The organism is Embleya sp. NPDC025285 (assembly GCF_055558835.1).
In genome coordinates this window covers 35,078-91,080 of record NZ_JBVHLU010000017.1, presented here as the reverse complement: position 1 = coordinate 91,080, position 56,003 = coordinate 35,078, and the positions used below count along the sequence as shown (strand labels likewise).

At 73.0% G+C, this 56,003-nt stretch carries 53 protein-coding genes, 1 pseudogene and 1 riboswitch (1 of these 55 cut by a window edge); of the genes and pseudogenes, 30 read left to right on the top strand and 24 right to left on the bottom strand.

Translation table 11 applies throughout. The features are described 5' to 3' along the window. The 3 genes from ACZ4FV_RS14105 to ACZ4FV_RS14095 all read left to right on the top strand — a co-directional run. Positions 1–815: the 3' portion of an MFS transporter gene (locus tag ACZ4FV_RS14105; RefSeq protein ID WP_395868212.1), read on the top strand. It extends 445 nt beyond the left edge of the window; 815 of the gene's 1,260 nt are visible here — the last part of the coding sequence; its start codon lies beyond the left edge, outside the window; the stop codon is at positions 813–815. Between the two features lie 74 nt (positions 816–889). Next, complete coding sequence (locus tag ACZ4FV_RS14100; protein ID WP_395868214.1) at positions 890–1,444, top strand: TetR/AcrR family transcriptional regulator; 555 nt, start codon at positions 890–892, stop codon at positions 1,442–1,444. Between the two features lie 34 nt (positions 1,445–1,478). After that, positions 1,479–1,898 (top strand): YchJ family protein, encoded by a 420-nt coding sequence (locus ACZ4FV_RS14095; protein ID WP_395868215.1) that lies wholly within the window; start codon positions 1,479–1,481, stop codon positions 1,896–1,898. A 7-nt stretch (positions 1,899–1,905) separates the two neighbouring features. On the opposite strand, the gene ACZ4FV_RS14090 is transcribed toward ACZ4FV_RS14095, so the two are convergent. After that, the gene (locus tag ACZ4FV_RS14090; RefSeq protein ID WP_402230116.1) at positions 1,906–2,577 is read right to left on the bottom strand and encodes a B3/B4 domain-containing protein; all 672 of its coding nucleotides are present in this window, start codon (positions 2,575–2,577) and stop codon (positions 1,906–1,908) included. 61 nt (positions 2,578–2,638) lie between these two features. Between ACZ4FV_RS14090 and ACZ4FV_RS14085 the strand changes: the two genes are divergently transcribed. After that, the gene (locus tag ACZ4FV_RS14085; RefSeq protein ID WP_402230113.1) at positions 2,639–3,247 is read left to right on the top strand and encodes a helix-turn-helix domain-containing protein; all 609 of its coding nucleotides are present in this window, start codon (positions 2,639–2,641) and stop codon (positions 3,245–3,247) included. Between the two features lie 154 nt (positions 3,248–3,401). Here ACZ4FV_RS14085 and ACZ4FV_RS14080 read toward each other — a convergent pair whose 3' ends face one another. Both ACZ4FV_RS14080 and ACZ4FV_RS14075 read right to left on the bottom strand, forming a co-directional pair. Then, positions 3,402–4,229: an MOSC domain-containing protein gene (locus ACZ4FV_RS14080; protein WP_395868218.1), complete on the bottom strand. Its 828-nt coding sequence runs from the start codon at positions 4,227–4,229 to the stop codon at positions 3,402–3,404. A 120-nt stretch (positions 4,230–4,349) separates the two neighbouring features. Further along, on the bottom strand, positions 4,350–5,192 hold the full coding sequence (locus ACZ4FV_RS14075) for an SDR family NAD(P)-dependent oxidoreductase (RefSeq protein WP_402230110.1): 843 nt from the start codon (positions 5,190–5,192) through the stop codon (positions 4,350–4,352). Between the two features lie 142 nt (positions 5,193–5,334). On the opposite strand from ACZ4FV_RS14075, the gene ACZ4FV_RS14070 reads away from it, so the two are divergent. Both ACZ4FV_RS14070 and ACZ4FV_RS14065 read left to right on the top strand, forming a co-directional pair. Further along, a complete protein-coding gene (locus tag ACZ4FV_RS14070) occupies positions 5,335–6,957 on the top strand; it encodes an acyl-CoA dehydrogenase family protein (RefSeq protein ID WP_395868222.1) in 1,623 nt (540 codons plus the stop codon). A 63-nt stretch (positions 6,958–7,020) separates the two neighbouring features. Continuing rightward, positions 7,021–7,683, top strand: coding sequence for an HAD family hydrolase (locus tag ACZ4FV_RS14065; protein WP_395868224.1), 663 nt, complete (start codon positions 7,021–7,023; stop codon positions 7,681–7,683). Positions 7,684–7,737: 54 nt separating this feature from the next. Here ACZ4FV_RS14065 and ACZ4FV_RS14060 read toward each other — a convergent pair whose 3' ends face one another. Next, on the bottom strand, positions 7,738–8,613 hold the full coding sequence (locus ACZ4FV_RS14060; RefSeq protein ID WP_395868226.1) for an alpha/beta fold hydrolase: 876 nt from the start codon (positions 8,611–8,613) through the stop codon (positions 7,738–7,740). 258 nt (positions 8,614–8,871) lie between these two features. Here ACZ4FV_RS14060 and ACZ4FV_RS14055 point away from each other — a divergent pair. Together ACZ4FV_RS14055 and ACZ4FV_RS14050 are read left to right on the top strand one after the other, a co-directional pair. Then, positions 8,872–9,627 (top strand): annotated as a pseudogene (locus ACZ4FV_RS14055) (AfsR/SARP family transcriptional regulator); the annotation flags it as partial. A gap of 696 nt (positions 9,628–10,323) precedes the next feature. Then, entirely contained in the window at positions 10,324–12,903 is a 2,580-nt protein-coding gene (locus ACZ4FV_RS14050) for an ATP-binding protein (RefSeq protein WP_402230294.1), read from the top strand. Here ACZ4FV_RS14050 and ACZ4FV_RS14045 read toward each other — a convergent pair. After that, on the bottom strand, positions 12,900–13,574 hold the full coding sequence (locus ACZ4FV_RS14045) for a TetR/AcrR family transcriptional regulator (protein WP_465322695.1): 675 nt from the start codon (positions 13,572–13,574) through the stop codon (positions 12,900–12,902). The two genes, ACZ4FV_RS14050 and ACZ4FV_RS14045, sit on opposite strands and share 4 nt — an antisense overlap. Before the next feature lie 210 nt (positions 13,575–13,784). On the opposite strand from ACZ4FV_RS14045, the gene ACZ4FV_RS14040 reads away from it, so the two are divergent. Continuing rightward, on the top strand, positions 13,785–15,398 hold the full coding sequence (locus ACZ4FV_RS14040) for an MFS transporter (RefSeq protein ID WP_465322694.1): 1,614 nt from the start codon (positions 13,785–13,787) through the stop codon (positions 15,396–15,398). An 81-nt stretch (positions 15,399–15,479) separates the two neighbouring features. Here ACZ4FV_RS14040 and ACZ4FV_RS14035 read toward each other — a convergent pair whose 3' ends face one another. After that, on the bottom strand, positions 15,480–16,343 hold the full coding sequence (locus ACZ4FV_RS14035) for a phosphotransferase family protein (RefSeq protein ID WP_395868231.1): 864 nt from the start codon (positions 16,341–16,343) through the stop codon (positions 15,480–15,482). A gap of 206 nt (positions 16,344–16,549) precedes the next feature. Here ACZ4FV_RS14035 and ACZ4FV_RS14030 point away from each other — a divergent pair, with 206 nt between their 5' ends. Both ACZ4FV_RS14030 and ACZ4FV_RS14025 read left to right on the top strand, forming a co-directional pair. Beyond that, positions 16,550–18,124, top strand: coding sequence for an MFS transporter (locus ACZ4FV_RS14030; protein ID WP_402230102.1), 1,575 nt, complete (start codon positions 16,550–16,552; stop codon positions 18,122–18,124). Positions 18,125–18,161: 37 nt separating this feature from the next. Next, entirely contained in the window at positions 18,162–18,908 is a 747-nt protein-coding gene (locus tag ACZ4FV_RS14025; RefSeq protein WP_395868234.1) for a TetR/AcrR family transcriptional regulator, read from the top strand. A gap of 123 nt (positions 18,909–19,031) precedes the next feature. On the opposite strand, the gene ACZ4FV_RS14020 is transcribed toward ACZ4FV_RS14025, so the two are convergent. After that, complete coding sequence (locus tag ACZ4FV_RS14020; protein WP_395868235.1) at positions 19,032–19,298, bottom strand: helix-turn-helix domain-containing protein; 267 nt, start codon at positions 19,296–19,298, stop codon at positions 19,032–19,034. A 47-nt stretch (positions 19,299–19,345) separates the two neighbouring features. Between ACZ4FV_RS14020 and map the strand changes: the two genes are divergently transcribed. After that, a complete protein-coding gene (gene map / locus ACZ4FV_RS14015) occupies positions 19,346–20,113 on the top strand; it encodes a type I methionyl aminopeptidase (protein WP_395868237.1) in 768 nt (255 codons plus the stop codon). Positions 20,114–20,158: 45 nt separating this feature from the next. On the opposite strand, the gene ACZ4FV_RS14010 is transcribed toward map, so the two are convergent. Beyond that, positions 20,159–21,088 carry a Gfo/Idh/MocA family protein gene (locus tag ACZ4FV_RS14010; RefSeq protein ID WP_465322693.1) on the bottom strand — a complete coding sequence of 310 codons (930 nt, stop codon included), beginning with the start codon at positions 21,086–21,088 and terminating at the stop codon, positions 20,159–20,161. A gap of 259 nt (positions 21,089–21,347) precedes the next feature. Here ACZ4FV_RS14010 and ACZ4FV_RS14005 point away from each other — a divergent pair, with 259 nt between their 5' ends. Then, on the top strand, positions 21,348–22,148 hold the full coding sequence (locus ACZ4FV_RS14005; protein ID WP_465322692.1) for a L,D-transpeptidase family protein: 801 nt from the start codon (positions 21,348–21,350) through the stop codon (positions 22,146–22,148). A gap of 22 nt (positions 22,149–22,170) precedes the next feature. After that, the gene (locus ACZ4FV_RS14000) at positions 22,171–22,695 is read left to right on the top strand and encodes an HD domain-containing protein (protein ID WP_395868243.1); all 525 of its coding nucleotides are present in this window, start codon (positions 22,171–22,173) and stop codon (positions 22,693–22,695) included. A 92-nt stretch (positions 22,696–22,787) separates the two neighbouring features. On the opposite strand, the gene ACZ4FV_RS13995 is transcribed toward ACZ4FV_RS14000, so the two are convergent. Then, positions 22,788–23,531: an SDR family NAD(P)-dependent oxidoreductase gene (locus ACZ4FV_RS13995; protein ID WP_395868245.1), complete on the bottom strand. Its 744-nt coding sequence runs from the start codon at positions 23,529–23,531 to the stop codon at positions 22,788–22,790. 158 nt (positions 23,532–23,689) lie between these two features. Here ACZ4FV_RS13995 and ACZ4FV_RS13990 point away from each other — a divergent pair, with 158 nt between their 5' ends. Next, entirely contained in the window at positions 23,690–24,211 is a 522-nt protein-coding gene (locus ACZ4FV_RS13990) for a GNAT family N-acetyltransferase (RefSeq protein ID WP_395868439.1), read from the top strand. Beyond that, the gene (locus tag ACZ4FV_RS13985; protein ID WP_402230098.1) at positions 24,208–25,233 is read left to right on the top strand and encodes an acyltransferase domain-containing protein; all 1,026 of its coding nucleotides are present in this window, start codon (positions 24,208–24,210) and stop codon (positions 25,231–25,233) included. The genes ACZ4FV_RS13990 and ACZ4FV_RS13985 overlap by 4 nt, the downstream gene beginning before the upstream one ends. Positions 25,234–25,268: 35 nt before the next feature. Here the strand turns inward: ACZ4FV_RS13985 and ACZ4FV_RS13980 are convergent, their stop codons facing one another. Beyond that, positions 25,269–25,793 (bottom strand): O-acetyl-ADP-ribose deacetylase, encoded by a 525-nt coding sequence (locus tag ACZ4FV_RS13980; RefSeq protein ID WP_395868249.1) that lies wholly within the window; start codon positions 25,791–25,793, stop codon positions 25,269–25,271. A 108-nt stretch (positions 25,794–25,901) separates the two neighbouring features. On the opposite strand from ACZ4FV_RS13980, the gene ACZ4FV_RS13975 reads away from it, so the two are divergent. After that, complete coding sequence (locus ACZ4FV_RS13975; protein WP_395868251.1) at positions 25,902–26,702, top strand: APH(3') family aminoglycoside O-phosphotransferase; 801 nt, start codon at positions 25,902–25,904, stop codon at positions 26,700–26,702. An 88-nt stretch (positions 26,703–26,790) separates the two neighbouring features. Here ACZ4FV_RS13975 and ACZ4FV_RS13970 read toward each other — a convergent pair whose 3' ends face one another. Continuing rightward, complete coding sequence (locus tag ACZ4FV_RS13970) at positions 26,791–27,399, bottom strand: TetR/AcrR family transcriptional regulator (protein ID WP_395868253.1); 609 nt, start codon at positions 27,397–27,399, stop codon at positions 26,791–26,793. Between the two features lie 260 nt (positions 27,400–27,659). Between ACZ4FV_RS13970 and abc-f the strand changes: the two genes are divergently transcribed. The 6 genes from abc-f to ACZ4FV_RS13940 all read left to right on the top strand — a co-directional run bounded on the left by abc-f (position 27,660) and on the right by ACZ4FV_RS13940 (position 33,369). After that, positions 27,660–29,297: a ribosomal protection-like ABC-F family protein gene (abc-f, locus tag ACZ4FV_RS13965; protein WP_465322691.1), complete on the top strand. Its 1,638-nt coding sequence runs from the start codon at positions 27,660–27,662 to the stop codon at positions 29,295–29,297. Continuing rightward, the gene (locus ACZ4FV_RS13960; protein WP_395868257.1) at positions 29,294–30,181 is read left to right on the top strand and encodes a Vgb family protein; all 888 of its coding nucleotides are present in this window, start codon (positions 29,294–29,296) and stop codon (positions 30,179–30,181) included. The genes abc-f and ACZ4FV_RS13960 overlap by 4 nt, the downstream gene beginning before the upstream one ends. A gap of 262 nt (positions 30,182–30,443) precedes the next feature. Further along, positions 30,444–30,629 carry a hypothetical protein gene (locus ACZ4FV_RS13955; protein ID WP_395868259.1) on the top strand — a complete coding sequence of 62 codons (186 nt, stop codon included), beginning with the start codon at positions 30,444–30,446 and terminating at the stop codon, positions 30,627–30,629. A 54-nt stretch (positions 30,630–30,683) separates the two neighbouring features. Continuing rightward, positions 30,684–31,421, top strand: a complete 738-nt coding sequence (locus ACZ4FV_RS13950; protein WP_465322690.1) for a hypothetical protein — start codon at positions 30,684–30,686, stop codon at positions 31,419–31,421. After that, positions 31,418–32,362, top strand: coding sequence for a DUF6895 family protein (locus ACZ4FV_RS13945; RefSeq protein ID WP_395868262.1), 945 nt, complete (start codon positions 31,418–31,420; stop codon positions 32,360–32,362). Before ACZ4FV_RS13950 ends, ACZ4FV_RS13945 begins: the two co-directional genes overlap by 4 nt. Beyond that, positions 32,359–33,369 carry a serine hydrolase domain-containing protein gene (locus ACZ4FV_RS13940; protein WP_395868264.1) on the top strand — a complete coding sequence of 337 codons (1,011 nt, stop codon included), beginning with the start codon at positions 32,359–32,361 and terminating at the stop codon, positions 33,367–33,369. Before ACZ4FV_RS13945 ends, ACZ4FV_RS13940 begins: the two co-directional genes overlap by 4 nt. 430 nt (positions 33,370–33,799) lie before the next feature. Here the strand turns inward: ACZ4FV_RS13940 and ACZ4FV_RS13935 are convergent, their stop codons facing one another. Next, positions 33,800–35,482 (bottom strand): dihydroxyacetone kinase family protein, encoded by a 1,683-nt coding sequence (locus tag ACZ4FV_RS13935; RefSeq protein ID WP_395868266.1) that lies wholly within the window; start codon positions 35,480–35,482, stop codon positions 33,800–33,802. A gap of 564 nt (positions 35,483–36,046) precedes the next feature. On the opposite strand from ACZ4FV_RS13935, the gene ACZ4FV_RS13930 reads away from it, so the two are divergent. Beyond that, entirely contained in the window at positions 36,047–36,439 is a 393-nt protein-coding gene (locus ACZ4FV_RS13930; protein WP_395868268.1) for a peptidoglycan-binding domain-containing protein, read from the top strand. A 47-nt stretch (positions 36,440–36,486) separates the two neighbouring features. Here ACZ4FV_RS13930 and ACZ4FV_RS13925 read toward each other — a convergent pair whose 3' ends face one another. Then, positions 36,487–36,828: a S26 family signal peptidase gene (locus ACZ4FV_RS13925; protein WP_395868270.1), complete on the bottom strand. Its 342-nt coding sequence runs from the start codon at positions 36,826–36,828 to the stop codon at positions 36,487–36,489. 120 nt (positions 36,829–36,948) lie between these two features. On the opposite strand from ACZ4FV_RS13925, the gene ACZ4FV_RS13920 reads away from it, so the two are divergent. After that, positions 36,949–37,404, top strand: coding sequence for a hypothetical protein (locus ACZ4FV_RS13920; protein WP_402230088.1), 456 nt, complete (start codon positions 36,949–36,951; stop codon positions 37,402–37,404). Between the two features lie 89 nt (positions 37,405–37,493). Here the strand turns inward: ACZ4FV_RS13920 and ACZ4FV_RS13915 are convergent, their stop codons facing one another. Then, positions 37,494–37,763: a hypothetical protein gene (locus ACZ4FV_RS13915; RefSeq protein WP_395868274.1), complete on the bottom strand. Its 270-nt coding sequence runs from the start codon at positions 37,761–37,763 to the stop codon at positions 37,494–37,496. Between the two features lie 304 nt (positions 37,764–38,067). Between ACZ4FV_RS13915 and ACZ4FV_RS13910 the strand changes: the two genes are divergently transcribed. Beyond that, complete coding sequence (locus tag ACZ4FV_RS13910) at positions 38,068–38,712, top strand: LysE family translocator (RefSeq protein WP_395868276.1); 645 nt, start codon at positions 38,068–38,070, stop codon at positions 38,710–38,712. A 24-nt stretch (positions 38,713–38,736) separates the two neighbouring features. Further along, positions 38,737–40,161 (top strand): amidase, encoded by a 1,425-nt coding sequence (locus ACZ4FV_RS13905; RefSeq protein WP_402230083.1) that lies wholly within the window; start codon positions 38,737–38,739, stop codon positions 40,159–40,161. A 134-nt stretch (positions 40,162–40,295) separates the two neighbouring features. On the opposite strand, the gene ACZ4FV_RS13900 is transcribed toward ACZ4FV_RS13905, so the two are convergent. Then, positions 40,296–41,003, bottom strand: a complete 708-nt coding sequence (locus ACZ4FV_RS13900; protein WP_402230080.1) for an MOSC domain-containing protein — start codon at positions 41,001–41,003, stop codon at positions 40,296–40,298. A 177-nt stretch (positions 41,004–41,180) separates the two neighbouring features. On the opposite strand from ACZ4FV_RS13900, the gene ACZ4FV_RS13895 reads away from it, so the two are divergent. Beyond that, positions 41,181–41,351, top strand: a complete 171-nt coding sequence (locus tag ACZ4FV_RS13895; RefSeq protein WP_395868282.1) for a hypothetical protein — start codon at positions 41,181–41,183, stop codon at positions 41,349–41,351. Positions 41,352–41,585: 234 nt separating this feature from the next. On the opposite strand, the gene ACZ4FV_RS13890 is transcribed toward ACZ4FV_RS13895, so the two are convergent. Next, a complete protein-coding gene (locus ACZ4FV_RS13890) occupies positions 41,586–41,963 on the bottom strand; it encodes a VOC family protein (RefSeq protein ID WP_395868284.1) in 378 nt (125 codons plus the stop codon). 136 nt (positions 41,964–42,099) lie between these two features. Beyond that, positions 42,100–43,113, bottom strand: a complete 1,014-nt coding sequence (locus ACZ4FV_RS13885; RefSeq protein WP_402230077.1) for a zinc-dependent alcohol dehydrogenase family protein — start codon at positions 43,111–43,113, stop codon at positions 42,100–42,102. A 137-nt stretch (positions 43,114–43,250) separates the two neighbouring features. On the opposite strand from ACZ4FV_RS13885, the gene ACZ4FV_RS13880 reads away from it, so the two are divergent. Further along, the gene (locus ACZ4FV_RS13880; protein ID WP_395868288.1) at positions 43,251–44,054 is read left to right on the top strand and encodes a helix-turn-helix domain-containing protein; all 804 of its coding nucleotides are present in this window, start codon (positions 43,251–43,253) and stop codon (positions 44,052–44,054) included. Between the two features lie 118 nt (positions 44,055–44,172). On the opposite strand, the gene ACZ4FV_RS13875 is transcribed toward ACZ4FV_RS13880, so the two are convergent. The 6 genes from ACZ4FV_RS13875 to ACZ4FV_RS13850 form a co-directional block, all read right to left on the bottom strand. After that, complete coding sequence (locus ACZ4FV_RS13875) at positions 44,173–45,150, bottom strand: ribonucleotide-diphosphate reductase subunit beta (protein ID WP_395868441.1); 978 nt, start codon at positions 45,148–45,150, stop codon at positions 44,173–44,175. A gap of 17 nt (positions 45,151–45,167) precedes the next feature. After that, positions 45,168–47,486 carry a ribonucleoside-diphosphate reductase subunit alpha gene (locus tag ACZ4FV_RS13870; RefSeq protein ID WP_395868443.1) on the bottom strand — a complete coding sequence of 773 codons (2,319 nt, stop codon included), beginning with the start codon at positions 47,484–47,486 and terminating at the stop codon, positions 45,168–45,170. 76 nt (positions 47,487–47,562) lie between these two features. Further along, positions 47,563–47,814, bottom strand: a riboswitch (cobalamin riboswitch). An 873-nt stretch (positions 47,815–48,687) separates the two neighbouring features. Further along, positions 48,688–49,281, bottom strand: a complete 594-nt coding sequence (gene mug, locus ACZ4FV_RS13865) for a G/U mismatch-specific DNA glycosylase (RefSeq protein ID WP_395868445.1) — start codon at positions 49,279–49,281, stop codon at positions 48,688–48,690. Positions 49,282–49,361: 80 nt separating this feature from the next. Then, the gene (locus ACZ4FV_RS13860) at positions 49,362–50,186 is read right to left on the bottom strand and encodes a GNAT family N-acetyltransferase (RefSeq protein ID WP_402230075.1); all 825 of its coding nucleotides are present in this window, start codon (positions 50,184–50,186) and stop codon (positions 49,362–49,364) included. A gap of 5 nt (positions 50,187–50,191) precedes the next feature. Then, positions 50,192–50,653: a MarR family winged helix-turn-helix transcriptional regulator gene (locus ACZ4FV_RS13855; protein ID WP_402230073.1), complete on the bottom strand. Its 462-nt coding sequence runs from the start codon at positions 50,651–50,653 to the stop codon at positions 50,192–50,194. A gap of 133 nt (positions 50,654–50,786) precedes the next feature. After that, positions 50,787–52,502 carry an alkaline phosphatase D family protein gene (locus tag ACZ4FV_RS13850; RefSeq protein ID WP_395868294.1) on the bottom strand — a complete coding sequence of 572 codons (1,716 nt, stop codon included), beginning with the start codon at positions 52,500–52,502 and terminating at the stop codon, positions 50,787–50,789. Positions 52,503–52,643: 141 nt separating this feature from the next. On the opposite strand from ACZ4FV_RS13850, the gene ACZ4FV_RS13845 reads away from it, so the two are divergent. Continuing rightward, positions 52,644–53,498 carry an amidohydrolase family protein gene (locus ACZ4FV_RS13845; protein ID WP_465322689.1) on the top strand — a complete coding sequence of 285 codons (855 nt, stop codon included), beginning with the start codon at positions 52,644–52,646 and terminating at the stop codon, positions 53,496–53,498. A gap of 21 nt (positions 53,499–53,519) precedes the next feature. Here the strand turns inward: ACZ4FV_RS13845 and ACZ4FV_RS13840 are convergent, their stop codons facing one another. Then, positions 53,520–55,061, bottom strand: a complete 1,542-nt coding sequence (locus ACZ4FV_RS13840) for an ATP-dependent DNA ligase (RefSeq protein WP_465322713.1) — start codon at positions 55,059–55,061, stop codon at positions 53,520–53,522. Positions 55,062–56,003 lie beyond the last annotated feature (942 nt).

Sequence of the window (56,003 nt, the reverse complement as noted above, 5' to 3'; positions counted from 1 at the left end):
ACGAACTGTGCTTCATCCTCGGACCGATCATCGCCGTCCAGCTCTCCGTCTCCGCCTTCCCCGAGGCGGGCCCGCTGGCCGCGATCGCCTTCTTCACCATCGGCGTCCTGCTGTTCACCGTGCAGCGCGGCACCGAGCCCCCGCCGCACCCGCGCACCGCCGGCAGGACCACGTCGGTGATGCGCATCCGCGGCCTCCAGGTGCTCGTGGTCACCCTGATCGCGATCGGCGCCATCTTCGGCACCGTGGACGTGGTCACCATCGCCTTCGCCGAGGAGCACGGCCAACGCGGCTCGGCGAGCTTCGTGTTGGCCACCTACGCGGCCGGCTCCTGCCTGGCCGGGATCGCCTTCGGCGCGTTCAAGTTCGCCTCCCCGCTGCCCCGGATGTTGCTGATCAGCGTCGGCATCACCGCCGTGACCATCCTGCCGCTGCTGCTGGTCGGTAACCTGCCCGCACTCGCGGTGGCCGTGTTCTTCGCGGGCATGTCGATCTCGCCCACCATGATCCTGACCGTCAGCCTGGTCGAACGCCTGGTCCCGCCGGCGCGGTTGACCGAGGGGATGACCTGGACCACCACCGGCATCGGCATCGGCGTCGCGGCCGGCTCCTCGCTGTCCGGCCTGATCGTGGACCACTTCGGGACCCGGGCCGGCTTCGGCGTCGCCGTCGGCGCGGCCCTGCTCGCTGCCTCGATGGCCCTCGGTGGATACCGTGTGCTGCGCCGGACCGCGCCGCGCGCGGGCGGGACCACCGTCGCGGTCGGCGGCCCGCCGACCGGCGCCACCCCCGTACGAGAAGGTGAATCCCACTGATCGAGGAAGCCGTCGACGGCCGCCGGGCCAAGGGCGAACGCCGCCGCCGGGCGCTGATCGAGGCCACCCTGCGGGTGGTCGAACGAGACGGCGCGGCCGGCGTCAGCCACCGCACCGTCTCGCGCGAGGCGGGCCTGCCCACCAGCGCCTCCACGTACTACTTCGACGGCGTCGACGACCTGCTCACCGCCGCGCTCACCTCGTGCATGACCGCGGACGCGATCCACGTGCGCTCGATCGCCGCCGCCCCCGGCGACACCCGGCGCGCGTTGGCCGAACACCTGAACCACATCTGCACGTCGCCGGGCCTGCTGGTCGCCGAGTACGAGCTGTTCCTGCTCGCCGCGCGGCGACCGGAGTTGCGCGAGTCCACCGACCACTGGATGGCCGCGGTCACCGACTTCGCGCTGCGCTTCACCACCGACGCGGTCCGGGTCCGGGTGTTCGTCGGCGCACTGGACGGGCTGCTCATCCAGGCCCTGCTCACCGACGCGCCGCCCAGCACCGACGAGTGGGAGGCGATGATCCGCGACCTGTTGCCCGGGCCGTGCCTGGCACCGCCCACACCCTCGGGGTCCTCGGCACCCTCCGCGCCGTCGACCCCCTCGGCGCCGGAACACACCGAGTAGGCGTGGCACGTTCCGGTTGGGCCAGAATCGGGGCATGTCCCGACGCACCCCGCGGCCCCGACCTGACGCCGTCACCGCCGCCTCGCCCTGCCCCTGCGGCCTGCCCGACACCTACGGCGCGTGTTGCGGCGCGCGGCACGCCGGCTCCCCCGCGCCCACCGCCGAGGCGCTGATGCGCTCGCGCTACAGCGCGTTCGCCGTGCGCGACGCGGCCTATCTGCTGCGCACGTGGCACCCCGACACCCGGCCGGAGCGCCTCGACCTGGACGAGCGCACCCGCTGGCTGGGCCTGGAGGTGCTCGCGAGCACCGACGGCGGGCCGTTCCACCAGGAGGGCACCGTGGAGTTCATCGCGACCTACCTCGAGCGCGGCCGGCAGGACACGCTGCGCGAACACAGCCGGTTCGTCCGGTACGACGGCGCCTGGGTCTACGTCGGCCCCTTGCCTCGCTGACGAACGGTCAGACGCCGACCAGCCGGCTTTCGATCCGCACCGACGCGGACAGGTCGCGCAGTCGCTTGGCCAGGTCCTCGCCCGCCTCGTGCAACGCGTCCAGGGTCATCGGCTCCAGCCGCTCGAACAGGAACAGCGCGTCGGTGGTGTGCTCGGTGATCCGGGTGCGCACACACTGGCGCCAGTTCCATCGACGGCACGTGACGCCCTCGTCGTCGCACCACACCACCTCGCCCGGCGCGGGGTGGTCGATCGCGGGGACCCCGGCCTCCAGGACCTCGAACGGCTCGGTGCCCTCGGCCCGGATCAGCCGGGCCGCGCCGCGATAACGCGACAGGTCCTCGCCGCCGACCGGCAACACGTGCCGCACCGAGACCGCGTTGTACAGGTCGACCAGGCGGTTGACCTCGGGCAGCCCGCCGCGCCGCATCAGCGCCTCCACCGAGCAGCGGGTGCGCTGCGGCTTGGCGCCGAAGGCACGGTACGCCTGTCGCCACGCGGCCACGTTCGGATGTTCCTCGGGCGGGGTGGTGGGCAGCGACAGGGTCGCCTCGGCCAGCGCGGCGCGGGAGCCGTCGTCGCTGGGGCCGCCCGGCAGTCCGGTGGCGACCAGGGCGAGCACGACCGCGTCGGGGCGCAGCGCGTGCACGGCCGGGTCGATGGTGATGGACGTGAGCACGTTCGGGTTCTCCTCCGCGACAGGGCGACCGGTCGAGCCGCGGTCCACTACAGTAGACCGCATGGAGCAGAATAATGACCTGTTGGCCGATCCCGGTCAACCCGCGGTCAGCCGCGCGATCGCGGCCAACGTCCGGGCCGCCCGCACCGCGCGCGGCTGGTCGCTGGAGGCGCTCGCGGCGCGCAGCGGCCTGAGCAAGGGTGCCCTGGTGGGTGTCGAGCAGGGCCGGGGCAACCCGGGCGTGCTCACCCTGGCCCGGATCGCCGACGCGCTCGGCCTGCCGCTGACCGGCCTGGTCGACGGGGCGCCGGCGCCGGTCGTCGAGGTGGTCCCGGCAGGCGGCGGAACCCGGCTGTGGCAGGGCGAACACGGCGGCCACGGCGACCTGTTGATCGGCAGCGACCCGCCCGTCCCGGCCGAGCTGTGGCGCTGGACGCTGGCTCCCGGCGACGCGCACGTCAGCGCGGCGCACGGCGCGGGCGTCCGCGAACTGGTCACCGTCCTGGACGGCACGCTCACCCTGGAGGTGGCCGGCGAGCGGGTGGACGTCCCGGCCGGCGGGTGCGCCCGCTTCGCGGCCGACCGGCCGCACTCCTACCGCAACGACGGCGCGAGCACCGCCCGGTTCGTCGGCGTCGTGCTCCTGCCGAGCCGGCCCGACATCGGCTGACTCGGGCCCGCTCTCGGCCCGTCCGCCCCCGCCCACCCGCTCCCTGCCCGCTCGCTCTCTGCGGACCCGAGCCGCCCGGCCTCGGCCGACCCCACCTCGGCCGGCCCGGCGGCGGCGTCAACCCCGGCGCTTCCACCGCTCGTCCCGCCGCGAGTTACACCTCGGCCGTGCCCCACTCGCCGACCACCAGTTCGTCGCCCACCGACAACTTGCCCGGGCGCAGCACGGCGAACTTGGCGCCGAAGGCCACCCCGCCCTGAGCCGCGCGGCGGTAGCCGGCGAAGGCGCGCAGCGGTTCGGGGCCCGCCTTGGTCCCGGCGACCTGGTCCACCATCGTGACCGCGCAGCGGATCGCGAGCTTGGCGTAGCCCAGTTCCGCCTCGCCGACGCCGAACCGCCGGAGCCGGTCCTCGGTGTGCGGTTCGGGCCACCCCTGGACCACGACGTTCGGCCGGAAGCGGTTCATCGGCAGCGGCGCCTCGCCCTGCTCGGCCAGTCGCGCGTTGAGCAGGTCGAGCGAGCCGCGGGAGAGCACGTGCAACGGGGAGCTGTCCGCGTATCCGGCGGTGCCCGGGATCGCGCCGTCGGTCACCCGATCGTGCTCCGGCGGCACCCGGACCAGCCGGCTGCCCACGCCGAGCGCGTCCGAGATCCACTCGGCGACCGCGTCCCCCTGGTCGATGCCCCGGAACGGGTTGCCGAACAGGTCCACGTCGCGCCGGGCACCGGCGGTGTCCACGTCGATCGTCACCGGGGCGACGCCGGTCCGGCGCAGGGTGAGGCGTTCACCGGCGGTGTCGATCTCCGGGCGGATCGACGCCAGGAGCGGATCGCGGCGCTGGGTGCGGTAGACGCCGTTCGTGTCGACCACCATGAAGGCGCGGTCGTGGGCGAGTCCGGCGCGGGTCAACAGCGCCCGATCGCACGACGTCCCGGCGCAACCCTTGATCGGGTAGTAGGTGAGTTCGACGACTGTGGCCATCACCCGACCCTATCCACGGCGTGCTCGCCCGGACCCGCCGGCCCACCCCCGCGCGCTCCTCTCGTCGCGCGGCGCGGATCGCTCGCACACAACGGTGGGCGGCGGAATCGACCGCGCCGCTCAGGCGTCCGCCGGGTGCAGTTCCTTCCACACCCGCTGGGCGAACACCGTTGTGCCCGCGTGTGCGTCGGCCTCCTCGGCGGTGGCCAGCCAGCCGACGATCTCGCCGGGGATGTCGGGCGTGGCGGCGGTGAAGTTGGCCTGGAGGTGGCCGCCGGATCCGCGCGCCTTCTGGGATTCGGTGAGCACGAAACCGGGGTCGACGTTGAAGGCGCGCAGCCCGCGCTCGCGATACTCGGCGTGCAGCACGCCGGCGACCCGCCCGAACGCGGCCTTGGACGCGGCGTAGCCGACCCCCCAGCCGCCCGCGCCGGCCGGACCCGGCGGATCGAGTCGGACCGAGCCCGACGTCATGTTCACCACGTGACTGCGCGGGTGCTCCAGCAGGTGCGGCAACAACCTTTGGATCAGCACCAGTTGGTGCAGGTAGTTGCCGACGAGCAGGTTCTGTGCGGCCTCGATCGGCAGATCCGGAATGCGGTCCATCGCGCCGGGGCCTTGGTATATGGCGTTGTTGAAGAGCAGGTCGACGCGTCCCCACGTGTCCAGCGCGGTGTCGCACGCGTCGAGGATGGATTGCCGGTCCATCAGGTCCATCCGGATCGGCAGCGCCCGCCGGCCCAGCGCCTCGATCTCGCCGGCGGTGGTCTCCAGACTGCCGGGGATCGCGAACGGCGTGGGATCGGCGGTGGACGACGTGGGCCCGCCGCGCCCCTCCCCTTCGCGCACGGTACGGGCGGTGAGCACCACGTCGTAGCCGGCGCGGGCGAGGGCGAGGGCGCCGCAACGGCCGATTCCGCGACTGGCACCGGTGACGAAGGCGACGGGAGTGTGCTGAGGCATGCGCCGACCATGCCGGATTACCTTGACAGAATCCAGCAAATCTTCGAATCCGTCGAATCCCGCGGTGGACCGCGCGCGACACGTGCCGAGCAGTGCGCGTCCGGTCTTGTTACCGACGCGTAGCGCTGCTTGACTGCTGGACATGTCGACGCACGAGGTCACCAACCAGGTCCCGGCTCCGACCGCGCGGGACACCGCCGCCGATCCCGCGCTGTACGAGGCGCTGCATCGTGAGGGCGCCGGCTGGGCCGAGGCCGAGGTCCGTGGACTCGGGCTGCGCGCGTGGGAGGAACCGGCCCAGGAGTGGGGCCGGCTGGCCAACGAGCACGAGCCGATCCTGCGCAGCCACGACCGCCACGGGCACCGGATCGACGAGGTCGAGTTCCACCCGGCGTGGCACGAGCTGATGACCGTCGCGGTGGAGCACGGCCTGCACGCGAGCCCGTGGCGCGAGGACCGCCCGGGCGCGCACGTCGCGCGCGCGGCGAAGCTGTACGCGTGGAGCCAGGTCGAGGCGGGCCACATGTGCCCGATCTCGATGACCTACGCCTCGGTGCCGGCGCTCCGCGTGCAGCCGGAACTGGCCGAACTCTACGAGCCGTTGCTGGCCTCGCGCCGCTACGACTTCGGACTGCGCGAGCCGGCCGGCAAGCTCGGGCTGATCGCGGGCATGTCGATGACCGAGAAGCAGGGCGGCTCGGACGTACGCACCAACACCACGCGCGCGGTGCCCTCGGCGGACGGCTCCTACCGGCTGACCGGGCACAAGTGGTTCACCTCCGCGCCGATGTCCGACCTGTTCCTGACCCTGGCCCAGGCCCCGGGCGGACTCTCCTGCTTCCTGGTCCCGCGCGTGTTGCCGGACGGCAGCCGCAACACGTTCCACCTGATGCGCCTCAAGGACAAGCTCGGCAACCGCTCCAACGCGTCGGCGGAGATCGAGTACGAGGGCGCGTACGCCCGCCTGATCGGCGCCGAGGGCCAGGGCGTGCGAACCATCGTCACGATGGTCAACGCCACCCGGCTCGACTGCGTGATCGGGGCCGCGTGCGGGATGCGGGTCGGCGCGGTCAGGGCCGCGCATCACGCGGCGCACCGACGGGCGTTCGGCGCGGCGCTGATCGATCAGCCGCTGATGCGCAACGTACTGGCCGACCTGGTGATCGAGTCCGAGGCCGCGACCACGGTGGCGCTGCGGCTGGCCGGCGCCGGCGATCGGGCGCTGCGCGGGGACGCGGGCGAGGCGGCGTTTCGCCGGATCGCGGTCGCCGTGTCGAAGTACTGGGTGTGCAAGCGCGGCCCGGCGCACGCGGCCGAGGCGCTGGAATGTCTGGGCGGCAACGGCTACGTGGAGGAGTCGGGGCTGCCCCGGCTGTACCGCGAGGCGCCGCTGGTGTCGATCTGGGAGGGCTCGGGCAACGTCGCCGCGCTCGACGCGTTGCGTGCGATGGCCCGCGAACCGGCGTGCGTGGACGCCTTCTTCGCCGAGATCGACTCGGCCGCCGGCGCGGATCACCGACTGGACGAGGCGGTGGCGGCGCTGCGCAAGGAACTGGCCGACCCGAACGAGGCGCAGTTCCGGGCCCGGCGGATCGTCGAATCGATGGCGGTGGTGCTCCAGGGCGCGCTACTGGTGCGCGCGGCGAGCCCGGCTGCCGACGCGTTCTGCGCCACCCGCCTGGCCCGCGAGGGCGGCCACGCGTTCGGCACCCTCCCGGCGGGCACCGACACGGGCGCGTTGTTGTCTCGGGTGCGGGAGGTGTAGGTGCCGCCCCGGGGCTCCGGCCCCCCGCTCCGCACGGAGGAGGCGCCGTTCTAGGCTCCGGTCATGATCAACTCCGTTCGACTCGTGATCTTCGACTGTGACGGCGTCCTGGTGGACAGCGAGCCGATCGCGATCCGCGTACACGTGGCGCTCGGCGCCGAGCACGGCTGGCCGCTCACCCCGGCCGAGGTGGTCGAGCGCTTCGTCGGCCGCTCCTCGGCGGCGATCGCCGAGCAGATCGCCGAGCGCGTCGGAGCGGACACCGCCGCCGAGTGGACACGCGGCTTCGAGAGCCGGCACCGGGTCGAGGTCGACGCCGCGCTGAGCCCGGTCGAGGGCATCGAGTACGCCGTGGACACCCTCGCCGAACTCGGTCTCGCCACGTGCGTGGCGTCCAGCGGCGGCCACGACAAGATGGCGCACACCCTGGGCCGCACCGGGCTGTACGAGCGGTTCGCCGGCCGCATCTTCAGCGCCACCGAGGTCGCCCACGGCAAGCCCGCACCCGACGTTTTCCTGCACGCCGCCCGCCGCATGGGAGTGGCCCCCGAGCACTGCGTCGTGGTCGAGGACAGCGTCAACGGCCTGCTCGCCGCCCGCGCGGCCGGGATGCGCGCCTTCGCCTACACGACGGACCTGATCGCGCCGCACCTCCTGGAGGGTCCGGGCACCACCGTGTTCAAGTCCATGCGCGACCTGCCCGCCCTGATCACCGACCTGGGCTGATCCGTACGTCGATTCGGAGCCGCGTCCCCGTTCGGGGGTTGGGGCCGGGGTCGCTCAGCGAAAGAGCTCGCGCAGGGTGCCGGCCACCTGTGCGGGCGCCTCCTCGGCCATGAAGTGTCCGCACGACATCGTGGTGTGCCGCAGGTCCGGCGCCCACGCCCGCCAGCGCGCCGCCGCGTCGAAGCCCAACGCGGCACCCCAGTCCTGCTGGAGTACGGCCACCGGCATCCGCAGCCGATTCCCCGCCCGCCGATCCGCCTCGTCGTGTTCGACGTCGATCAGCGCCGACGCGCGGTAGTCGGCCACGATCGAGGGGATCGCCTCCCGCGAGGCCCGCAGGTAGGCGGCCCGGACGTCGGCCGGAATCGCCGCCGGATCGTTGCTCCACAGGTCCAGGAAGTGGCCGAAGAAGGCGTCCGGGCTGCCGGCGATCAACTGCTCCGGGAGCCCGACCGGCTGCGCCATCAGATAAAGGTGGAAGCCGACGGCGGCCGAGGTGCCGTGCAGGACGTCCCACATGTCCAGGGTCGGCAGTACGTCCAACGACGCCAATCGGCGGACCGCGCCCGGGTGGTCGAGCCCGGTCCGGAACGCGACCAGCGCACCTCGATCGTGGCCGGCCAGCGCGAACCGCTCGTGGCCCAGGGCGCGGGCGAGCGTCACCACGTCCGCGGCCATCGTGCGCTTGGCGTAGGTCAGCCCGTCCCGGTCCACCGGCTTGTCGCTGTCGCCGTAGCCGCGCAGGTCCGGACAGATGACCGTGTGGTCGGCGGCCAGGTCTGCCGCGACATGCCGCCACATCAGATGGGTCTGCGGAAAGCCGTGCAACAGCACGACCGGGCGGCCCGACCCGCCCACGGCGACGTTGAGCGCGACGCCGTCGTCGACGGCCACCCGGCGGTAGTCGAAATCGGGAATCCTGAGGGTCATCGGTCTTCCTTCGGTGGGCGTGCCGACCGAGTCGGCACGGCGGATCTTGGACGGCTTCAGCCTGCGGCCCGCGGATCAGCGATCGATGAGCACCCGATGAGCGACATCGGCGCGACCGCCGCCGGCGGCATCGGACCCGACCCCGATCCGGCGTCCACGACGCGCCTGGCACCCGCGCCGAGCAGGGTGTTCGCCGGCTCCGGGATAGGTTGGCCGGGATCGGGCGGGACCGGAGAAGGGTGTGGCGTGACGTCGTCGGTGCGCTTCGTCGTACTCGGCCCGGTGACCGCCGAGGACGCGCACGCACCGGTGAACCTCAAGGGCCCCCGACATCGCGCGGTACTGGCCCGGCTGCTGATCGCCCGCGGCCGGGTCGTGCCGGTCGACCGGCTCGTCGACGACCTGTGGACGGACCCGCCGGCGAGCGCCGTGGCCACCATCCGCACCTTCGTCTCCGCGCTGCGCCGGGCCGTCGAGCCCGACCGGGCCCCGCGCGCACCCGCCGGCCTGCTGGTCACCGCCGGCCCCGGCTACGCGCTGCGGCCCGCCCCCGACGCGGTGGACGCGTGGCGATTCGAGGCGGCCGTACAGGAATGCGGACACCTGCTCGACGCCGACCGGCCGCACCCCGCGCTCACCGGGATCACTGCGGCGCTGGCACTGTGGCGCGGACCCGCCTACGCGGAGTTCGCCGAACAGCCCTGGGCGCTGGGCGAGGTGGCCCGACTCGACGAGCTGCGCCTGCTCGCGGTGGAACGGCGGGCCCGCGCCGCGCTCGCCCTGAACCGGGCCGCCGAGACGGTGCCGGACCTGGAGGCGCATGTCCGGGAACACCCGTGGCGCGAGGATGCCTGGGCCCTGCTCGCGCTGGCGCTGTACCGCACCGGCCGCCGGACCGACGCCCTCGCACTGCTTCGCCGAACCCGCCGGGCACTCGCCACCGAACTGGGCCTGACCGTGAGCCCCGACCTGCGCCGACTGGAAACCGACATCCTCCGCCAGGCACCACACCTGAACCGCACGACCCGCCTCCCGTACAGCCGAGCCGCACGGCCGACACACCCGACACCACCGACACACCCACCCGCCGAACACACCTCGGCCGACCAACCACAGCCGCACCCGATCGAGACCCCGGCACCACCCGCGCACCCACCCCACGACCCCACCATCGGCAACCCGCCGCACTCCCACGCCACCGAGAGCCCCGCACCACCCGCGCACTCGCCCGACCAACGCACCTCGGCCGACCAACCACACCCGCACCCGATCGAGACCCCGGCACCGCCCGCGCACTCGCCCGACGAACCCACCATCGGCAACCCGCCGCGCCCGCACCCCGCCGAGAGTCCGGCACCACACCCGACACCGCCCGCGCACTCACCCGACGAGCACAATCCCGGCAATGACCGGCCGCGTTCGTACACCACCGGGACCCCGGCACCGCCCGCGCACTCGCCCGACGAACCCACCCCCGGCGACCCGCCGGCGCAGCCGCACGGCCCGCCACCGCGCGTCACGCCGCCCTCGTCGCCCCCGTGTCCCACCGGCGACCGGAAGCCGCGCACCACACCGCCCGCAGGCGCGGCGACGGTCCGGGACGCACGTCCTGCCCCCGACCCGAACGGCCGTCCCGCCCGCGCCGGCGTACCCGCACCCGTACCCGCGCCTCCGGCCATCACGGGCGCGCCGTCGCCCGACGCGCTCTTCGTGGGTCGGGGCGCCGAGCTGCACCGGCTCGCCGCGACCGCCGAATCCGTCGCGGCGCGCCGCCGGCTCCGGCCGGCGCTGATCTCCGGTGAGGCCGGCGCGGGCAAGACCGCGCTGGCCCAGGCGCTGACCCGGCACCTGGCCGAGCGCGGCTGGACCACGGCGTGGGGGCGGAGCGCGGAGTACGCCGACGCGCCCGCCGCCTGGCCGTGGATCGAGATCGGCACCGAACTCGCCGAGGCCGGCCACCCGTTCGGCCCGTCGCACACCGAGGCCGGTCACCCGCCCCACCCGTCGCGCGCCGAAACCGGCCGCCCGTTCGACCCGCGCGCCGCCGACCCCGATTCGGATCGGCCGCCCACCGATCCGGCCGCCGCCCGGTTCCACCGCTACCTGGCGCTGGTGGCGCACCTGTCCGAGGTGGCCGCGCACGGGCCGCTCCTGCTGGTTCTCGACGACCTGCACTGGGCCGGCGAGCAGACCCTCGCCGCGCTCACCGCGCTGACCGCACACCCCCTCGACCGCCCGGTGCTGGTGCTGGGCACCTACCGGGACACCGAGGTCTCCACCGCACTCGCGCACGCCCTCGGCCGGATCGCGCGCGCCGAGCCGATCCGGGTCGAACTGGCCGGGCTGCCCGAACCGCACGTTCGCGAGCTGGTCCGGGCCGCCGCCGGTCGGGATGTGGACGACCCGACCGCGCGCGCGATCCACCGGCGCACCGCGGGCAATCCGTTCTTCGTCCGCGAACTTGCCCGGCTGCTCGCCGACTCCGATGCGCACGCCGACGCGCTCGCAGACGTCCCGGTGGGCGTGCGGGACGTGATCCGGCATCGGCTGGCCGGTCTGCCCGAGGCGTCCCGCGCGGTGCTCCGGCACGCCGCCGTGCTCGGCCTGGACGTCGACCTGGACCTGTTGATCGCACTGACCGGCGACGAGGAGGCCACGCTGGACGCGGTCGAGTTCGCGCTGCCGGCCGGTTTCCTGCTCGACGCGGGCCCGGACCGGGTGCGTTTCGCGCACGCCCTGGTTCGCGACACGCTGTACGCCGACCTGCCGCGCGCCCGCCGCGCCCGCCGGCACGCCGCCGCCGCACACGCCCTGGAACGCCTGCGCCCCGAGGATGTCGACGCGCTCGCCCACCATTTCGTTCGGGCCGAGGGCCGGGTGCCGGCCGAACGCACCGCGTACTACGCCCGGGCCGCCGCCGAACGGGCCGAACGGCGGTTCGCTCCGCACGAGGCGGCCCGGTGGTGGCGCGCGGCGGTCGACGCGTGGGATCACGCCTCGGCCGAGGCCGGTTCCACCGCCGACCGCCTCCGGGCCCGACTGGACGCGGTGATGGGCCTGGTCCGGGCGCTGGCTTTCGCGGGCGAGTTGGGCGCGGCCCGCCGGCATCGGGACCAAGCCGTCGCCGCCGCCGAGGAATTGGGGGACGCGCCGCGGACCGCACGGGTGATCGGCGCCTTCGACGTGCCGGCGATCTGGCCCCGCACCGACGATCCGGAATCGGCCCGCCGTATCGTCGTGGCCACCGAACGCACCCTGGCCGCACTGCCTCCCGACGCGGACGAGGCACGCGGCCGGCTGCTGAGCACGCTCGCCCTGGAGCTGCGCGGCGCCACCGGCGACCGGGGTCGGGACGCGGCCCGCGAGGCGGAGGCGATCGCGCGCCGCGTCGACGACCCGGCCCTGCTCGCCTTCGCGCTGGACGGCCGCTTCCTGCACACCTTCGAACGGGCCGGCCTCGCGGCCCAACGCGCGGCGATCGGTGCCGAGTTGCTCGACCTCGCACACCGTCGGCAACTGCCGGCGTTCGAGGTGCTCGCCCATCTGATCCTGCTCCAGGCACACACCGCCCGGGCCGACTTCGCCGCCGCCGACCGGCACGCCGCGTCGGTCGACCACATCGCCGAGCGCTACGAGCTCCCCTTGGTGTCCGTGTTCACCGACGGCTACGCCGCGCTGCGGCTGACCGTCGCGAACCGCCCGGGGGCGGCGGCCGCGTACCGGAAGCTCGCGGCCCGGCTGCCGGGGACCGGAATGCTCGGAATGGCGGATGGCTTCCTGCCGTTCGCGCTCGCCTGCCTGCGAGTCCAGGCCGATCGCCCGGTCGAGCCGACACCGGAGGTCGCGCCCGGCCCGGACACGCCGTGGATCCGCCCCCTCGAACTGCTCGCGGCCGGGCACCGGGACGCGGCGGCCGAGGCGTTCCGGCGGCTCCCCGAGTCACCGCGCGACCTGCTCCTGGAGGCCCGTCTGTGCCTGGCCGCCCGGGCCGCCGTCGCGCTCGACGATCGGCCCGCGATGGCCCTGATCCACGCCGCGCTGCTGCCCGCGGCGGCCGAACTGGCGGGCGCGGGCAGTGGGTTGCTCACCCTGGGACCCGTCGCCCGACACCTGGGCGACCTGTGCGCCGCGACCGGCCGCCCCGCCGAGGCCCGCGAACACTACCGACGGGCGCTGGACCTGGCCCACCACGTCGCGGCACCACACTGGATCACCGCGATCCGGGCCGCCCTGACCGAATCCGGCGACGACCGGATCGGTCCCGCAACCCGGGCAGACCCCGAGCCCTAGACGTCGTCCGACGCCACGACCCGCGCGACCACGTCGATCGCCCGCTCGGACGGCACGCCCAGCGCCACCAGCGAGGCCACCGCCTGGTCCGCCGCCGTCACCCGCATGTCCTCGTTGACCCCCTGGAGCAGCGCGACACACATGCCCTCCAGCGCGAGCGCCAGCACCGGCGCGGGCAGGTGGTCGGCGAACACGCCCGCCCGCTGTCCGGCGGTGATCAGCGCGATCGAGCGTTCCCGTACCGGAGCCAGCATCGCCGGAATCCCGCCGTCGCCCAGATTGCGTTGGGCGAAGCTGATCAGCAGCCGGTATCGATCGCCGCCGCGCCACGCGGCAAGGGCGAACCGGGCCAGCGCCTGATCCGGCGAGTCCTCGCTCCGCGTCGCGTCCTCGACCGCGCCCAGGATGTCCCGGCGGGCCTCCTCGGCCAGCCCCGCGACCAGTGCCTCGCGGCTGGGGAAGTGCCCGTACACCGTGCGCCGCACCACGCCCGCAGCCCGCGCGATGTCGTCCATCGACGCGTCCGCGTCACGGATCAGTTCGGTCCTGGCCACCGCGAGGATGCGCTCCCGGTTGGACTGCGCGTTGCGCCGACGCGGCGGTGCGGCGGACCCGGCCTCCTCGTGGCCGGCTCCGGCCGGAGCCGGCTCGGCTCCCGGTTTCGTCTGCATCGCGCGTTCCTCTCTGGGGTGACCTGGAGCCTGCCAGAAATCCGCACTCAACGGCAGCGACGCGACACACCGAAGCGGTGTGGCGGCGAATCGTCGGATTCACCCCGACTCGTTCCTTCATATTTGCACAGCACTGTGCAATCAACTAAGTTGCACATCGTTGTGCAAATACCGCGGCTGCGCCGGCCGCCTGCTCCGAAAGGCGTTCCGATGTCCGTATTCGCCACCACGCCGGTCGACCGGATGGAACGGCCGTACTCACGCCGCTGGTGGGCCCTGGGCGTGCTGTGCCTGAGCCTGCTGATCATCGTCATGGCCAACACGTCGCTGATCGTGGCCGCTCCCGACATGACCCGCGACCTGGGCCTGTCCGGGCGCGACCTGCAATGGGTGATCGACGCCTACACCGTGCCGTACGCGGCGTTGATGCTGATCCTGGGCGCGATCGGCGACAAGTACAGCCGGCGCGGCGCGCTGATCACCGGCCTGGTGATCTTCGCCGCGGGCTCGGTCGGCGGTTCCCTGGTGCACTCGACCTCGGGCGTGATCATCGCCCGCGCGGTGATGGGCCTGGGCGCCGCGGTGATCATGCCCGCGACGTTGTCCCTGCTGGTCGCCTCCTTCCCGCGCGGCGAGCGGGCCAAGGCGATCACCGCGTGGACCGCGACCTCGGGTCTGGCCATCGCACTCGGCCCGCTGCTCGCGGGTTGGCTGCTGGAGAGCCACGCGTGGGGCTCCACATTCCTGATCAACGTGCCGGTCGCGCTGATCGCCGTGGTCGCCGCCCTGTTCGTGGTCCCGCCGTCGAAGGCGCACGACTACGGCCGACTCGACCTGGTCGGCGGCGCGCTCTCGATCGCGACGCTGGGCTCGCTGGTGTACGCGATCATCGAGGGCCCGCACTTCGGCTGGGGCACCGGCCCGGTGACCGCGCTGGTCGTCTTCGTGATCGGTCTGGGCGCGTTCATCGCCTGGGAACTGCGGCACCCGCGCCCGATCTTCGACCTGCGCAAGTTCGGCGAGCGGGTGTTCTCCGGCTCGATGCTCGCCGTCCTGCTGTTCTTCCTGGGCACCTTCGGCGCGATCTACTTCCTCACCCAGCACCTCCAGTTCGTGCTCGGGTACACCCCGCTGGAGACCGGTGTGCGACTGCTCCCGCTGGCCGGCGCGGTGTGCCTGGGCGCGATCGCCACCGGGCAACTCACCCCTCGGCTGGGCATGCGCGTGACGGTGACCACCGGCATGGCGCTGGGCACGGTCGGCGTACTGCTGATGACGCGCGTCTCGGACGGCTCGGGCTACGGCGACTTCCTCGCCCCGCTGCTGCTGCTCGGCGTCGCGATCGGCCTGAGCGTGTCGCCCTGCACGGAGGCGATCATGGGCTCGTTCCCGGAGAACGAACTGGGCGCGGGCGGCGGCGTCAACGACACCGCGGTGGAACTGGGCGGCGCGCTGGGCATCGCGATCCTGGGCTCGGTGCTGGCCACCTCGTACGAGTCGGAGCTGACCGAGGCCGTCGACGGCAAGCTGCCCCCGGCCGCGATGGACGTGGCCACGGACTCGATCGGCGGCGCGCTCGCCGCGGCCGAGCAGGTCGGCCGCGTCGCGGGTCCGCAGCAGGCACAGGCGCTGGTCCAGGCCGCCGACCACGCGTTCACCCAGGCGGTCGCGCACACCAGCCTGGTCGGCGGCATCGTGCTCGCCGCGGGCACCGTCCTGGTCGGTCTGATCCTGCCGAACCGGGCCCGCACCCAGGCCGCGCGCGCGGACGTGACGGACGCGGGTGTCGACACGCCGGAGCGGGAGAAGGAGTCGATGGGCTGAGTCGGCGGCACACCGGACAAGGGCGGTCGACCTCGCGTCGGCCGCCCTTCGGCTGTCCCGGGTCCGCGGTCTCGGACCGCCTCAGCCCCTGGGCAGGGTCCGTACCGCGCGGCCGACCCACGCCTCGAAGCGCTGCCACTCGACGAGTTCCTCGCGGGTCTTGGGCTCCGGCCAGTCCAGCAGCGCGTCGCCCGCGTCGAGCAGATCCCAGTAGGGGTGGTGGTCGTCGGTCCGACCGGACGCCTCGGCGTACGCGGGCAGGAACTCCTCGGCGACGGCCACCCCGTGGCTCAGCGCCAGGTTGAGCCGGATCCGGGCCAGGTCGATGCCGCGCGGACCGACGCAGCCGGTGGTCCAGTCCACGACGCCGCCGATCCGCTCGCCCACCCAGAGGAGTTGCTGGGCGTGGAAGTCGCGGTGGATGAAACCCGTTGCTGCGTACGGGGGTTCCTCGGCCAGCGCGTCGAGCATGCGCCGCCACACGTGCGGGCGGGTGGTCCAGGTCGGCACGGTCCGCGCGCCGTCGACCGCCGGGTCGTAGTAGGGCGCGTACTCCGCCGAACCCGCGTCGCCCGGGTCCACCGCGTGGATGGTCGCCAGCAACTCGGCGGCGTGCCGGAGCAGTACGGCCGGGTCGGCGGGCGGCTCCGGTGCGCCGGGAACGCGCGTGGTCAGCAGCGCCGGAGCCGGGCCCTCGAGTCGGGCCGCGATCAACTCCGGTGCGGGGACCGGGGTATCGGCGAGCAATCGCAGCACCCGAGCCTCCTGCTCCGGTCGGTACCACGGGTCCGCGGTCAATCGCTCCGCATTGTGGAAGACCCGCAGAACCAGGTCGCCGACGCCGTACAGCCGGTTGGCGCCTTCGCCCATGGGCTCGATCGGGACGTCGCCGACGAGTTCGCGCACCCAGACGAGGGTCTCGGCGTTCGGCATGGGCACGGGCACGGGCGGGGCTCCTGTTCGTCGGGGTCGGCCGCGCGTCCGGCCGAGCCCGGCATCGCGACCCCGACCCGCCGCGCGCGGCGATCCGCGGACAAGCCTGCCAGGCCGACCGCCGAGCTTGAATTTCACACACGTTGACTTTAAGCACACGCACTTGCCAGGATGACTTAGGCAAGCCTTACTTCGTTTCGATTCCCGGGGGTGGCGGCGTGGCCGACGCACGCGCAGATACCGCGAGTACAACGGATCCGACCGACCCGACGGGGGCCGCCGACGGCTCGCGCGTGGTGCTGTTCCTGGTCACCGTGGCCTCGGTGCTGCTGGTCGTGGACATCACGATGGTGTCGGTGGGCCTGCCCCGGATCCAGGACGACCTGAACGGGTCGCTGGCCGGCCTCCAGTGGGTGATCGTCGCCTACTCGCTCACCTTCGGCGCGTTCCTCCAGACCGCCGGCAGCGTGTCCGACCGGATCGGCCGGCGTCCGGTCTTCCTGACCGGCATCGCGCTGTTCACGCTGTCCTCGCTCGCCTGCGGGCTGGCCCCGAACGTCCTGGTCCTGGACGCCTTTCGCGGCGTCCAGGGCATCGGCGCGGCGATGCTCCTGGCCACCGGCCTGCCGCTGATCGCAAACGCGTACCAGGGGCAGCGACGCAACATGGCCATCGCCACCTGGGGTTCCACACTCGGCGCCTGTGCGGCGGTGGCCCCGCTGCTCGGCGGCGTGCTGGTGGACGTGGCGAACTGGCGGTGGATGTTCCTGGTCAACGTCCCGATCGGGATCGGCGCGTTCGCGCTCGCCGCGACCCGGCTGCCCCGGGACCGGCCCGCACCGTCGGCCGGTCGCATCGACTGGGTGGGCGCGGCGACCCTGGTGGCCATGTGGGGCCTGCTCAACCTGACCGTCACCCGCGGCGCCGAACAGGGCTGGACCCACCCGCTGACGGTGGGTGGATTCGCGGCGGCCGCACTGCTGTCGACCGCCTTCGTAACGATCGAGCGGCGCGTGCCCGCGCCGATGCTGGACCTGGCCCTGTTCCGCATCCCGACCTTCGTCGGCGCGCTGTCCATCTCGTTCCTGTCCCGGTTCGTGACGGTCGGCTCGTCGGTGTACTTCCTGCTCTACTTCCAGGGCGCGCTGGGCCTGAGCCCGCTGTCCTCCGGCCTGCTCCTGCTGCCGATCTTCATCCCGCAGTTGTGCCTGGGCCTGGTCGCCGGGCGTCTGCAAAGCCGGCTCGCCGCCGCGCACATCATCGCGGCGGGCTTCGCCACGCTCGCGCTGGGCGCGTTGCTGATGGGCCTGAGCTTCTCCCCCGACGCGTCCTGGCCGGACTTCCTGCCGGGACTGCTGGTGTGGGGCGTGGGCAGCGGCCTCGCGTCGAGTCCGGTGATGTCGATCGCGGTGAACACGGTGCCGGCCGAGCGGGCCGGCATGGCGTCCGGAACGGCGAACGGGCTGTTCCCGATCGGCGCGGCGGTGGGGATCGCGGTGCTGGGCGTGCCGTTCGCCGCCCGGTTCGACGCGGTGGTCGGCGCGCGGGCCGGGGTCCCGGACGCGGTCCGCGAACGGATCGTGGCCGCCGCGCGGAACGGCGACGCGGACCGGGTCCGGGATCTGACGCCGGCCCGGGGCGGCGAGGCGGTGACCGGGGCGATCGAGCACGCGTACGCGGCGGGCGCCTCGGTGGTGATGTACGGCGTCGCGGCGCTCGCCCTGGCCACCGCCGCCGTCGCACTGATCCTGGTCCGCCAACGCGACCTGGTCCCCCGGGATGCCCCGGCGTGACGCGGGTCGCCGATCGGCCCGGCCTATCCTGGGCGTCATGTCCACCGGCCCCACCCGCAAGCGCCCCACCCATCGCGGCGGTCGACCGACCCTGACCCGTGAGGGCATCGGCCGAGCCGCGCTGGAGTTGGTCGCGCGCGACGGCGGGGCGGAACTGACCATGCGCTCGCTCGCCGCGCACCTGGGCGTGTCGCCGCGCGCGCTGTACAACTACGCGACGGACCGCCGGGCCGTACTCGAACTGGCCGCGCTGGCCTGGCAGTCGGACTGGCTGGTACCCGAACTGGACCCGGCCCGCCCGGCCGAGAGCGTGCGCGAGCTGTGCGCGGGGATGCGCGCGTGGTATCGCCGACACCCGCGCGCGGTGACCATCGCGGTGGACGAGAACCTGACCGCCGCGATCCACCCACGCACACTGCGCAACAACGAGGCGATCCTGACCTTCCTGGTCGCGATCGGCCTGGACCTGGTCACCGCGAACCGGATCTTCCGCGAACTGGTGCTGCGGGTCGCGGCGTTCGTGCGGCTCAACGACGCCTGGCACGACGCTCCGCCCGCCGACCTCGACCCCGAGACCTGGGACGCCGCCCCCGCCGCGTGGTTGCCCCCGGGCCCGGCCGCGAGCGCCGAACTGCCCACCACGGGCCGGATCGCCGCGTCGGTCCCGGTGGATTCGATCGACGAACAGTTCGCCTTCACGGTGGACCTGCTGATCGCGAGCATCCAGGCACTGATCCACCGACCGGGCACACCGGTGGACCGGGCGGGCGAACCGACCGGCTGAGCCCGAGCCCGCCGGACGGCGCCGAGGCCCGGGGCGGGACCGGGCCTGGACGGGACGGGCCGTGGGCAGGGACGAGCCGCGGACGCGACCGGCCCGTGCACGGGGCAGGGCCTCGGGCGGAACCTAAGCCGAGAGCACGTCCGGGTCCGGGATCGCGCACGCCGTCGCGACCTCGTCCAGGGACAGGCCCAGTTCGAGGGCGAGCGCGGCGATCGTGAAGAACGCCGGTGTGGGCGCGCGGCCGGTCTCGATCTTGCGCAGCGTTTCCGGCGACAGACCCGCCGCGATGGCGACGTGGCCGATGCTGCGCTCTCCGCGCGCACCGCGCAACAACGCGCCCAGATGCAGGCCGCGCTCGCGCTCCAGTGGGGTCAGTGGGGTTCGGACCATGACCATGATACTAATACCGGTATAAGAATTGGTCGAGGAGGGACCTCGTGGTCGAGATCAAAACCCGAGCCGAAATCGCCGCGATGCGCGAGGCCGGCCGTGTCGTGGCGAATGCCCTGGAGGCGACCCGCAAGGCCGCCGCCATCGGCGTGTCGCTCAAGGAGTTGGACGAGGTCGCACACGCGGTGCTGCGCGAGGCCGGGGCCACGTCCCCGTTCCTGGGCTACAAACCCTGGTCCGCGCCGGTGCCGTTTCCTGGCGTGATCTGCGCGTCGGTCAACGACGTCGTGGTCCACGGCATCCCGACGGACTACCGGCTGCGCGACGGCGACCTGCTGAGCGTCGACTTCGGCGCGACCCTGCGCGGCTGGACCGGCGACGCCGCGATCACCTTCACGGTCGGCACGCCGCGCCCGAGCGACCTCGAACTGATCGCGACGACCCGCCGCGCACTGGAGGCGGGCATCGCGGCGGCCGTCCCGGGCGGTCGGCTCGGCGACATCTCCGCCGCGATCGGCGCGGTCGCCCGCGAGGCCGGCTACGGCATGCCGCAGGACTTGGGCGGCCACGGCATCGGCCGCACGATGCACGAGGACCCGCACGTGCGCAACGAAGGCCGCCCGGGCCGGGGCATGCTCCTGCGCCCGGGTCTGGCCCTGGCCCTGGAACCGATGCTCATCGCCGGGGGCAAGGACCGCTGCTTCACCGCCGAGGACGGCTGGACCATCCACAGCGTCGACGGCAGCCGAGCCGCCCACATCGAACACACCATCGCCATCACCGATTCCGGCCCGGAGATCCTGACCCTCCCCTGACCTCCCGCGGCAGCGGCGAGCCACGAGCGCGGCCCGCGGCAGCCGCTACCCGACGCGCACGGTGCGGCCCTCGCGGCGGGAGACGACGCAGGCTTCGGCGACGGCCTGGGCGGCGAGGGCGGCCGGGCCGGGGCAGGGGCTCGGGGTTCGGCCGGCGGCCATCGACACGAAGGCGGCGAGTTCGGCGCGGTACGCGTCGCCGAATCGGGTGAGGAAGTCGCCCTCGGTGACTCCGCCGCACGCGTGCGTACCGTCCGTGCCGGCCACTTCCAGGCGCACGTCGTAGCCCGGCTCGTGGTCGCGGCCCGCGTGCGCGGTGCCCAGGGTGCCGTCGGCGAGGCGGAAGAGCACCGCCGAGACGTCGACGTCGTCGTTCTCGCCGAACACCGCCGCGCCCCGGTTCGCGCCGATCGCGGTCACCTCGACGATCGGCACGCCGGTGACCCACGGCACGATGTCGAAGTCGTGGATGTGCGTGTCCCGGTAGATCCCACCCGAGGTGGGCACGAACTCTGGCGGCGGCGGCCGGCGGTCCACACTCACCGCGTGCACTCGGGTCACCGTACCGAGCGTGCCCGCGCGCACCGCCTCGCGCGCCGCGACGTACATCGGATCGAACCGACGCTGGAAGCCCACCTGCAACCCGGCGCCACGCGCCTCCACATACCCGACGGCATCACCCGCGATCCTCGGGTCGAGCGCGATCGGCTTCTCGCACAGGATCGGCAACCCGGCGTCGGCGGCCCGTCGCAACAACTCCACGTGCACCGCCGTCGGCGCCGCGATCACGACCGCGTCGACCAAGCCGTACACCTTGTCCAGCCCCGCCGCCTCGACCCCGGCCTGCGCGGCGAACGCCTCGGCCCGCGCGTGGTCCGCGTCCGCGACCACGACCCGCTCGACCGCCTCGATCCCACCCAACGCCCGGGCATGAAACGCCCCGATCCGCCCGACTCCCAACACCCCGACCCGCATACTTCCCCTTCCACCACCGAACCCCGACCCACCCAGCCGACCAGGCCCATCAGACCACGCCCACCCGAACCGGCTCCGCCGATCCGACGGCACGCGGGCCCGATCGGCACGGTCGCGGTTCACCGGCCCGATCGGCGCGGCCGTACGTCACCTCACGTCCACGGACGAGTGACACCCGACACGGCCGACCGGGTGATGCCCGTGGACACACCGCCCACCCTGCACGAGTGGTTCCCGGAGAGCGGGTAGTCGTGGACGAATGACGATCTCCCGACGCTCGCTGTTCCGTGCCGCACCGGTCGCCCTCACCCTGCTCACCGGGCCCGCCGCCCGAGCCGCGGCCGCCGCCGGAGCACAATTGCACGCGAACGCGGCGGCGGGCATCGGCGTGGGCGCGGCCGGCGGAGCGGACCCGGGTCCGGCCGGTGTTCCGTTCCCGGAGCCACCCACGCCGCCGATCGCCGTCCCGCCCGGTGTCGGGCCCCGCTGGGCGGCCGAAATCCCGGTCGAGACCACCCAGTTGTTGCTGGTCGTCGGCGAGAGCCGGGACAGCGACTCGGCCGCCGCCTCGTTCTGGACCCGCGAACCGAACGGCTGGCAACCCCGGGGGACGTGGCCGGCGCACAATGGCCGGCTCGGCTGGACGCCCGACCACCACGTGGACGACCTGCGCTCGCCGATCGGCGTGTACACGCTCACCGACGCGGGCGGGCTGGAGCCCGACCCCGGCACCAGGCTGTCGTACGACCGATCCGACGACTTCGCCATCGACGGCACGGGCTTCGCCGGAGAACCCCTGGCGGGCACGTTCGACCACGTGATCGCGATCGACTACAACCGGGTTCGCGGCACCTCTCCGCTGGACCCGGAGCGCCCGCGCGGCGACGCGTTCGGCGGCGGAATCTGGCTGCACATCGACCACGGTGGCCCGACCCACGGCTGTGTGACGCTGCCCGCCGAAGGGGTCGTGGAGTTGTTGCGCACACTGGATCCGGCGGCGCACCCGGTCGTGCTGATGGGCGACGCGTGGACGCTGACCCTGGGCGGGCCCGCTTCCTGATGCCTCGGCGGACTCCTACGCTGTGCGGGTGACCTCCGCCAAGCTCCGTCCGCTGCCCGCCGAAGTGGCCACTCTCCTGGATCAACTCACCCCCTGCCCACGCCTGGTCGAACACCTGCGCATCGTGCACGACGTCGCGTACCGGCTGTGCGACTGGGTCGCGGCGACCTGCCCGGAACTGGCCTTCGACCGCGACGCGGTGCTGTTCGGCGCCGCCACCCACGACATCGGCAAGACCCTGCATCCGGAGGAGTTGGCCGGGCCCGGTTCGTGCCACGAACAGGCGGGCTACGACCTGCTGACCGCCCAGGGCGTCCCGCCCGCCCGGGCCCGCTTCGCCCGCACCCACGCGGCATGGAATCCCGACGATCCGGACGAACTGCTCGTGAGCCTGGCCGACAAGGCATGGAAGGGCAAGCGCGTCGAGGCCCTGGAACAGGGCCTGGTCGCGCTGCTCGCGACCGCTTCCGGCCGCCCCGAGTGGGAAATCTTCCAGGTCCTCGACGACTTCCTGACCTCGATAGACACCGACACGCTGCTGCTCTGACCGGCACGACCGGCACGGTCATGACGACCAGTACGACCAGTACGGTCGTCGCGATCGGCCGGCCCACCCCCGCCCGTCTCGCACCGGAAGACTCAGCGCGGCAACCTGCGCCACACCCGCCGAGGCAACACCCGCATTCCGGCGAACACCGGCCGCAGCGCCGCCGGCACCCACACCTCGCCCTTCCCGCGCAGCAGCGCCCGGACCGTCGCGTCGGCCACCTGATCCGGTGTGCTGGACAGCGGCGCCGGCGACATGCCCTCGGTCATCCGTCCCACCACGAAGCCGGGCCGGACCAGCAGCAGCCGCACCCCGCTCCCCGCGAGCGCGTCGGCCAGGCCGCTCGCGAAACCGTCCAGGCCGGCCTTGGCCGAGCCGTACACGTAGTTCGCCCGCCGCACCCGCACACCCGCCACCGACGAGAACACGATCAACCGACCGTGTCCCTGCGCGCGCAGCACCGTGGCCAGGTGGGTGAGGATGCTCACGTGCGCCGTGTAGTCGGTGTGCACGACGGCGACCGCGTGTGCCGCGTCCGACTCGGCCCGGCGCTGATCGCCGAGGATGCCGAACGCGGTGACCACGACGTCGAGCGGGCCGTGCCGGGCGATCACCTCGTCCAGCATCGGGCGGTGCCCGGCCAGGTCGTCGGCGTCGAACTCGACCCGATCCACATGCGGCGCGCCGGCCTTGCGCAGCAGCGCCTCCTCCTCGTCGAGGTCGTAGCTGCGACGCGCCGCCAGCACGATGGTCCGCGCCCCACGCGCGGCCAGCCGCTCGGCGACCGCCAACCCGATCTCACTGCGGCCCCCGAGGACCAAAACGGTTCCACTCACCCGCACAGTCTGCCGGATCCCGCCCGCCGGCCCGTTCCGCACGATCCACCGGACTCAATAGCCTTGCCTCCGTGACGGTGAACGTTAACGCGAGCGCATCCGCCCGAACGGCGGCGGATGCGGGCGCGAACCCAGACGAGTACGAAGACACCCGGCGGATCGTGCTGCGCGGACCGGAAGCCGCCGAGCGCGCGGCCGAACCGGTGCACACGATCCTGACCGATCTGGTCCTGGGCGGTGCGGCGCTCGGGTGGGTGGACCCGCCGCCGCTCGCCGAGGTGGCCGCGCTGCTCACCGAGCTGGCCCGGGCCCAGCGTTCCGGCGACGCTGCGCTGCGGTTCGCGTACTCGGGCGAGGAACTGCTCGGCTTCGGCTACTGGCGCCGGTACACCCGGCCCACCCACCGGCCCAACGCCGATCTGGAGAAGCTCGCGGTGGCCCGGTCCGCGCACGGTCGCGGGATCGGCCGGTCGCTGACGGCGGCGCTGATCGAGGACGCGCGCGCCGAGGCCATCGAGATCCTCACCCTCGACGCACGCGGCGACAACGACAACGCGCTGCACCTCTACCGCTCGCTGGGCTTCGTCGAGTACGGCCGGCTGCACGACTTCGTCGCGATCGGCACGACCCGCTACGACAAGGTCTTCTGTTCCGTCGACCTGCGCACACCCTCGGCGTGACCGGGCCGCTCGGGCCGGGCGGACCGGCGACGGATGCCTGGGAACCGCTCCGCGCGGATCCGCGCCTGGCCGCCTGGGTCGACACGTTGGCCGGCTTCGACACCGGCGTCGAGGTGGCCCTGCCCGCCGACGACGAACTGGTCGAGGTACTCCTGGACCTGTCCGTCCCGCACGAGGACTTCAACGAACTCGTGGCCACCCGTGCGGCGTTGCTCGCCGACCCGCAGGTGCGCGAGCTGTTCGAACGCGCCGTGCGGGCCCTGGTCACGGATGTCGGCACGGTCGAGGCGCACCGGGAGGTCCCACCGTTGCCGCCCGCGTGGGGTGCGGTCGGCCGCTGGTTCCACGTCTACGTGTTCGTCGCCGCGCGCCCGTACGTGCTGGCCTACCACCGCTCCCTCGGCATCCCGCCCGAGGTGTCCCGCCGAACGCTCGCCGACCTCGGCCGGCACGTCGCGGTGCACCGGCGTCGGCGCGGCATCGGTGGTCTGCTCGCGCTGCACTGGCCCAGGCTGCACTTTCGCGGTGAGCTCTATCAACTGGGTCGCTTGCAGTTCCAACGCTCGTTCCTGCTCGGTCGGGCCGCCGCGAGCGCCGCCGCCCTGGGACTGCCGTATCGGGCCGAGGATCCGGCGCTGGCGCTGCACATCCCGGACTTCCACGGACCGTTGACCCCGGCCGCGTGCGACGAATCGCTGCGGCTGGCCCGCGAGTTCTTCCGGCGCCACTTCCCGACCGAGCGCTACGCGGTGGCGGTCTGCGGCTCGTGGCTGCTGGATCCGCAACTGCGCGAATACCTCCCGGAACACGCCAACATCATCCGCTTCCAACGCCGCTTCCACCTGCACACCGAGCCGGCCGACCACCCGCCCGAGGACACCGCCCCGATCGGCTTCGTCTTCGGCGACCCGGACCTGCCCCCGGAGTCCCTCCCCCGCGACACCACCCTCCAACGCGCCATCGGCGACCACCTCCGCACCGGCCGGCACTGGCACAGCCGCACCGGCTGGTTCGAACTCTGACCCCACCACCCCGCCCCCCTGCCGGGCGCCCGGGTTCAGTGCGCCGTCCCGGCCAGGGCGGCCGCGTAGGCGGCGTACGTGTCCTCGTCGAAGAGCACGAAACGGGCCTCGGTCAGCGCGGTCTCGGCGTCGACCACCGTCCGGATCGCGATCGCGGCGGCCTCGTCGAGGGGCCATCCGTGCGAGCCGGTGGACACCGCGGGGAAAGCGATCGTGCCGGCGCCGAGTTCGTCGGCGACGCGCAGCGACGCGCGGTGGCAGGCGGCCAACAGGGCCACTCCGTCCTCGTCCTCGCCGTGTACGGGGCCGACCGTATGGATCACCCATCGGGCCGGCAGCGCGCCCGCCGTGGTCGCCACCGCCTCGCCGGTCGGCAAGCCACCCGGGCCGTAGGTCGAGGCGATCAGTTCCTGGCACGCCTCGAAGATCGCCGGTCCACCGCGTCGGTGCACGGCCCCGTCCACCCCGCCGCCGCCCGGCAGCGACGCGTTGGCGGCGGTGACCACCGCGTCCACGTCCTGCTCGGTGATGTCACCCAGAACCAACGCGATCCGAATCATGGCCCCATCATGTCGGTTCCGGATGCCGGTTCGGGGTCGACGCCCGGCCACCGGGCGCGGGGGAAAATCCGCCGGCGGTCGGGGTAGTGCTCGGGTGAGGATGGGGGGATGACGGACGATCTTCGACGGCGGTTCGCGGCCTACACGTGGGAACCGGTCACGGCTGGCAAGTCCGGGGCCGGGGTTCACCGATTGCGGCGCCGGGGTGAGGAGTTCTATCTCAAGGTCGGCGCGCCCGGTTCCCACCCGGATTCCGGCTTCCATCTCTCCGCCGAGGTGGACCGAGGTCTGTGGGCGGCGAAGCAGGGGCTTCCGGTCGCCGAGATTCTCGAGTACGACGTCGACGCGTGCGACGGCTGGCTGCTCACCCGCGCCGTGCCCGGCCGCTCGGCGGCCGACCCGTGGCCCGCCGAGCAACGCGACGCGGTCGTCGACGCGCTCGCCGACATGGCCCGCGCCCTGCACGAACTCCCGCTCGCCGACTGCCCGTTCGATCGCAGTCTCGCGGTAGCCATCCCCGCCGCCGAGTACGCGGTCACGGCCGGCCTGGTCGACCTGGAGGACCTGGACGAACACCGCCTGGGATGGACCGGCCCCGAACTCCTCGCCGAGCTGACCGCGACCGTACCGACCACCGAGGACCCGGTCGTCGGCCACGGCGACTACTGCCCGCCCAACGTCCTGCTCGACCCGGACACCGTGCAGGTCACCGGCCTGATCGACCTCGGCCGCCTGGGCCGCGCCGACCGCCACGCCGACCCGGCCCTGCTCACCCGCAGCCTCCACAACGACGACGACGCGCAGTACTCCCCCGCCCACGCGGCCCGCTTCCTGGCCCGCTACGACCCGCAGGGCACCCTGGACCCGAAGCGTCTGGAGTTCTACCGTCTCCTCGACGAGTTCTGCTGAACCCGGCACCATCCGGCCGGCACCACCCACCCACCCGGCACGGGCGCGGGTCGCCGGCGATCGCCACCCGCTCGGCCGGCTCACCCGCTCAGGCTCGGTCGAGCACGAAGACCCCCGCGCGTGCGGCCGCCACCGCCGCGTCCGCCGCGCGCCGCGCCTGGCCGGCGTCGACCGGCTCGTGCGTGATGAACAACCGGTAGTACAGCCCGCCGACGGCTACCCGGACCACCTCGCCCGCATCGGTACCCACCGGCAACTCGCCTCGCGCGACCGCCCGTTCGACCACCGCCTCGGCCTGACCGAGCCTGCCGATCAGGAATCCGTGCAGGGCCGCGCCCATGGTCGGCTCGTGCACCGCGGCGGCCACCAACGCCCGCGCGGTGGGTCCGCGTTCGGGGTCCGCGAAGCCGGCCACCACCAGCGCGGTGATCGCCCGCAGGTCGCCGCCGATCGTGCCGGTGTCCGGCAACGGCCACGACTCCTCCGCCGCCAGGTCCAGCGCGTCGGCGGCCAGCCCCGCCGCGTTCCGCCAGCGGCGGTAGACCGTCGTCTTGTGCACCCCCGAGCGCGCGGCGACGGCCTCCACGGTCAGCCCGTCGAAGCCCTTCTCGGCCAGCTCGGCCAGCGTCGCCCGCCGTACCGCGTCCCGCGTCCGCGCGGTCCGCCCACCGGGCCGCACCGCGCCGACGCCACTCACCCGCCGCCGCCCGTCCGGACCGACCGAACCGTCCGAACCCGGACCTCCGGCCCCGTCCACGACACCCAAAAGCAACCCTGTTGCATTAGCGCCTCTCCATCCGTCATACTCATCCTAACGCAACGGAGTTGCATTAGCTTCTCGGAAGCCCAGCCGTCCACGTACACCACTCGACCCACCAGGGAGCGCCGCAGCCATGACCCGGGCAACGAACACCGTCACCCCGCCGACCCGCCCGCAGCACCCCCTGGAGTCCCCTCTTGTCCCCCAGCCGCAGCACTGCCACCACCGGCACCCGCACCGGCCGCCCCACCCAGCTCACACTGCGTAACGTCGCGAAGACCTACGCCGACCACCCGGTCCTCACCGACGTCTCACTGACCGTAAAACCCGGGGAGAGGGTCGGCATCGTCGGTGAGAACGGTTCCGGCAAGTCCACGCTGCTGCGCCTGATCGCCGGCCTGGAGACCCCAGACGACGGCACCGTGACCGTCACGAGCACCGGCGGCATCGGCCACCTCGGCCAGACCCTCGACCTGCCCGGCACCCACACCGTGCGGCAGGCCATCGACGCCGCCCTCGCCGACCTGCGCGCCATCGAGCGCCGACTGCGCGAGGTGGAGGCCGATCTGACCGAGGCGCGGCTGAGCGAGTACGGCGACCTGCTCTCCGCCTTCGAGGCGCGCGGCGGCTACGACGCCGACGCACGTACCGGCCGGGCGATCCAGGCCCTCGGTCTCGGCGCGATCCCGCCCGGCCGCCGCCTCGACGCGCTCTCCGGCGGCGAACGCGCCCGCCTGGGCCTGGCCTGCCTGCTCGCCTCGGCCCCCGAGGTGATGCTGCTCGACGAGCCCACCAACCACCTCGACGCGACGTCCCTGACCTGGCTGGAGGATCGCCTGCGCGAACACCCCGGCACCGTCGTGGCGATCTCGCACGATCGCCTGTTCCTGGACCGGGTGGTCCGCGCGATCGTCGAGGTCGAGGCGGGCACCGTGACCCGATACGGCGGCGACTACACCGCCTACCACGCGGCGCGGCTCGCCGACCGCGCCCGCCGCGCGCAGGCGTACGCCGACTGGTGCCGCGAGATCCGCGAGGTCGAGGGCTTCGCCGCGACCACCGCGCACCGGGTCGCACCGGGACGGGCCGCCAAGGACAACAACAAGATGGCCTACGACCGCAATGCGGGCCGCGTGCAGAACTCGGTGGCGAGCCGGGTCCGCCAGGGCCGCGAACGGCTGCGCCGACTGCGGGCGAACCCGGTGATCGCACCGCCCGAACCGCTGCGCTTCAGCACCGGGATCCCCACCGGCGCGGCCTCGGGCGTGCTGATCGAGGCCCACGACGTCCGGGTCGCGGATCGCCTGGTCGTCCACGACCTCCGGATCGAGGCGGGCGATCGGCTGCTCGTCCAGGGCGCCAACGGCGCGGGCAAGACCACCCTCCTGCGGGTCCTGGCCGGTGTCCTGGAACCGGACACGGGCACCGTGCGCCGCCGCGGCCGGATCGGCCGGCTGGCCCAGGACCCGGTCTTCGCCGACCCGTCACGCACGGTGCTCGCCACCTACGCGGCCGGTCGCCCGGGCCATCTCGACGAGCACCGCGACCGACTGCTCGCCGGCGGCCTGCTGCCCGCCGAGACGTTCGGCACCCGGGTCGGCACGCTGTCCGTCGGCCAACGCCAACGCCTGGCCCTGGCACGGCTGTTGGACCGACCGGCCGACGTCCTGCTGCTGGACGAGCCGACCAACCACCTCTCCCCCACGCTGGTCGAGGAACTGGAGCGGGCGCTCGACGCCTACTCCGGCGCCCTGGTCGTGGTCTCCCACGACCGAACGTTGCGCGACCGGTTCATCGGCACCCGGATCCACCTGACCGAGGGAATGCTCGTATGACGACCCCCGACATCCGCGAACTCCCGGTCGCCGGGCCCGACTCCGGCCCCTACGCCATCGTCTCGGGCCCGGACGGCGCACTGTGGTTCACCCTCGTGCACGCCGGTCGCATCGGCCGAGTCGACCCGGCCGGGACACCCACCCTCCACGATCTCGGCGACCCCGGCTGCGGACCGACCGTGTTGGTCACCGGTCCCGACGACGCGCTGTGGTTCACCGAGTACAAGGCCCACCGGATCGGCCGGATCACCGTCGCCGGCGCGGTGACCCACTTCGACCTGCCCACCCCCGGATCCGGCCCGTTCGGGATCACCGCCGGCCCGGACGGCGCGCTGTGGTTCACCGAGACGGCCGCGAACCGCATCGGTCGGATCGACCCGACCGGCCGGGTCACCGGCTTCGCGCTGCCGATCGCGGACGCGTTCCCGTCCGCGATCACCACCGGCGCCGACGGCGCGTTGTGGTTCACGCTGAACGCCGCCGACGCGATCGGACGTATCACCACGAGCGGCGAGGTGAGCATCCACGCGCTGCCCACCAAGGGCGCGGCGCCGGTCGGAATCACGTCCGGCCCGGACGGCGCGCTGTGGTTCACCGAGATCGGCGCGGGTGCGATCGGCCGACTCGGCCCGAATAGGGAAATCACCGAATTCCCGCTGCCGGACCCGCAGTCCCGCCCGCACGCGGTGGCACTCGACACGGACGGCAACTGCTGGTTCACCGAATGGGGCGCCAATCGGGTGGGCCGACTCGCCGTGGAAGGCACACTGACGGAGTACGACTTGCCGACACCCGCGGCCGAACCGCACGGCCTCGCCCAGGGTGCGGACGGCGCGATCTGGGTCGCCCTGGAAATCGGCGCCCTGGCCCGGATCACCCCCTGACCGACGCCGAAAACCCGCTGGTGAGCGCGGATTCACGCGGTTACGGCGAAAGAGCCGGGCCCGTCCGACCGACCCACCCCCGCCCGTCCCGCACTCCCCTCGCGCGCCCCCGACCCGCGCCCGGAACGCGCCCGCGCATACGGGGGAATCACACCCGCGACTCACCGGCAAATAATGCAAACGCCCATAAAAAGTGCCTATGGTCGAAAGCACGGGGGCATCGTCGAGCCCGGCGATTGAAGTCACGATCAGGGAGCACCTGATGCTTACTCAACACATGCGCCAGTCCACGCCGGTTACGCCGACCCAGGCGGGTACCGTCGCGACGCTCATGATCGAGGAGGAGACGACCATCAGTGACGCGCCGCTGTTCGCGCCCGAGGACATCGGTGGCGGACTGCTGGTGCTCGGTCTGCTGCTCTCGCCGAAGCCCCCGAAGGAGCGCTAGGCCGGATCGGATGTCCGTGACATCACCGGTTCCGACGGGAAGTTGATCAGAACGATGCCCTTCGCCGAGACCTCGCCACACGAGGACTACACGGCGGCGGTCGAGCGAGTGGCAGGCCGTGCCCTCGGCGTCCTCATGGACGTCGAGGGCACGGTCGTGCCCGTCGGATTCGCCGCCACCGATTCCTGGGCGGCCGAACCGCACGACCGCGACGCCGACTTGCCCGGGCTGCGCGTCCTGGGCTCCGACGCGTTCGCCCCACACGTACTGCGCGGCACGCCGCTGCCGGCCGATCAGGCCGAGGCCGCCGCCCGCGCGTTCGACCTGTTCCCGCCCGACACGCTGGGCGCCTCGCCCGAGACCGCGTGGATCATCACCTGGCGCGACTGGGCCACGGCCCGCACGCTGACCCGCTTCGGCCTGGCCGTCGACGTCCCCCCGCCGGGCGACGGCGCGCAGGTCGCCGACGCGACGACCTGGCAGGCCTGGTCGGTGCGGATGGCCCAACTCTCCTCCCTGGCCCTGCCCGGCCTGGACGGCCCCATCCACGCCGCCGCCCGACGAAACGCCGACTCGCTGGCACGCGGGGTGGTGCGCGCGATGTTGCGCCGCGACTACCGCACCGCCGCCCGGATCGCCCGCTGGCTCGCCTTCGTGGCCGCCGACGGGGTCGCCTTCCCCTTGGAATTGGACCCGTTGTTGCGGCACGTCCGACTCTTCGGCGGCGGCAGCACCCGCACCGTGCTCGACACCCGCATCGCCCAGCACGTGACCGCACGGGAGGACTCATGACCGGGGGACTCGTCCGGGCGGACGTGCTCAAGACCGCCCACACGATCGGTTCGCGGGCGCTGCGCTGGCTGCACGAGAACGCGCGGTTCGGGCCGCTGCCCACGCACACCGTCGTCGACTTCAACGACCGCGACAGCGCGTACAAGCCGCTCGGCGAGACCGCGCTGGCCACCTCGCTGGTGCTGCGCGAGGGCGTCGCCGGGCCCGCCGACCTGGCCGCCGCGCGGGCGCTGATCGAGTTCGCCTGGGAGCAGTTCCGCGACGGGGACTTCCTCTACGAACGCCAGGTGCGACACCCGCTGCTGACCGACCCGCTGGAGACGTACGCGCACTTCGTGCGGGCGGGCATCCGGCACGAGCCGATGGACGCGCTGCTGGCGCACCTGTCCGGGCTGCGGTCGGTGCACGCGATCGAGATGATGCCCAACCGCCGCCTCGCGGTGGCCAACGCGAGCCGCGTCGCGGGGCTGACCCACCGGCCGGACTGGCCCGCGCTGGCCGCCGACTCGTGGCTGGGCATGACTCCCGAGCCGTGGGTGATCGACTGGATGACCGCGTACCACATGACGCACGCGGTGTTCCACATCACCGACTGGGGCGCGCATCCCGAACAGCTCCCGGCCGAGATCGCCGACTACCTGCGGGCATGGCTCCCGGTCTGGGTGGATGTGTGGGCCGAGGTCTTCCAGTACGACCTGGTGGGCGAGTTGCTGATCGTCGACGCGTGCCTGCCCGAGCCGGTGTGCGACGCGCAGGGCTGGGAGACACTCGCGGCGGCACAGCTTCCGAACGGACTGCTGCCGCGCGACGCGGATCCGGTGGACGAGGACCCGCAACGCGCGTTCAAGGACCACGAGCACACGGCGGTGGTCGCGATCGTGGCCGGCACCATCACGTTGGCCCGTTCGCTGGGCAACACGCCCGCGCCTGCGCTCGGGTGAGCGACCCGAACGCGGCGCCGATCGCGCCGCTGCTGCGGGCCGTGCCGGCCGGGGGTGCGCTGGTCGTGGCCACCATCCGAGGCGGCGAGCAATCGGTGGTGTGTCGCGGTACGGCGGTGGACGCCGACTCGCGGTTCGAACTGGGCTCGGTGACCAAGACGTTCACCGCGCTGCTGCTCGCCGACGCGGTCGCGCGGGGCGAGGCGCGGCTGGACGACCCGCTGATCACCTACCTGCCGCCGGGCTCGCGGCCGCGCTGGTCGTCCGACATCACGCTGCTGCACCTGGCCACGCACACCTCGGGACTGCCGCGACTGCCGCGCGGTTCGCTGCGCTCGGCGCTGCCCGCGTGGTACACGAACCCCTACGCGGGCTACGACGAGAAGCGGCTGTTCGCGCTGCTCGGGCGGGCCCGGCCGCGCGGTCGACCGGGCACCCGGGTGTCCTACTCCAACCTGGGGGTGGGACTGCTCGGACACGCCCTCGCGCGCGCCGCCGGGCAGCCGTATCCGGATCTCGTGGTCACCCGGCTGGGTGTGCCGCTGGGCCTGACGATGACCACGTGCGACCCGAACGGGCCGCAGGTGACCGGTTATCTGCGCGGCCGGCCCCGGCCACCGTGGGAAATGCCGGGGCTGCCCGCGGCGGGAGCGCTGCGCAGCACCGGGACGGATCTGACCCGGTATCTGGCCGCGCACCTGGACCCGGCGACGGTACAACCCGCCTCGTTGGCCGAGGCGTTGGTCGAAGTGCGCCGGCCCCGATTGATCCCGCCGCACACCGGCGATCGGCTGTGCCTGGTCTGGAATCTGCGGGCCCGGCCCGGGTACGACCTGATCTTCCACGGCGGATCGACGCGCGGATTCACCGCCTTCGTCGGCTTCAGCCCGCAGGCCGGGGTCGCGCTGGCGGCACTGGTGAACACGGCGGCGGGACCGAGGGCGCCGTTCCTCCAGATCGCGTACGACGCGCTGGGCGAACTCGCCGCCGGGGCGATGGCGGATTGATCGGGTCCGGGCCCACGACGCGGCGGAGCCAGGGCGTGATCGTGGGCGTCCCGCCCGCACTCGCCGGCCGCACCCGCTGCCGCACTCGCCGGCCGCCGCGGCGGGTGCGGTGTGGGAATCGCCGCCGGGGGTCCGACCGGGGTCCCGGCGTGAGTCCGGCCGGGTCGGGAGGCTGTCCGGCCCGGCCGGATCCGCGTCTTCCCTGCGGCCATCCGATCCGATCCGATTCCGAGCCGGTTCTAAGGCCCTGTCCTGCGGATCTTGGTGGATCGGGCCGCGTCGTGAGCGCAGCGAGGAGCCCGAAGGGCGGATGCCGTGCATCGGCGTGCCGGCGAAGCAGCCGCATAGTGGTTTCCATTCGGCTGTTTCTCCGGTGCGGCGAGGCGCGGCACCGGACGACGCGGACCCACCGAGATCCGCCGGACAGGGCCTAATCCTCGGCGTCCAGCGAGTCGGCGATCGCACGGAGCCAGATCACCACCGCCTCGGCGCCCGGGTCGACGGTGCCGATCGCGCGGTCGCCGAGGTAGCTGCTGCGGCCTCGACGGGCGCTGTGCGTCGCGGTCTCCTCGGTGCCGGCCGCGGCCGCGTCGATCGCCTCGACCAGACTCGCGCCGCCGACCAGTGCCTCGCCGGCCGGCACCAGCGCGTCCAGCATGGTGCGGTCGCCGACCCGGGCGCCGCCCAGTTCGCCGATCGCCCGCGCGCCGGCGGCCAGTGCCTCGCGCCAACCGCGCGTTCCCGCGTCCTGCTCCACGGCGCCGGCCGCGCGCAGCAACAGCACCGAGTACAGCGGCCCGGACGTGCCGCCGAGCGCCCGGCGCACGGTGTCCGCGAGGCCGCGCAGCACGGCGGCCGGGGTGCCGCCGCCGTAGCCGGGCAACTCGCGCCCGATCGCCTCGGCTCCACGCGAGAGGCTGATGCCCAGGTCGCCGTCGCCGACGATCCGGTCCAGCTCGGTCAGGTGCGGTTCGGCCTCGACCAGCGCCGCACACACCGCCTCGATCGCGCGGGTCAGCTGCGTGGGTTCGGTCAGCGCGGTCCCCGCGTCGGCGGTGCCGGGTGCGGGTGCGGCCGGCAGCACGGTGACCTCACCCACCCGGCCGACCACCGGGGTGGGCCACGCGGGCGCCGAGGTGGCCGCGTCCAGGCGGGCGAGCCGGGCGTCGTCGACCCGGAGCAGGGACAACGACATGCCCGCCATCTCCAACGCGGTCAGGAACGAGCCGCGCCAGGCCCGTTCGAGCACCAGGCCGCGACCCGCCAGGTCCCGTACCGCGCCGCGCAGCACGATGTCCAACTCCATCGTGGGGGTGCCGCCGAGGTTGTTGACCAGCAACGCGACCCGGTCGCCGGCGGCCAGTGCGGTCTCCGCGACGATCCGGTCGAGCAGTTCGGTGACGAACTCGTCGGCGCGCGCGATCTTGTCCCGCCGCACGCCCGCCTCACCGTGGATGCCCAGGCCCAGCTCGACCTCGTCCTCGCCGAGCTCGAATCCCGGTCGGCCGGCCGCCGGCACCGTGCACGGGGTCAGCGCGACGCCCATCGTGCCCACCGCGCGCGCCGCCGCCTCGGCCTCGGCCTTGACCTCGGCCAGGCTCGCGCCGGCCTCCGCCGCCGCTCCCGCGACCTTGTGCACGAACACCGTCCCGGCGATCCCGCGCCGGCCCGCGGTGTCGTCGCCGGTCGCGAGCGCCACGTCGTCGGCGACCACGACCAGCTCCACCGCGATCCCCTCGGCCCGCGCCAACTCGGCGGCGAGCCCGAAGTTGAGCCGGTCCCCGGTGTACGACTTGACCACGAGCAACACGCCCGCCGACCCGGCGACGGTGCGGATCGCGGCCAGGATCGTGTCGGTGGACGGCGACGTGAACACGTCCCCCGACACGGCCGCGGTGAGCATCCCGGGCCCGACGTACCCCGCGTGCGCGGGTTCGTGGCCGGCACCTCCGCCGGAGATCACCGCCACCCGCCCGCTCTCCGCGTGGGCCCGGGCGTCCGCGCGCAGCGCGACGTTCTCCCCGGCCAGCAAGGCGATGCCGGGATTGGCCAGTGCCAACCCTTCGAGCATCTCGGGGACGACGTCGCGGGCGGCATTGATCAGCTTCTTCATGGCTGAATCTCTACCTGAATGCGCGCCGGACCAACCCCACCGGGGGGTCGCGGATCGCCGGCAACCGGACGGGCGGCACCCGCGTGTCCAGGACAGGGGGCCGACAGCACACGTGCCGATCCGGTCCCCAGGCACGGCCGGCCACCGCCGTGGCCGAACCGGCCGCCCGGCTCGTGGCGGAAGTGGTTCCTCCTCAGGACTTCCACCACGAGCCGGACTCCGCGCACCGAGCCCGGACGGGGATCGGCCCGGGCGACCGTACGCGTCCACCAGGCGGCGATCGGCGAGTCCACCGGGCCGGCGAACGTACGCGCCCGCCGAGCCCTCGCCGCGCACGAACCGTCCCGCACGAACCGTCCCGCACGACCTGCCCCGCGCGACGCGTCCCGCATGACCCGTCCCGCACGAACCGTCCCGACCGGCATGGACTCGTGCCGATTCGGTTCGACGCGGGATTCGCCTTCCGCGGCCGCCCCGGTGAGCGGACACTGCTGCGGTCGAGCACCTCTCCCCCACCCTGGGCCGGCCCGCACCGCCGCGCGGTCGGCCGGAGCGGAGAACGCCATGCCGAGGAACTCCACCCGCCGACCAGTGATCCGCGTGCTCGCCGGCGCGGCCCTGGCCCTGTCCCTGGCCCTCGCCGGCCCCGCCGTCGTACCGGCCGGTGCCGCCCCGGGTGTGCCGGACATCGGTCCCGACACCGCACCCGGGTTCGGCGTCCAGTGCGTCCAGGCGATCTACTACTCGACCGGCTTCAGCACGCACTACCCCGACCGGGTCTACGGCCCCGAGACCGCCGCCGACACCCGGCGGCTGGAACGCATCCTGGGCCTGCCCGAGGACGGCATCGTCGATCCGGTGGTGGGCGAGGTGATGTACCTGGTCATGGAGATCGGCTCCGGGCCCGGATCGTGGCACACGATCGGCTGCTGGGACGTGGTCCCCTCGCTGCACTGAACCACCGCGACGCCGCCGCGCGGGCCGGCGACCGGACCCGGCTCGCGCTACTCCGTGGACACCGGTGCGCGTACCTTCCGGGACGCGCCCGGTCGCGGTACGCCGTCCACCGCCACGCAGATCCCGTACACCCGGGCCTGCGAGGTCCAGCCGTTGGCGCGGCCCCGGTTGTTGCTGATCTGCACGCGCGCGCGGGCGCGATCCAGCGCGGAGACCAGATGCAGGTACATCTTCCCCGCGACCCGGGTCAGCACGATGTCCCCGATTTCGAGGCGGGCCGGGTCGACCGGCGCGACGGTCACGAGTTGGCGACTGCGGATAAGCGGGACCATGGAGGCCCCGCGCGGGCGAAACTCGACGGTGGCGCCGTGCGCCACCTTGGCGGCCATGCTGTCCATCATCCCCATCGCGGAACAGGATGACGGATGAACGCCTGGCCTGCCACGGGTTTTTTCTCGCCTCCGGGGCCGGCACCCGCCACCCCGACGAGTCGTCCGGAAGGTTCGCCCATGAGCACCCGTCAGCACCACTACCGATTCGCCCACGTGGTCTTCCGCTCGATCGCCCTGCGCAACGCGGCCGCGCTGCTCGCCGCGCCTCTCGACGAGTTGACCGCGCGTACGACGAACCTGTGGATCGGGGTGGGCAGCCGACTGCCCGAGGAACAGCGGCTGTCCGCCGAAGGTCTCGCGATGAACCACGTCCCGTTGGGCGCGGGTTCCGGGTTGCTGGTTCGCCTCCCGCCCGCGCTGTTCCCGCCGGAGGCACATTTCGCGCTCGTGCTGGGGCCGGATGTGGTGGGCGAGCCGCGCTACTTCGTGCTGGAGGAGAGCTTGGACGTGGTGACGCGGGAGCGGGCCACGGTCCTGGGCGCGTGGGACGAGGAAGCCCACCTGAACCTGGGTCCGGGTCCGGCCGCGGACCCGGACGCGTTCGTCTCGGCGGTCGCGGCGCGCTTGGCGTAGCGGTTTCGGGGGCGGCGCGGTTGGCGTGGCGGTACGGCGGGCGGCGCGCTTGGGGCGGTACGGCGCGGTGAGTGCGGCGCGTGTCCCGCTCAGCGTGCCGGGCCGCGCCCGGGGCCGACGTCCGCGTTCCCGATCGCCCGCCACGGGCCGGTCAGGATCGCCCGGTCCGGCTCGGCCGTCAGGTGTGGCGCGCCGAGGGCCATCGCGGCGTGCAGCAGGGCGTGCGTCGCCCGCCTCCATGGTGTGGTCAACACCTCGTCGCCCTGTTCGTCGTCCTCGTCGTACTCGATCTCGAAGGCCGCCGGGCCGCCGCGTTCGCGCGGCGGCGCGTACCGCGCCGGAGACGACCAGGAAGCCACTGCCGATCGGCGACCCGAGCGCACTCGCGCCGGGGAAGGCTGGCCGGGGGGCCGGTACCGGAGGCGGAAGACCGACATGGCCGCCGCCACGCGGCAGGGCGTCGTGCTCCGCCGCCCCCGGCTGTCCCCCGCCTGGCGGTCGCGGCTCGGTCCGGGTCGGGACTGACACCCGTCACGCCGCGCCGGCGGCGGACAACCCGGTTGCCCGGAAAACCGCAGACCGGACACAATTGCGCGACCAGCGATCGACCCAGGGCGGCGGCGACGACCGCGGCGACCGCCCGTACCACCAGTGGGGGCAAGCGTGATCGAGACCAGCGCGATACTCGGAGTGAGCGCCGTCGCGCTCGGGATGGTGCTGACGCCCGGCCCGAACATGATGTACGTGACCTCGCGCAGCATCACCCAGGGGCGTCGGGCCGGCCTGGTGTCGCTGCTCGGTGTCGGGCTCGGCTTCCTGATCTACATGTCGATGGCCAACCTCGGCCTCTCCGCCGTGTTCATCGTCGTGCCCGAGCTGTACATGGCGGTCAAGATCGCCGGCGCGGCATACCTCGGCTGGCTCGCCTGGCAGGCGCTGCGGCCCGGTGGCGTCTCGGCGTTCAGTCCGCAGGAGCTCGCGCCGGACTCGAATCGGCGGCTGTTCACCATGGGCCTGCTGACGAACCTGCTGAACCCCAAGGCCGCGATCATGTACCTGTCGCTGATCCCCCAGTTCGTCGACCCGAACGCCGGGCACGTGCTGCTCCAAGGCTTCGCACTGGGCAGCATCCAGATCGTGATCAGCCTGACGGTGAACTCGATCCTGGTCCTTGCGGCCGGGTCCATCGCGGTGTTCCTGGCCCGGCGGCCGTCCTGGCTGCGCATCCAGCGCTACGTGATGGGCACGGTGCTCGGCGGGCTCGCGATCAAGCTGGCCACCGACCGGAGCCACCCGGCGACCGCCTGACACACAGCGAAACGAAGGAGCGGCATGCGGCTCGGCGAGTACGCGAGGTACGACGCGATCGGTCTGCGCGACCTGATCCGCGCCGGCGAGGTCACCTCGGCCGAGGTCGAGGAGGCCGCCCGGCAGGCGATCGAGGTCGCCGACGCCGCCGTGCACGGCCTCGCGCTGCCCGCCTTCGAGCCCGCGCTCGAACGCTCGCCCGACCCCGACGCCGCCTTGGCCGGCGTGCCGTTCCTGATCAAGGACACCGGGCCGGTCGCGGCGGGCGTCCCGTTCTTCCTGGGCAGCCGCGCCGTACCGGGCGTCGTCCCGCCGCACGACAGCGACCTGATGACCCGGTTCCGGGCCGCCGGTCTGGTCACCCTGGGACTGACCACCGCGCCCGAGATGGCGATCAGCTTCGCGACGGAGTCGGCCAAGTACGGCGTCACCCGCAATCCCTGGGACCTCGATCGTGGGGTCGGCGGCTCCAGCGGCGGCGCGGCGGCCCTGGTCGCGGCCGGCGCGGTACCGGTCGCGCACGCCACCGACGGCGCCGGCTCGATCCGCGTTCCGGCCTCGGCGTGCGGCCTGGTCGGGCTCAAGCCCAGCCGGGGACGTACCCCGTGCGGCCCGGACCTGGACGAGGCGTTCTTCGGGATCTCGCACAACTTCGCGCTCACCCGCACGGTCCGCGACGCCGCGCACCTCCTGGACGCGGTCGAGGGACCGGGCGTCGGCGACAAGTACACCGCGCCGCCGCCGCGTCGGCCCTATGCCACCGAACTCGGCGCGGACGTCGCGCCGTTGCGGATCGGCGTGACCACCCGGGCGTGGTCCGGCGTCCCGGTCGACGCCGAGGTGGCCCAGGCGGCCGAGTCGGTCGCCGCACTGCTCGCGGGACTGGGCCACCACGTCGACGACGCGAGCCCGACGGTCGACTGGGAAAGCGTGCTGAGCGGCCTGGTCCCGGAGGTGGTCGCCTTCATCGCGGCACCGCTCCTGGGCGCTCCGCGCGCACCGGATCCGAACAGGTTGGAAGCGGTCACCCGGCAGATCCTGCGCGACGCCGGGGACTTGAGCGCACTCGACCTGTTCGCCGCGTTCGGCGCGCACAACCGGGTCTCCCGCTCGGTGGGTACCTTCTTCACCGAGTACGACCTGCTGATCACCCCGACGCTGGGCCAACTCCCGGCGCCACACGGCACATTGGACTACGACGACCCGAAGCACTCGGTCCGCGGTTGGCTGGAGGCCATCTTCGCGTACGGCCCGTTCACCGTCGTCTTCAACATCACCGGCCAACCCGCCCTCAGCCTGCCCTTGGCCCAAAGCAGCTCGGGACTACCGATCGGCGTGCAACTGGTTGCCCCCTACGGCCGCGAGGACACCCTCTTCCGCCTCGCCGGCCTCCTCGAACAAGCCCTCCCCTGGCACCACCGCACACCCCCGACCTTCGTCGACGAATAGCCCCCAACTCCAGCTCCGGATAAGGAGGCGGCAGCACGATCCGTTCCGCCGGGTCGACTTCCGCACGGGCCCGATGGACGGGGTGGCCTTCGCGATCGAGCCCCGGCAGCGTATGCACCACGGCCTTGCCGAAGTCACGATCGATGAGCAGACAGACGGGAATGTCGGCCCGTGCGTACGTCCGGGGTGATGCGTTTGTGGGCCATGTCGCGGACGTCGTGCGGGAGTTCCGCTATGTCGAGGAGCCGGGGCAGCAGGTCGGGTTCGAGGGTCAGGGCTCGGAAGCAGATGCCGATGGTGACGTCGTGGGACGGGCGGGACACGATCGTGATCGGGGCTCCCGGGTGCACCTCGCCCGGTTCGATCACGCGCAGGTAGGTGCCCGGGAGAGCCCGTTCGGTGAATCGCCGCACCCATCGCCGCTCGTCCAACCAGTGCGCGAAGGTCGCGCACGGGATGCGCGGGACGGAGACCTCCAACAGCGGACCCGCCTCGCCCACGCGCCAGCGCTCGCCGATCAGCGCGGCCTCCAGGTCCAGGCCGGACGTGGTGAGGTTCTCCCCGAAGCCGCCGTTGCCCAGTTCGCGGCCGAACTCGCGGGCCCACATGTCCAGGTTCTCCCGCGCGTACGCGTAGACGGCCTGATCGTCGCCGCCGTGGTGCCGTCGGTCGTACACCCCGTCGCCGACCAGTCCGCTGCCCAGTCCCGAATCCTTGGGGCCGGGTGCGCGCACGGCGACCGGGCGGTCGACCGGCCGCTTGTCGATCCCCGTCGTGGTGACGTCGGACTTCGTCGGGTTGGGTCGGGGGTGGGCCAGGTTGACGGAGATCACATGCGGCATACCGGCAGGCTACCGGGCCGGCTCGCGAAGGCGCCGGCGAGCCGATTCACCGCCGAATCCCGGCAATTGCGCCCTCGATCACCGCGTATCCCGGGCCGAACTCGGGCAAACACCAGTTATCGGCGCCCTCGGGGACGCCGAGGCCCGGGCGCCCGGGCTTCAGGGAGGGACCACGGCATGAGTTCGCTGTCGAACACCATCAAGAAGATCCAGGGATACATCCGGCGCAATCCGCGCCAGGTCGAGCAGGGCCGTCGGCTCGTGCGGGACCGACTCGCCCGCCGCCGCGGTGGTCGTGGCGGCAGTGGCGGCACCGGCTCGGGCAACCCGCCCACCGGCACCGGCTGACCCGTCGCCCCGGGACGAACTCACTTCGCTCACCCGCGAATTCGAAGCGCGCTTGCCCGGCCCGGCCACACCGACGCCGGCGCCCCACCCCAGGCCGCACGGCGAACTCCGGGACGCCCGGCCCTCGTCCGGTCCCATCCCACCTCACCCGAAACCCGCCCACGGGTCGGCCTGCCCGCAACAGACAGGCCCGCAGGCGGGTTTCGGCGTGGCGGCGATCGGGCGTCGGGACACCTAGGCGATCAGCGTGCGCTTCGCCCGGACCACGCAGAACTCGTTGCCCTCCGGGTCGGCGAGTACCGTCCACGATTCCGTGCCGGTCTGGCCGACGTCCACGCGGCGTGCGCCGAGTGCGATCACCCGCTCGATCTCCGCCTCCCGTTCGCCGGGGCCCGCTCCGGGGGTCAGGTCCAGGTGCAGTCGGTTCTTGGTCTTCTTCACGTCCGTCACCGGCATGAAGCAGATCCCGATCGGTGCTTCCGGCTCGGTCCCGATGACCACTTCGCGTTCGCGCTCCGACAACACCTCCCACCCCAACACCTGGGCCCAGAAACGAGCGAGTCCCGGCAGGTCGTGTGCGTCGATGACGATGTGGTGCAGCGAAATGGCCATGCCCGCCATTGTGCGACCCCGAATCGATCGCCCCAAAGGATTTACCGGCCGCGTCGGATCGGCCGAACGGCCCAGGCCCACGGCGAACCGCCAACCGCCCGACCGCCGCGAACCGCGAGCCGCGAGCCGCAGTCCATCACCCGTGGTCGATCACGACGTTCCCCACGAACCCACCCTTGCGGTAGTAACGCAACGCCTCCGGAACCTCGTCGAAGCCGAACTCCCGGTGCACGCACGGCCGCAGCCGCCACATGTCCACCGCCCTGTTCAGCGCCTCGAACTGTGCCCGACTGCCCACCGCGAGCGGACGCAGCACCACGCCCGCGTTGAACAGCATGGCCGGCGACGGCGACGCGTCGGGCGCGTCCGACCCCAACCAGTGGCCGACGAAGGCGATCTCGCCGCCGAGCGCCGTCGCGGCCAGGGACTGGGTCAGATTCCCCGCGACGTCCACGACCCGGTCCACCCCGCGCCCGCCGGTCACCCGCCGTACCTCCTCGCCCCAGCGCGGGTGCTCCCGGTAGTCGACCACCTCGTCCGCGCCCGACGCGCGCAGTCGTTCCGCCTTCTCCGGGCTCGACGTGGTGGCGATCACCCGCGCACCCGACGCCTTGGCGAGCTGTACCGCGAACAGGGACACGGCTCCCGTGCCGAGCGTCAGCACGCTCTCGCCCGGCACCGGCGGTCGGCCACCGGTCAGCGCGTTCCACGCGGTGACCGCGGTGAGCGGGAGGGTGGCGGCCTCCGCGAACGACAGGTGCGCCGGGATGTGTACCAGCGCCCGCTCGCCGACCAGGGCGAACTCGGTGAGCATGCCGTTGCGCGAACTACCGAGCTGCGCCGCGTGGTCCAGGGCGAACGGCCCGTCGATCCAGTCCGGGAACACGGTCGCCGCCACCCGGTCGCCGACCCGGGCCCGGGTGACGCCCGCCCCGATCGCGACCACCTCGCCGACCCCGGCGCACCCGGGAACGACGTCGGGCGACACCGGCAGCGGATAGTCGCCGTCCAGCACCAGCAGTTCGCGCATGCTCAGCGAGGTCGCCCTGACCCGGAGCAACACCTGCCCGGGCGCGGGGTCCGGCTCGTCGTGCGCACGGAGGGTGACACCGTCGATACCGGCGCCGGGTGTCAGGTGGTAGCTCTTCATCGCGTTGTGCCTCTCTCGACCGATCACGAACCGCCCCGTTCGGCGGCCGTGGGAAGGATCCTGCGACAGGCGCCCGAGCCCGGCAATTCCCGCCGGGGAATTGCCGGCGATACCTCCGAGTGCCTAGAACTGCCCTCATGAGCACGATGACCCACGGTCCGGACTTCCCCGCCGAGCTGCGGCGCTGGCGTACCGCCCGGCGGCTGAGCCAACTGGAACTCGCCGCCCGCGCGGACACCACCCAGCGCCACCTCAGCTTCATCGAGAGCGGCCGATCGCGTCCCGGCCGCACCATGATCATCCGCCTCGCCGAATCGCTCGGCCTGTCCCTGCGCGAGCGCAACGCACTGCTGCACACCGCCGGGTACGCGCCGGTCTTCCCCGAATCGGACCTGGACGCACCGATGTTGCGCCCGGTGCGCGAGGCGCTGCGCGCGGTGTTGGACGGCCACCTGCCCTACCCGGCGATGGTGCTGCGCCCGTACGGGCAGATCGTCGCCGCCAACACGGCGATCGACGTGCTGACCGAGGGGGCGTCACCGGAGTTGCTCCGGGAGCCGATGAACATGCTGCGCCTGATGCTGCATCCCGAGGGCATGGCGCCACGTGTGGCGAACCTCGACGCCTGGGGGCATCACGTCCTGGAGAACATGCGCGCACAGGCGCTGCGCAGCCCGGACCCGCTGCTCGACGCGTTCATCGAGGAACTGCGCGGCTATGTCCCGGACGCCCGACTGGGCCCCGACCACCTGGGCTTCGCGGTCCCGCTGCGGCTGCGCGACCCGGAGGAAGGCCCGGGCGAGTTGCGGCTGCTGACCACGTTGACGTCCTTCGCGACGGCCACCGACATCACGCTGGCCGAACTGCACCTGGAGGCGTTCCTGCCGGCCGACGAGGCCACCGCCACAGCGCTGCGCGGCCGCGCGGCCGAACGGTCCTGACCCGCCCCCATCATGCCGCCGCCGAGCCGGCACGCCCCCGACAACGCGAAACCGCCCTGCCGTCCCGGGACCGGGACGGCAGGGCGGTGGCGGCGCGATCGCGCGAAGGCGTCCGGACTCAGAAGTCCTCGTCGAACGACACCGAGCCGGTGACCGCGACCTGGTAGGCCGAGACCCGCCGCTCGAAGAAGTTCGAGAGTTCCTGCACGTCCTGCAGTTCCATGAAGCCGAACGGGTTCGCCGAGCCGTACACCGGTGCCATGCCCAACTGGGCCAGCCGGCGGTCGGCCACGTGCTCCAGGTAGGAGCGCATGTCGGCGACCGTCATCCCGGACACGCCGCCCTGGAGCAGGTCCTCGGCGAACGCCGTCTCCGCCTCGACCGCCTCGGCGAGCATCCGCCGTACGTCCTCGGCGAGCTCGTCGTCGAACAGGTCGGGCTCCTCGGCCCGCACCGTCTCGACCACGGAGAACGCGAAGTCCATGTGCGCGGACTCGTCGCGGAACACCCAGTTGGTGCCCGAGGCAAGGCCGTTGAGCAGACCGCGCGAGCGCAGGAAGTACACGTACGCGAAGGCGCCGTAGAAGAACAGACCCTCGATGCACGCCGCGAAGCAGATCAGGTTGAGCAGGAACTGCCGCCGGTCGTCCCGCGATTCGAGCCGGTCCAGGCCCATCGCCGAGTCGATCCAGCGGAAGCAGAACTCCGCCTTGCGCCGGATCGAGGGGATGTGCTCGACCGCGGCGAACGCCTGCTCGCGCTCCTCGTGGTCGGGCATGTAGGTGTCCAGCAGGGTCAGGTAGAACTGCACATGGACGGCCTCTTCGAAGAGTTGCCGCGACAGATACAGCCGGCCCTCGGGCGAGTTGATGTGCCGGTACAGGTTCAGCACCAGGTTGTTCGCCACGATCGTGTCACCGGTCGCGAAGAACGCGACCAGGCGCTGCACGAGGTGTCGTTCGGCCGGGCTGAGCTTGTCCAGGTCGGCGAGGTCGCTGTGCAGGTCGACCTCTTCGACCGTCCAGGTGTTGCGGATCGCCGCGCGGTACTTCTCGTAGAAGTCCGGGTACTGCATCGGGCGCAGCGTGAGGTTCATTCCGGGATCGAGCAGGCTCACGTGCACGCCTCACAGGCTTCGGGGTTCTCCAGCGAGCAGGCGATGACCTCGAGGTCCGAGATCTCCTCGACGGGCGCGGCCGAGGCCTGCGCCGGCACGGTCGCCTGCTGGATCCGCGTCGCGGGGCGCGAGCGCAGGTAGTACGTGGTCTTGAGGCCGGTGGACCACGCGTAGCGGTACATCGAGGACAGCTTGCCGATGGTCGGGTCGGCCATGAACAGGTTCAGCGACTGCGACTGGTCGATGTACGGCGAGCGGGCCGCCGCCAGGTCGATCAGCGCACGCTGCGGAAGCTCCCACGCGGTGCGGTACAACTCCCGTACGTCCTCCGGGAGTTCGGCGATGCTCTGGACCGAGCCCTCGGCGCGCTTGATCCGGTCGCGGACCGCGGGGGTCCACAGGCCGCGGGCTTTGAGCTCGCGCACCAGGTAGGCGTTGATCTGGAGGAACTCGCCGGACAACGTCTCGCGCTTGAACAGGTTCGACACCTGCGGCTCGATGCACTCGTAGGCACCGGCGATCGAGGCGATGGTCGCGGTCGGCGCGATCGCCACGAGCAGCGAGTTGCGCAGGCCGTGCTCGGCGACCCGGTCGCGCAGCGCGTCCCAGCGCTTGGTCTGGGTCGGGTACACGCCCTCCCACAGGTCCGGCTGGAGCCGGCCGCGCGCGGCGTGCGTCTCGGCGTAGGCCGGGTGCGGGCCGTGCGCCTCGGCGAGCGCCGAGGAGGTCTCCAGCGCGGTCAGGTAGATCTCCTCGGAGATCAGCGTGGACAACTCGCGCGCCTCGACCGAGTCGAACGGCATGCCGAGCGTGAAGAACACGTCCTGCAGGCCCATCAGGCCCAGGCCCACCGGGCGCCACCGCGGGTTGGACGCCGCGGCCTGGTCGGTCGGGTAGTAGTTGATGTCGATCACGCGGTCCAGGAAGACCACCGCGGTGCGCACCGTCGCGCGCAGCTTGTCCCAGTCCATGCCCTCGCCGGCGATCACGTGCGCGCCGAGGTTGACCGAGCCGAGGTTGCACACGGCGGTCTCGCCGTCGCTGGTCACCTCGAGGATCTCGGTGCACAGGTTGGACAGGTGCACCACGTTGCCGGGCTCCGCGGCCTGGTTGCAGGTGCGGTTGGCGGCGTCCTTGAAGGTCATCCAGCCGTTGCCGGTCTGCGCGAGCGTGCGCATCATCCGGGCGTAGAGGTCGCGCGCGGGCATCTGCCGGACGAACCGGCCGTCCCGCTCGGCGGCTTCGTACACCTTGTCGAACTCGGCGCCCCACAGGTCGGGCAGTTCGGGCAGCTCGTTCGGGTCGAACAGCGACCAGACGCCGTCCTCCTCGACCCGGCGCATGAACAGGTCCGGCACCCAGTTGGCCAGGTTGAGGTTGTGCGTGCGGCGCGCGTCCTCACCGGTGTTCTCGCGCAGTTCGAGGAACTCCAGGATGTCCGGGTGCCAGGTCTCCAGGTACACGCAGGCCGCGCCCTTGCGCCGGCCGCCCTGGTTGACCGCGGCCACCGACGAGTCGAGCGTCTTGAGCCACGGCACGATGCCGTTGGAGTGCCCGTTGGTGCCGCGGATCAGCGAGCCGCGCGAACGCACCCGCGACCACGCCACGCCGATGCCGCCGGCGAACTTCGACAGTCGGGCGATCCGCCCGTACATGTCGTAGATCGACTCCAGCTCGTCCTTGGGCGAGTCGAGCAGGTAGCACGAGGACATCTGGGTGTGCACGGTGCCGGAGTTGAACAGCGTCGGCGAGCTGGGCAGGTAGGCGAGCGAGGACATCAGCCGGTAGAAGCCGATCGCCTCGCCGGGCTCCTGGGCCAGGCCGCACGCCACGCGCAGCAGGAAGTGCTGCGGGGTCTCGACCACCTTGCGCGAGACCGGGTGGCGCAACAGGTAGCGGTCGTACACGGTGCGCAGGCCGAAGTACTCGAACCGCCGGTCGCCGTCGACGTCCACGGCGGCGTCCAACTCGGCGGCGTGCTCGGCGACGAACGCCGCGGTCTCCGCGCCGATGACGCCCTCGCGCCGGCCGAGCGCGATGCCCGCGCTGAACGAGGTGACCCCCGCGTCGAGGGCCTCGTCCGCGATCCGGCCGGCGAGCAGGCGCGCGGCGAGCCGCGAGTAGGCGGGCTCCTCCGCGATCAGCTCGGCGGCGGTACGCACCGCCAGGTCCGCGGCCGCTCCCTTGTCCGCGCCCTCGTTGAGACCCGCGACGACCCGGCGGACGACCCGATCCGGATCGACCTCCGGCAGATCGCGCGCCTGGGTGCGCACCAGGGTAGCCAGTTGGTCCTCGGGGCTTTCGTCGATCCGCATCCGGGTCGCGCCCACGCTGTCCACAACGGTCACGTGCTCTCTCCTCGCGAGCTCGTACGTACAGTGACCCCGCGCCCGAAGGCGCGGACAGCCGGCAGGTATTCGGACTCGCGGGCATGCCGGGGCGCCACCGGGCACGATGTGCTCGGCGGGCCGCGGAGTTCCCCGTGGTCGTCGCGCGCCGAACCCCTCCGGGCGTTCGGCGCCGCAGGACGACATTCGTTCCCGCTTACCGCTGCGGGGGCAGTCCCGGCTTCACACCGGGTTCCCTCTTGCGTCGCCTTTCCGTTTGAACCGGAACGGCGAACCAGCTGCGTCGCAGAGCATATATGTAGTGGCGGGGTGGTCGTCGCACCCCCAGGTGTTGTGTCGTGTCGCGATTCCCGACGTACCACGATTTCGGCCGGGACGGGCCCACTCCCGGCGGCGATGCCGTCCACACCGGGTGTCGCGGCGCCTCCCGAGCCGAGCGGAATCGTCTCCTCCCGGCGTACGCCCGGCATGACGGTACTCGCGCGCGGGCCGCCGAATGGCTGCACGACACGCCGGCGTTGTGCGCGGCGCGCGTCGCCGAGCCCCTGTCGAACGTGGTGTCCGGGCGTCGAGGGAAAGACCTTCGCGGGGCGGCCGAGCGGGCGAGGGCGAGGCATTGGGAGCGTACGGTCGGCCGCGGGGCGTGCCTGGCATGTACGGCGTCCGACGGGCGGGTCGGCGAGGCGGGAGCCGGGCGTGTCGGCGGGTGCCTCCGGCGGCCGGTGTGGGCTGCCTCGGAGGTGGCCTCGGCGGCGTCCTCAGGGGCGGCCGGTGCGGGGGCCGGCCCCGGATGGGCGCGCGTGTCGCGCCGGGCGGTCGGGGCATCGGTCCACCGGCCGGGGTACCTCCCGGCCCGAGTCGCGCCACTCCGCGACCAACGCCTCGTACACGGGTGTCTCGAACGCCTCGGTGGGCCACGGCCCGAACGGGGCCCGCAGGATCTCCATGCCGACCCAACCGCGCGAGGGAACGCGAAGTAACCACCAACCGGGTGATCCCACTCGGTCGATGGACGAATCGACTCGGATACAGGCGCGCGGACCGGCCCGGGCGCACCGACCGCGCCCTGGGGCGGTCGCGCCCCTTCGGGTCGTCCTCGGGCCGCATTCAGGCAGCCTTCGACCGCCTTCGATGGGTTTCGGCGGGTTTCCGGCCGGGTGCCTTCCGGTCAGGTGGTTTCGGTCCGGGTGCTTTCGGTCCCGGCGGTTTCGGTGCGTGGCGTTTCCGGTCGGGTGCTTTCGATCTGGGCCGCCGCCGTGCGCAGTTCGGCGAACGCCTCGCCGAGCGCCGCCGCCGTCCAGTGCGCGTTCAGGCCGCTCGGGTTCGGCAGCACCCAGATCCGGGTGTCGCCGATGGTCTCGGCCTGTCGACCGACCACCGCCTTGGGCCGGCCGAAACCGGTCCGGTACGCGCCGATGCCGAGCACGGCCAGCCAGGCCGGCCGGTACGTGCGCACCTTGGCGGTGAGCGCCGCGCCGCCGGCGACGTACTCGTCCCGGCTCAACTCGTCCGCACGGGCGGTGGTGCGGGCCACCACGTTGGTGATGCCGAGACCGAGCGCGGTCAACGCGTCCTGCTCGGCGGGCGCGAGCAGGCGGGGCGTGAACCCGGAGGCGTACAGCGCGGGCCAGAACCGGTTGCCGGGGCGGGCGAAGTGCCGCCCGGTCGCACCGGACCACAGGCCGGGGTTGATCCCGCAGAACAACACCCGCAGGTTCGGTCCGATCACGTCGGGGATGGTCCGGCCGTGCGCGGCGGCCATTTCGGCGGCGGTGGGATTGCGCCCGGGCGGGATCGGCAGCACGACGGGCTTCGCGGGCGGTCCGGGCTGCGCCGGGGTGCTCACGGCGCCTCCGCGATCAGCGCCGTCCCCACCGACCGGAAGCCGAGCCGGTCGTACACGCGGGCCACGTCCTGGTCGCCCGCCGACAGGAACACCGTCTCGCTCCCGTCGGTGAGCGCGTGCCGGGCCAGCTCCCAGGTCACCGCCGCCGCGAGGCCGCCACGTCGGGCCGCGGGGAGGGTGGCCACACCGACGATCTCGGTGGTGCCGTACAGGTGCTGATAACTGCCCACGCACAGCGGCCCGGCCGGGCCGTACGCGGCGAACATCACCGTCTCGCCGGTGCGCAGGCGCTCGTTGAGGTAGGACAGCAGTCCCGGGTCCTGGCCGAGCGCGGCGGTATCCCGTTCGGTCGGGCCGTCGGTCCCCGACGCGGTCCCCGGGTTCGCGAAGCCGACCGCCGCGACGCTGTGCACGATCGCCAGGTCGGTCGCGTCCGCCCGGATCCGACGCACCGTCACCAGGTCGGGCAGGGCCGGGCGTTCGGCCGGAAGCTCGGCCGGGTCGAGCACCATCAACGGGTGCTCGTGGACGTGCAGTTCGGCCTCGATCGCGGCCGCGCGCAGCGCCGGGGTGGTCTCGTCGACCCATTCGAACGTCTCGGGCACTTTCAACTCTCTCTGCCGCGCCCGCACCGCGCGGACGTCCGCGACGGTGGGCTCGACGGAGCTGCCGAGCGTGGGTCGTGCGTAGAAGGGCCACCCTTGGCCCTCACGAATGAACAGGGTCAGCGCGCCGAACGTTTCCGTGCGGGTGGCTCGGCGGGCCACCGCGTCGTAGAACATCTCCAAGTGGGCGCGCGCCTCTGCGGCGGACTTCGGCATGCGGGTCAGTGTGACACGACCACCGGCACCGATACCGGCCGGTGTGCCAACCCGGCCTTCAGTCGCGCGAGCAGCTCGGACAGCGTCCGGGCGTCCTCGTCGGACCAGTCGTCGAGGCGCTCGGCGATCACCGTCAGGCGGTCGTCGGTGGCCCGATCGACCACCGCGCGACCCTCCGGGGTGAGGCCGAGCAGGAAGGAGCGGCCGTCGTGCGGGTGCGGCCGGCGCTCCACCCACCCGTGCTCGACCAGGTGTGCGATGTGTCGGCTGACCACGGACATGTCCAAGTCGAGCAGTTCGGCGACGTGCCCGGCGCGCAGCGGCCGCGTACTGCGGGCAAGCGCGAACAGGACTGCGGAGCCGGGCGGCAGGCTGCCGATCGGAACCGCCTTGGCGAGGCTGCGGTGGACGCCGACGATGCCCTCGAACTCGGTGAGCAGGTACCGGCAGGCTTCCCGGGTGGCCATGGCGAGGCTCCTCTTCGTGGCGACTCGCCACCACCATAAAAGATGTTAGTTGCGCTCGGCAACTTCCACGAGACGAGCCCCTCACGAGAGGCGGCCGACCCACGACTCGCCGGGGCCGCGCGCGGACCGTGCCTCACCCCTCCCGGAGCGTCGCCCGGCCCACGCGGCGCAGCCGAGCGGCCCGGTTGTGCCGGTCGCCCTCGGCCCGATCCAGGGACAGGACGGCCCGGCGCCCGTGCAGGGTGAGCGTCATCAGGTGGTTGCCGAACCACGGACCGCCCAGCTTCGTCCACTCGACCGGCAGCGGGGCCAGCCTCGCGTGCCGGGCCAGGGCGCGCCCGATGCGGGTCGCCATCCGGCCCCACCCGAACCGGAATCCGACCCTAATCGCCGGGGGCACCGAGTTGTGCACCGGCGAACAGGTCAACTGGTAGACCCGGGCCAGGTCCGCCGAATCCTCCCCGGCCCGCGGCCCCTCCCCCGCACTGACCCAGCGCGCCTCGGCCGCGTAGACGTGGTGCACATCCCCCGACAACACGCACACCGTCGCCGGCGCCGGGCCGCCCGCCCGGGGGCCGTGCAGCGCGATCCGGCCGATCAACGCGGACAACGCCTCGAACGAGTCGCGGAACGCCGCCCAGTGCTCCAGGTCGCTCGCCCGCCGCAACCACTCGCTCCAGCCCGCCACCCGCGGCCCCCGCTCGCCCGCGCACAACGCCTCGTTCCACGACTCCAGGTCGTGGATGCCGTGCGGCAACAACCACGGCAACGACGTGCCGATCAGCAGGTGGTCGTACCCGCCCTCGTCCGCCTGCTCGGTGATCCAGGCCAACTCGTCCGCACCGATCATCGCCCGCGCGTCCCCGGTCAGCACCCGGCCCGCGCGCGAGTCGATCATCAGCAGCCGGGTCCGGCCGAAGTCGCGCCGGAAGCTCCACCGCGTGGTCGTCTTGCCCTCCGCCTCCGCGTCCGCGCGCAGCGCGAATTCGTGCAGCAGCGGCCCCACGTCCTCGCCCGGCGCCGCGGCCTTGACCGTCGCGAACAACTCGTCGCGCGCCAACGCGGCCGGATCGAGATTGCCCAGGTGCTGATAGACCCAGTACGACGCGAGCGCGCCCGCGATCCGCTCGGACCACCAATCGGTCGCGGCCATCTCGGATCGCCACGCGTGCGACGTGTTCCAGTCGTCGATCACGTCGTGGTCGTCGAAGATCATCGCGCTCGGCACGGTGGACAGCAACCAGCGGATCTGCGGATCGGACCAGGACTCGCGATAGAGCAGCGTGTACTCCTCGAAGTCGGCGATCTGCGGGCCCGGCGCCTTGCTCAGATCGCGCCGCCGCGCCAACCGGTTCTGCATCGCGCGCGAGGTCTCGTCCGCGTACACCTGATCACCGAGCAACAGCAGCGCGTCCGGCAAAGGCTCGTCGGGGGCCCGCATCAGTCGGCGAGCGAGCGTGTCCAGCGCGTCCGGGTCGAGCCGGCGCTCCTCACCGGCCTCGGTGCTCGGCGGGCTCGACCAGCGACAGGACCCGAACACGACATTCAGATCCCGCTCGTCGCCGTGGGCCGAGGCGGTACGCACCGCGCTGGGCGGATAACCCGAGCGCGCGTCCGGCCAGCACACCCGCTCGTCCAGCAGGACCCGGTACTCCCGTGATCGCCCGGGCGTGAGCCCCTCGACGACCACGAGCACATAGTGGTGACCGAACACGTTCCAGGTGGCGGCACTGGCCACACCGTCCTCGCACGCCACGGTCACCACACACGGCGCGTCCGTCTCCACCCACACGGTGGCACTCGTACGATCCACGTGCCGCAGCACGGGACCGAGCAGCAACTCGGCCATGGTCCTTTGCCCTCCCCACCCTCGTATCGACGTCTTCCGTGGCATGTGCCTGCCCCGCACGGCCGACGCCAATGCCCGCCGCGGCCACGAACCCTTCGCTACGGTATGCGGCGTTCCCGATCCGAACCCGGAGGCCGCGCCGTGCCCCCCTCGCCCACCGCGTCGCCCGACCCGCCGGCACACCTCCCGGCCGGAGGACCCGCCGTACCCGGCCCCGCGGCCCGGCGCCGGGTGTTCGACGCGCATCTGCACATCGTCGACCCGCGTTTCCCGCTCACCGTCAACCAGGGTTACCTGCCGCCGACCTTCACCGTCGCCGACTACCTCGCCCGCGTCGCGTCGCTCGGCGTCACCGGCGGCGCCGTGGTGTCCGGCTCGTTCCAAAGCTTCGACCCGGCCCATCTGCTCGACGCGCTGCACCGGCTCGGGCCCGGCTTCGTCGGCGTGACGCACCTTCGCGCCGATGTCGCGGACCACACGATCCGCGAGCTGGACGCGGCGGGTGTGCGCGCGATCCGGTTCAACGTACGCCGGGGCGGCTCGGCCGCGCTGGAAGGGCTCGATCGGCTCGCCCGACGCGTATACGAGCTGGCGGGCTGGCACGCGGAGCTGTACCTCGACGCGCGCGATCTGCCCGACCTTGCACCCATGCTCACCGCGCTGCCGAAGGTGAGCATCGACCACCTGGGCCTGTCCCGAGAGGGCCTGCCGCACCTGCTGCGCCTGGTCGAACGCGGGGCCCACGTCAAGGCCACCGGCTTCGGCCGGGTCGACCTGGACGTGCCCGCCACGCTCCGGGCCGTGGCCGCCGTCTCCCCGCGCGCGCTCCTGGCCGGCACCGACCTGCCCTCCACCCGCGCGCCCAGGCCGTTCCGGGACGCCGACCTGGACGTCATCGCCGAGGCGGTCGGCGTCGACCTGGCCCCCGCCGTACTGCACGACAACGCGCGCGCCCTGTACCGCCCCATCAAAATCCAGGCGCGCGGGTCCGGGTGATGTGGGCGGCGGGAACCGGTCTCACTCGTCCGACGCCAGCGCTCGAACCGTATCCATGTCGTCCGCGTCCGCCGCCGTCTTGTCCTGGCGATAACGCAGCACCCGGGCGAACCGCAGGGCCAGCCCGCCCGGATAGCGGGTACTGCGCTGCAACCCGTCGAAGGCGATCTCGACCACGAGTTCGGGCCGCACCCACACCGTCCAGTCGTCCCGACGGACCTCCAGTTCCTGCAACCGCTCGGTCTGCCACGCGAGCAGTTCGTCGGTGAGCCCCTTGAACGTCTTGCCCAGCATCACGAACCCGTCCCCGCCCGGGTCGCGCGCGCCCAGGTGCAGGTTGCTCAGCGTCCCGCGCCGCCGCCCGTGCCCCCACTCGGCGGCCAGCACCACCAGGTCCAGGGTGTGCCGCGGCTTGACCTTGACCCAACCGGCGCCGCGCCGACCCGCCGTGTAGGGGGTGTCCAACGACTTGACCACCACCCCCTCGTGGCCGCGCGCGACCGCGTCGACGAAGAACGCGTCCGCGGCGCCGGCGTCGCCGGTGACCAACCGGGGCACCAACAGCTCGCTCGGCGCGAGCGCCTGGAGCGCGGCCCAGCGCTCGACGCCCGGGCGGTCGATCAGGTCCGCGCCGTCCACATGCAGCACGTCGAACAGGTACACCGTCAACGGTGTCTCGGCCCGCAACCGCGCGGCGTCGTGAGTGCCGGTCCGGGACGCGGTGATCTGGAACGGGTGCGGCCGGCCCTCCGCGCGCAGCGCGATCGCCTCGCCGTCGAGCACGGCGGTGCGCACCGGCAGCGCGCGGGCGGCCTCGACCAGCTCCGGCACGCGCGAGGTGATGTCGTCCAGGCTGCGGGTGAACACCGCGACGTGTTCGCCGTCGCGGTGGATCTGCACCCGGATGCCGTCGATCTTCCATTCCAGCGCGACGCTCGCCTCCGGGTCCTTGGCCCGCAACTTGGCCAGCGCGGCGGACACATCCGGCGCGGAGGCGGCCAACATCGGGCGCACCGCGTGGCCCACCTCCAGCGTGAACGCGGCGAGCGCGGCCTTGCCGCCGACGAGCGCCGCGGAGGCCACCGGGCCGGCCGCCCCACGCAACATCAGCGCGCGGCGCACGGCCGCCACCGGCACCTCGGCCGCCCGCGCGATGGCGTCCGCCATCACCCCGTCCAGCGCGCCCTGACGCACCTCGCCGATCAACAAACCGGCCAGGAACCGCTGTTCGACCTGCGTGGCCCGGGCGAACAGGGCCTCGATCAGCGCCCGCCGGGCAGCCTGTGACCCGGGGCCGGTGGTGGTCCCGATCGCCTCCAACGCGGCGTCCACCTCCAGCAGCGTCAGCGACGCCTCGGCGGCCGGCTCCGGCACGTCACGCAACGCGGCCGGCCCGACCCCGATCTGCCGCTGGGTCAGCGCGCCCGCGAGATAGGCCACCACCACGGTCGCCTCCGCCGGATCCGCCCGCCGCAGACACCCGGCCACCAACTCCGCCTTCGCGGTCCGCCCGGCCTCGCCCGCGATCTCCCGCGACACGACCGCCACGTCACAAAACAACAGCGACCCCACGCCACAACTCCTCACGCCCAAGCCCCCCACCCCCATCGCCCACCCCACCCTGACTCATGCCCCCGACACCCATCCGGCCGAGCCCCCACCCACCCCCAAACCACACGAACCACACGCCCCAGGCGCAAAGACCTGTCATGCCCAAGCGCAACGCGGCAAGCCAAAGGTGGCCAAAGCCGCCCGCGAAACGCAGCCCAAGGCAGCCGAAACACAAAACGAGCCAACACAGAGCGAGCGATGCACACCGCGCGGGCGGACGATCCACAGCCACGCAAGACAGGCGGAGCGCAACAGGCAACACCGACACGCACGGGCGAAGCACAACAGGCGACGCGCAACACCCGAGCGAAGACGGGCCGCCGAGGGCAGAGCACAGTCACCCCAGGCACGCAGAACGAACCGGCCGCAGCAAGCGAGAACGGCGCGCGAGCGGGGATGGCGAGCGAAGCGCAGCGGGCGAGGCGGACAGAGCGCCGTGGGCGCAGACGCGGAACGGGCGGACCACAGCGAGCAACAACGGACGCGGGCCGAGCCGGGCGCCCGGACGGCAGCAACCGACGCACGACCCGCAGCCCACGCGGCCACGCAAGACAAGCGGAGCGCAACAGGCGACGCGCAACACCCGAGCGGAAACGGGCCGCCGAGGTGCAGCCGAAGAGGCAAGGCCGGCAGACCGCCGGCGCCTGGACGGGGCACCAGGCAGTGCGGGCGCGTAGCGGACGTGCATCCCGGGCACGTAGCGAACGGCCCGACCGTGACCGCGTAGCGGGCATGCAACCCGCGCGCGTAGCGAACGGCCCGACCGTGACCGCGTAGCGGGCATGCAACCCGCGCGCGCAGCGAACGGCCCGACCGTGACCGCGTAGCGGGCATGCAACCCGCGCGCGCAGCGAACGGCCCGACCGTGACCGCGTAGAGGGCATGCAACCCGCG

Coding starts and splice junctions, on each gene's coding strand:
- ACZ4FV_RS14095 (WP_395868215.1), top strand. CDS start 1,479: ATGTCCCGACGCACCCCGCGGCCCCGACCTGACGCCGTCACCGCCGCC.
- ACZ4FV_RS14085 (WP_402230113.1), top strand. CDS start 2,639: ATGGAGCAGAATAATGACCTGTTGGCCGATCCCGGTCAACCCGCGGTC.
- ACZ4FV_RS14080 (WP_395868218.1), bottom strand. CDS start 4,229: ATGGCCACAGTCGTCGAACTCACCTACTACCCGATCAAGGGTTGCGCC.
- ACZ4FV_RS14075 (WP_402230110.1), bottom strand. CDS start 5,192: ATGCCTCAGCACACTCCCGTCGCCTTCGTCACCGGTGCCAGTCGCGGA.
- ACZ4FV_RS14070 (WP_395868222.1), top strand. CDS start 5,335: ATGTCGACGCACGAGGTCACCAACCAGGTCCCGGCTCCGACCGCGCGG.
- ACZ4FV_RS14065 (WP_395868224.1), top strand. CDS start 7,021: ATGATCAACTCCGTTCGACTCGTGATCTTCGACTGTGACGGCGTCCTG.
- ACZ4FV_RS14060 (WP_395868226.1), bottom strand. CDS start 8,613: ATGACCCTCAGGATTCCCGATTTCGACTACCGCCGGGTGGCCGTCGAC.
- ACZ4FV_RS14045 (WP_465322695.1), bottom strand. CDS start 13,574: ATGCAGACGAAACCGGGAGCCGAGCCGGCTCCGGCCGGAGCCGGCCAC.
- ACZ4FV_RS14040 (WP_465322694.1), top strand. CDS start 13,785: ATGTCCGTATTCGCCACCACGCCGGTCGACCGGATGGAACGGCCGTAC.
- ACZ4FV_RS14025 (WP_395868234.1), top strand. CDS start 18,162: ATGTCCACCGGCCCCACCCGCAAGCGCCCCACCCATCGCGGCGGTCGA.
- ACZ4FV_RS14020 (WP_395868235.1), bottom strand. CDS start 19,298: ATGGTCCGAACCCCACTGACCCCACTGGAGCGCGAGCGCGGCCTGCAT.
- ACZ4FV_RS14010 (WP_465322693.1), bottom strand. CDS start 21,088: ATGCGGGTCGGGGTGTTGGGAGTCGGGCGGATCGGGGCGTTTCATGCC.
- ACZ4FV_RS14005 (WP_465322692.1), top strand. CDS start 21,348: ATGACGATCTCCCGACGCTCGCTGTTCCGTGCCGCACCGGTCGCCCTC.
- ACZ4FV_RS13980 (WP_395868249.1), bottom strand. CDS start 25,793: ATGATTCGGATCGCGTTGGTTCTGGGTGACATCACCGAGCAGGACGTG.
- ACZ4FV_RS13975 (WP_395868251.1), top strand. CDS start 25,902: ATGACGGACGATCTTCGACGGCGGTTCGCGGCCTACACGTGGGAACCG.
- ACZ4FV_RS13960 (WP_395868257.1), top strand. CDS start 29,294: ATGACGACCCCCGACATCCGCGAACTCCCGGTCGCCGGGCCCGACTCC.
- ACZ4FV_RS13955 (WP_395868259.1), top strand. CDS start 30,444: ATGCTTACTCAACACATGCGCCAGTCCACGCCGGTTACGCCGACCCAG.
- ACZ4FV_RS13950 (WP_465322690.1), top strand. CDS start 30,684: ATGCCCTTCGCCGAGACCTCGCCACACGAGGACTACACGGCGGCGGTC.
- ACZ4FV_RS13945 (WP_395868262.1), top strand. CDS start 31,418: ATGACCGGGGGACTCGTCCGGGCGGACGTGCTCAAGACCGCCCACACG.
- ACZ4FV_RS13935 (WP_395868266.1), bottom strand. CDS start 35,482: ATGAAGAAGCTGATCAATGCCGCCCGCGACGTCGTCCCCGAGATGCTC.
- ACZ4FV_RS13930 (WP_395868268.1), top strand. CDS start 36,047: ATGCCGAGGAACTCCACCCGCCGACCAGTGATCCGCGTGCTCGCCGGC.
- ACZ4FV_RS13925 (WP_395868270.1), bottom strand. CDS start 36,828: ATGGCCGCCAAGGTGGCGCACGGCGCCACCGTCGAGTTTCGCCCGCGC.
- ACZ4FV_RS13920 (WP_402230088.1), top strand. CDS start 36,949: ATGAGCACCCGTCAGCACCACTACCGATTCGCCCACGTGGTCTTCCGC.
- ACZ4FV_RS13905 (WP_402230083.1), top strand. CDS start 38,737: ATGCGGCTCGGCGAGTACGCGAGGTACGACGCGATCGGTCTGCGCGAC.
- ACZ4FV_RS13900 (WP_402230080.1), bottom strand. CDS start 41,003: ATGCCGCATGTGATCTCCGTCAACCTGGCCCACCCCCGACCCAACCCG.
- ACZ4FV_RS13895 (WP_395868282.1), top strand. CDS start 41,181: ATGAGTTCGCTGTCGAACACCATCAAGAAGATCCAGGGATACATCCGG.
- ACZ4FV_RS13890 (WP_395868284.1), bottom strand. CDS start 41,963: ATGGCCATTTCGCTGCACCACATCGTCATCGACGCACACGACCTGCCG.
- ACZ4FV_RS13885 (WP_402230077.1), bottom strand. CDS start 43,113: ATGAAGAGCTACCACCTGACACCCGGCGCCGGTATCGACGGTGTCACC.
- ACZ4FV_RS13880 (WP_395868288.1), top strand. CDS start 43,251: ATGAGCACGATGACCCACGGTCCGGACTTCCCCGCCGAGCTGCGGCGC.
- ACZ4FV_RS13875 (WP_395868441.1), bottom strand. CDS start 45,150: ATGAACCTCACGCTGCGCCCGATGCAGTACCCGGACTTCTACGAGAAG.
- ACZ4FV_RS13870 (WP_395868443.1), bottom strand. CDS start 47,486: ATGCGGATCGACGAAAGCCCCGAGGACCAACTGGCTACCCTGGTGCGC.
- mug (WP_395868445.1), bottom strand. CDS start 49,281: ATGGCCGCCGCGCACGGCCGGACCATCCCCGACGTGATCGGACCGAAC.
- ACZ4FV_RS13860 (WP_402230075.1), bottom strand. CDS start 50,186: ATGCCGAAGTCCGCCGCAGAGGCGCGCGCCCACTTGGAGATGTTCTAC.
- ACZ4FV_RS13855 (WP_402230073.1), bottom strand. CDS start 50,653: ATGGCCACCCGGGAAGCCTGCCGGTACCTGCTCACCGAGTTCGAGGGC.
- ACZ4FV_RS13850 (WP_395868294.1), bottom strand. CDS start 52,502: ATGGCCGAGTTGCTGCTCGGTCCCGTGCTGCGGCACGTGGATCGTACG.